Annotated in this window: 41 protein-coding genes (2 of these 41 running past the window's edge); 14 read left to right on the top strand and 27 right to left on the bottom strand. The window is 54.7% G+C overall.

Going from position 1 to position 57,671, the window contains the following annotated elements:
* The 5 genes from dppA to dppF all read left to right on the top strand — a co-directional run.
* Positions 1 to 780: the end of a dipeptide ABC transporter periplasmic-binding protein DppA gene (dppA, locus tag HB631_RS11655; RefSeq protein ID WP_213991461.1), read on the top strand. The gene continues 828 nt to the left of window position 1, outside the view; only the last 780 of its 1,608 coding nucleotides appear in the window; its start codon lies beyond the left edge, outside the window; its stop codon occupies positions 778 to 780.
* A 196-nt stretch (positions 781 to 976) separates the two neighbouring features.
* A complete protein-coding gene (gene dppB, locus HB631_RS11660) occupies positions 977 to 1,996 on the top strand; it encodes a dipeptide ABC transporter permease DppB (protein WP_213991323.1) in 1,020 nt (339 codons plus the stop codon).
* 11 nt (positions 1,997 to 2,007) lie between these two features.
* The gene (gene dppC, locus HB631_RS11665; RefSeq protein ID WP_213991324.1) at positions 2,008 to 2,910 is read left to right on the top strand and encodes a dipeptide ABC transporter permease DppC; all 903 of its coding nucleotides are present in this window, start codon (positions 2,008 to 2,010) and stop codon (positions 2,908 to 2,910) included.
* A 10-nt stretch (positions 2,911 to 2,920) separates the two neighbouring features.
* On the top strand, positions 2,921 to 3,901 hold the full coding sequence (gene dppD / locus HB631_RS11670) for a dipeptide ABC transporter ATP-binding protein (RefSeq protein ID WP_213991325.1): 981 nt from the start codon (positions 2,921 to 2,923) through the stop codon (positions 3,899 to 3,901).
* Positions 3,898 to 4,908 (top strand): dipeptide ABC transporter ATP-binding subunit DppF, encoded by a 1,011-nt coding sequence (dppF, locus tag HB631_RS11675; protein WP_213991326.1) that lies wholly within the window; start codon positions 3,898 to 3,900, stop codon positions 4,906 to 4,908. The genes dppD and dppF overlap by 4 nt, the downstream gene beginning before the upstream one ends.
* Before the next feature lie 185 nt (positions 4,909 to 5,093).
* On the opposite strand, the gene HB631_RS11680 is transcribed toward dppF, so the two are convergent.
* The 7 genes from HB631_RS11680 to HB631_RS11710 are packed head-to-tail and all read right to left on the bottom strand — an operon-like array spanning position 5,094 to position 16,881.
* Positions 5,094 to 6,095: a glycosyl hydrolase family 8 gene (locus HB631_RS11680; RefSeq protein ID WP_213991327.1), complete on the bottom strand. Its 1,002-nt coding sequence runs from the start codon at positions 6,093 to 6,095 to the stop codon at positions 5,094 to 5,096.
* A 14-nt stretch (positions 6,096 to 6,109) separates the two neighbouring features.
* The gene (bcsD, locus tag HB631_RS11685; protein WP_213991328.1) at positions 6,110 to 6,589 is read right to left on the bottom strand and encodes a cellulose biosynthesis protein BcsD; all 480 of its coding nucleotides are present in this window, start codon (positions 6,587 to 6,589) and stop codon (positions 6,110 to 6,112) included.
* A 2-nt stretch (positions 6,590 to 6,591) separates the two neighbouring features.
* Entirely contained in the window at positions 6,592 to 10,536 is a 3,945-nt protein-coding gene (locus HB631_RS11690) for a cellulose biosynthesis protein BcsC (protein WP_213991329.1), read from the bottom strand.
* A gap of 47 nt (positions 10,537 to 10,583) precedes the next feature.
* Positions 10,584 to 13,118 (bottom strand): cellulose biosynthesis cyclic di-GMP-binding regulatory protein BcsB, encoded by a 2,535-nt coding sequence (bcsB, locus tag HB631_RS11695; protein WP_255556942.1) that lies wholly within the window; start codon positions 13,116 to 13,118, stop codon positions 10,584 to 10,586.
* A 17-nt stretch (positions 13,119 to 13,135) separates the two neighbouring features.
* Positions 13,136 to 15,235 carry a UDP-forming cellulose synthase catalytic subunit gene (bcsA, locus tag HB631_RS11700; RefSeq protein ID WP_213991330.1) on the bottom strand — a complete coding sequence of 700 codons (2,100 nt, stop codon included), beginning with the start codon at positions 15,233 to 15,235 and terminating at the stop codon, positions 13,136 to 13,138.
* Between the two features lie 15 nt (positions 15,236 to 15,250).
* Entirely contained in the window at positions 15,251 to 16,054 is an 804-nt protein-coding gene (gene bcsQ / locus HB631_RS11705) for a cellulose biosynthesis protein BcsQ (protein WP_213991331.1), read from the bottom strand.
* Positions 16,045 to 16,881: a cellulose biosynthesis protein BcsO gene (locus tag HB631_RS11710; protein ID WP_213991332.1), complete on the bottom strand. Its 837-nt coding sequence runs from the start codon at positions 16,879 to 16,881 to the stop codon at positions 16,045 to 16,047. Before HB631_RS11710 ends, bcsQ begins: the two co-directional genes overlap by 10 nt.
* A 768-nt stretch (positions 16,882 to 17,649) precedes the next feature.
* Here HB631_RS11710 and hmsP point away from each other — a divergent pair.
* A complete protein-coding gene (hmsP, locus tag HB631_RS11715; protein WP_213991463.1) occupies positions 17,650 to 19,656 on the top strand; it encodes a biofilm formation regulator HmsP in 2,007 nt (668 codons plus the stop codon).
* A gap of 306 nt (positions 19,657 to 19,962) precedes the next feature.
* The gene (locus HB631_RS11720; RefSeq protein ID WP_213991333.1) at positions 19,963 to 21,456 is read left to right on the top strand and encodes a pitrilysin family protein; all 1,494 of its coding nucleotides are present in this window, start codon (positions 19,963 to 19,965) and stop codon (positions 21,454 to 21,456) included.
* Positions 21,457 to 21,545: 89 nt separating this feature from the next.
* Here the strand turns inward: HB631_RS11720 and HB631_RS11725 are convergent, their stop codons facing one another.
* Together HB631_RS11725 and HB631_RS11730 are read right to left on the bottom strand one after the other, a co-directional pair.
* Positions 21,546 to 22,883 (bottom strand): cytosine permease, encoded by a 1,338-nt coding sequence (locus HB631_RS11725; RefSeq protein WP_213991334.1) that lies wholly within the window; start codon positions 22,881 to 22,883, stop codon positions 21,546 to 21,548.
* A gap of 718 nt (positions 22,884 to 23,601) precedes the next feature.
* On the bottom strand, positions 23,602 to 24,534 hold the full coding sequence (locus HB631_RS11730; RefSeq protein WP_213991335.1) for a sugar kinase: 933 nt from the start codon (positions 24,532 to 24,534) through the stop codon (positions 23,602 to 23,604).
* A gap of 329 nt (positions 24,535 to 24,863) precedes the next feature.
* On the opposite strand from HB631_RS11730, the gene HB631_RS11735 reads away from it, so the two are divergent.
* On the top strand, positions 24,864 to 27,140 hold the full coding sequence (locus HB631_RS11735) for an AsmA family protein (protein ID WP_213991336.1): 2,277 nt from the start codon (positions 24,864 to 24,866) through the stop codon (positions 27,138 to 27,140).
* Positions 27,141 to 27,147: 7 nt separating this feature from the next.
* Here the strand turns inward: HB631_RS11735 and HB631_RS11740 are convergent, their stop codons facing one another.
* The 3 genes from HB631_RS11740 to yhjD form a co-directional block, all read right to left on the bottom strand.
* On the bottom strand, positions 27,148 to 27,927 hold the full coding sequence (locus tag HB631_RS11740) for a CDP-diacylglycerol diphosphatase (RefSeq protein WP_255556943.1): 780 nt from the start codon (positions 27,925 to 27,927) through the stop codon (positions 27,148 to 27,150).
* Between the two features lie 126 nt (positions 27,928 to 28,053).
* The gene (locus HB631_RS11745; RefSeq protein WP_213991337.1) at positions 28,054 to 29,370 is read right to left on the bottom strand and encodes an MFS transporter; all 1,317 of its coding nucleotides are present in this window, start codon (positions 29,368 to 29,370) and stop codon (positions 28,054 to 28,056) included.
* A gap of 444 nt (positions 29,371 to 29,814) precedes the next feature.
* On the bottom strand, positions 29,815 to 30,819 hold the full coding sequence (gene yhjD / locus HB631_RS11750) for an inner membrane protein YhjD (RefSeq protein ID WP_213991338.1): 1,005 nt from the start codon (positions 30,817 to 30,819) through the stop codon (positions 29,815 to 29,817).
* A 920-nt stretch (positions 30,820 to 31,739) separates the two neighbouring features.
* On the opposite strand from yhjD, the gene HB631_RS11755 reads away from it, so the two are divergent.
* The 3 genes from HB631_RS11755 to HB631_RS11765 all read left to right on the top strand — a co-directional run bounded on the left by HB631_RS11755 (position 31,740) and on the right by HB631_RS11765 (position 36,731).
* The gene (locus tag HB631_RS11755) at positions 31,740 to 33,248 is read left to right on the top strand and encodes an amino acid permease (RefSeq protein WP_213991339.1); all 1,509 of its coding nucleotides are present in this window, start codon (positions 31,740 to 31,742) and stop codon (positions 33,246 to 33,248) included.
* 15 nt (positions 33,249 to 33,263) lie between these two features.
* A complete protein-coding gene (arcA, locus tag HB631_RS11760; RefSeq protein WP_213991340.1) occupies positions 33,264 to 34,532 on the top strand; it encodes an arginine deiminase in 1,269 nt (422 codons plus the stop codon).
* 366 nt (positions 34,533 to 34,898) lie between these two features.
* Positions 34,899 to 36,731 (top strand): ABC transporter ATP-binding protein, encoded by a 1,833-nt coding sequence (locus HB631_RS11765; protein ID WP_213991341.1) that lies wholly within the window; start codon positions 34,899 to 34,901, stop codon positions 36,729 to 36,731.
* 208 nt (positions 36,732 to 36,939) lie between these two features.
* On the opposite strand, the gene HB631_RS11770 is transcribed toward HB631_RS11765, so the two are convergent.
* Positions 36,940 to 38,061, bottom strand: coding sequence for a GNAT family N-acetyltransferase (locus HB631_RS11770; RefSeq protein ID WP_213991342.1), 1,122 nt, complete (start codon positions 38,059 to 38,061; stop codon positions 36,940 to 36,942).
* Positions 38,062 to 38,401: 340 nt separating this feature from the next.
* Between HB631_RS11770 and HB631_RS11775 the strand changes: the two genes are divergently transcribed.
* Complete coding sequence (locus tag HB631_RS11775) at positions 38,402 to 39,757, top strand: cation:proton antiporter (RefSeq protein WP_213991343.1); 1,356 nt, start codon at positions 38,402 to 38,404, stop codon at positions 39,755 to 39,757.
* Between the two features lie 339 nt (positions 39,758 to 40,096).
* Here the strand turns inward: HB631_RS11775 and HB631_RS11780 are convergent, their stop codons facing one another.
* The 10 genes from HB631_RS11780 to HB631_RS11825 all read right to left on the bottom strand — a co-directional run bounded on the left by HB631_RS11780 (position 40,097) and on the right by HB631_RS11825 (position 49,768).
* Positions 40,097 to 40,270, bottom strand: a complete 174-nt coding sequence (locus HB631_RS11780; protein ID WP_213991344.1) for a hypothetical protein — start codon at positions 40,268 to 40,270, stop codon at positions 40,097 to 40,099.
* Between the two features lie 423 nt (positions 40,271 to 40,693).
* Positions 40,694 to 41,416 (bottom strand): hypothetical protein, encoded by a 723-nt coding sequence (locus tag HB631_RS11785; RefSeq protein WP_213991345.1) that lies wholly within the window; start codon positions 41,414 to 41,416, stop codon positions 40,694 to 40,696.
* A 329-nt stretch (positions 41,417 to 41,745) separates the two neighbouring features.
* Entirely contained in the window at positions 41,746 to 42,771 is a 1,026-nt protein-coding gene (locus HB631_RS11790; protein ID WP_213991346.1) for a hypothetical protein, read from the bottom strand.
* Between the two features lie 139 nt (positions 42,772 to 42,910).
* Positions 42,911 to 43,558 (bottom strand): hypothetical protein, encoded by a 648-nt coding sequence (locus tag HB631_RS11795; protein WP_213991347.1) that lies wholly within the window; start codon positions 43,556 to 43,558, stop codon positions 42,911 to 42,913.
* A 144-nt stretch (positions 43,559 to 43,702) separates the two neighbouring features.
* Entirely contained in the window at positions 43,703 to 44,647 is a 945-nt protein-coding gene (locus tag HB631_RS11800) for an Ig-like domain-containing protein (protein ID WP_213991348.1), read from the bottom strand.
* A 64-nt stretch (positions 44,648 to 44,711) separates the two neighbouring features.
* Complete coding sequence (locus HB631_RS11805; RefSeq protein WP_213991349.1) at positions 44,712 to 45,752, bottom strand: hypothetical protein; 1,041 nt, start codon at positions 45,750 to 45,752, stop codon at positions 44,712 to 44,714.
* A 514-nt stretch (positions 45,753 to 46,266) separates the two neighbouring features.
* The gene (gene gorA, locus HB631_RS11810) at positions 46,267 to 47,619 is read right to left on the bottom strand and encodes a glutathione-disulfide reductase (RefSeq protein ID WP_213991350.1); all 1,353 of its coding nucleotides are present in this window, start codon (positions 47,617 to 47,619) and stop codon (positions 46,267 to 46,269) included.
* A gap of 187 nt (positions 47,620 to 47,806) precedes the next feature.
* The gene (locus HB631_RS11815; protein WP_213991351.1) at positions 47,807 to 48,649 is read right to left on the bottom strand and encodes a 23S rRNA (adenine(2030)-N(6))-methyltransferase RlmJ; all 843 of its coding nucleotides are present in this window, start codon (positions 48,647 to 48,649) and stop codon (positions 47,807 to 47,809) included.
* A gap of 214 nt (positions 48,650 to 48,863) precedes the next feature.
* Positions 48,864 to 49,325 (bottom strand): RES domain-containing protein, encoded by a 462-nt coding sequence (locus tag HB631_RS11820; protein ID WP_213991352.1) that lies wholly within the window; start codon positions 49,323 to 49,325, stop codon positions 48,864 to 48,866.
* Complete coding sequence (locus HB631_RS11825; RefSeq protein WP_213991353.1) at positions 49,322 to 49,768, bottom strand: antitoxin Xre/MbcA/ParS toxin-binding domain-containing protein; 447 nt, start codon at positions 49,766 to 49,768, stop codon at positions 49,322 to 49,324. Before HB631_RS11825 ends, HB631_RS11820 begins: the two co-directional genes overlap by 4 nt.
* Before the next feature lie 282 nt (positions 49,769 to 50,050).
* Between HB631_RS11825 and HB631_RS11830 the strand changes: the two genes are divergently transcribed.
* Positions 50,051 to 50,485 (top strand): universal stress protein, encoded by a 435-nt coding sequence (locus HB631_RS11830; protein WP_213991354.1) that lies wholly within the window; start codon positions 50,051 to 50,053, stop codon positions 50,483 to 50,485.
* A gap of 105 nt (positions 50,486 to 50,590) precedes the next feature.
* Here the strand turns inward: HB631_RS11830 and HB631_RS11835 are convergent, their stop codons facing one another.
* The 4 genes from HB631_RS11835 to HB631_RS11850 form a co-directional block, all read right to left on the bottom strand.
* Positions 50,591 to 52,207: a rhodanese-like domain-containing protein gene (locus HB631_RS11835; RefSeq protein WP_213991355.1), complete on the bottom strand. Its 1,617-nt coding sequence runs from the start codon at positions 52,205 to 52,207 to the stop codon at positions 50,591 to 50,593.
* A gap of 277 nt (positions 52,208 to 52,484) precedes the next feature.
* Positions 52,485 to 53,630, bottom strand: coding sequence for an LLM class flavin-dependent oxidoreductase (locus HB631_RS11840; RefSeq protein ID WP_213991356.1), 1,146 nt, complete (start codon positions 53,628 to 53,630; stop codon positions 52,485 to 52,487).
* 143 nt (positions 53,631 to 53,773) lie between these two features.
* Positions 53,774 to 54,685 carry a class II aldolase/adducin family protein gene (locus HB631_RS11845; protein WP_213991357.1) on the bottom strand — a complete coding sequence of 304 codons (912 nt, stop codon included), beginning with the start codon at positions 54,683 to 54,685 and terminating at the stop codon, positions 53,774 to 53,776.
* A 2-nt stretch (positions 54,686 to 54,687) separates the two neighbouring features.
* Positions 54,688 to 56,289, bottom strand: coding sequence for an ABC transporter substrate-binding protein (locus tag HB631_RS11850; protein WP_213991358.1), 1,602 nt, complete (start codon positions 56,287 to 56,289; stop codon positions 54,688 to 54,690).
* 643 nt (positions 56,290 to 56,932) lie between these two features.
* On the opposite strand from HB631_RS11850, the gene HB631_RS11855 reads away from it, so the two are divergent.
* On the top strand, positions 56,933 to 57,671 hold the 5' end (the start) of the coding sequence (locus tag HB631_RS11855; protein WP_213991359.1) for an ABC transporter substrate-binding protein. Its footprint extends 863 nt past the window's final position; 739 of the gene's 1,602 nt are visible here — the first part of the coding sequence; it begins with the start codon at positions 56,933 to 56,935; its stop codon lies off the right edge, out of view.

A 57,671-nucleotide genomic window follows, 5' to 3' on the forward strand; every position in this document is an offset into this window, starting at 1 on the left:
AAGCAGGATAAAGATATCACCCTGCTGTCCCAGCCGGGTCTGAACGTCGGTTATTTGTCGTTTAACGTGCAAAAGAAACCGCTGGACAACCTGAAGGTTCGCCAGGCGCTGACCATGGCGGTCAATAAATCCGCCATCATCGACGCGGTATACCAGGGCGCCGGTCAAGCGGCTAAAAACCTGATCCCGCCGACCATGTGGGGTTATAACGACGCGGTGCAGGATTATCCTTACGATCCGGTCAAGGCTAAAGCGCTGTTGAAAGAGGCCGGTTTCCCCGATGGTTTCTCCATCGATTTGTGGGCGATGCCGGTACAACGTCCCTACAACCCGAATGCTCGTCGCATGGCGGAACTGATTCAGGCCGACTGGGCGAAAATCGGCGTGAAAGCCAAGATTGTCAGCTACGAATGGGGCGAGTATCTTAAACGCGCCAAAGCCGGCGAGCATCAGACCGTGATGATGGGCTGGACCGGCGACAATGGGGATCCGGATAACTTCTTCGCCACGCTGTTCAGCTGCGATGCGGCCAAAGACGGCTCCAACTATTCAAGATGGTGCTACAAGCCTTTTGAAGACGTGATCCAGCCGGCGCGCGCCACTTCCGATCAGGCAAAACGTATCGCGCTGTACAAGCAGGCTCAGGTAGTGATGCATGATCAGGTCCCTGCGTTAATCATTGCCCACTCAACGGTGTATGAACCGGTGCGTAAAGAAGTCAAAGGGTACGTGGTTGATCCGTTAGGTAAACATCATTTCGAGAACGTATCTTTAGAGTAAAGGTCAATTAACCCCCCATAACCCTATAGGGAGCCCCCTCCGTTCATGCGAGGGGGCGGGAATGTCCTCTGTGCCACACAGGGGAAGGTATCGCGCCAGCGAGGCCACGGGGGGGAATCCTGAAGATGTGAGCTTTGATAACCCGGTCGCCACAAGCGCCCGGGTAAACTATATACAGAAACAGAGAGTTCGGAATATGTTGCAGTTCATACTCCGACGTTTGGGACTTGTGATCCCGACGTTTATTGGTATTACCTTGCTGACGTTTGCATTTGTCCATCTGATCCCGGGCGATCCGGTCTTGATCATGGCCGGCGAACGGGGCATGTCTCCGGCGCAGCATGCGCAAATGATGGCGCAATTAGGCCTCGACAAACCGCTCTATCAGCAATACGTCCATTATGTCATCGGCATTCTGCACGGTGATTTGGGTATATCCCTTAAAAGCCGCATACCCGTCTGGCAGGAATTCGTGCCGCGCTTCAAGGCAACCTTAGAGCTGGGTGTTTGCGCAATGATTTTCGCCATGGTGCTGGGTATCCCGGCCGGCGTGCTGGCGGCGGTAAAACGCGGCTCGCTGTTTGATCATACCGCGGTCAGCATCTCCCTGGCCGGCTATTCGATGCCGATCTTCTGGTGGGGTATGATGCTTATCATGCTGGTGTCGGTGCACTGGAATCTCACCCCGGTCTCGGGGCGGGTCGGGGATACGGTGTTCCTCGACGATTCGCTGCCGCTCACCGGTTTTATGCTGATTGATACCCTGATCTGGGGACAGCCGGGCGATTTTATCGACGCCCTGAAGCATATGATTTTACCGGCGGTCGTGCTCGGCACCATTCCCCTGGCGGTGATCGTCCGCATGACCCGTTCGGCGATGCTGGAAGTGCTGAGCGAAGATTATATCCGTACCGCCCGCGCCAAAGGATTGAGCCGTATGCGGGTCATTATCGTCCACGCGCTGCGCAACGCCTTGTTGCCGGTGGTCACGGTAATCGGCTTGCAGGTGGGTACCCTGCTGGCGGGCGCTATCCTCACCGAGACCATCTTTTCCTGGCCTGGTTTGGGGCGTTGGCTGATTGAAGCTTTGCAGCGCCGGGATTATCCGGTGGTACAGGGCGGTGTGTTATTGGTAGCGATCCTGATTATTGTGGTGAACCTGCTGGTGGATGTGCTTTACGGCGTGATTAACCCGCGTATTCGCCACAAGAAATAGGGGAATGGAAAATGACTGAAGTTACTGAGCCGGTAATTACCGGCGCACCCAAGCCCATGACCCCGCTACAGGAGTTCTGGCACTATTTCCGCCGCAATAAAGGCGCGGTTATCGGCTTGGCTTACATCGTGCTGATGTTCGTGATTGCCATCGGCGCCGGGGTGATTGCGCCCCACGGCCCGGCGGAGCAGTTCCGGGAAGCACTGCTGCGTCCGCCGGTATGGATGGAGGGCGGCAGCTGGCAATTCATACTGGGTACCGATGACGTCGGCCGCGACATCATGACCCGACTGATGTACGGCGCCCGTCTTTCACTGCTGGTGGGTTGCCTGGTGGTGGCGCTGTCGTTGATCTTCGGCGTGATATTCGGTCTGCTGTCCGGTTATATCGGCGGATTGGTGGACGTTATCATCATGCGGGCGGTGGATATTATGCTGGCGCTGCCCAGCCTGCTGCTGGCCCTGGTGCTGGTGGCGATATTCGGCCCCTCAATCGTCAACGCCTCGCTGGCGCTGACGTTCGTGGCTCTGCCCCATTATATCCGGTTAACCCGTGCGGCGGTGCTGGGGGAAGTTAACCGCGATTACGTGACCGCCTCCGGCGTTGCCGGCGCGAGCCCCATGCGGCAGATGTTCATCAATATTCTTCCCAACTGCCTGGCGCCGTTAATCGTGCAGGCTTCGCTGGGTTTCTCCAATGCCATCCTTGATATGGCGGCGCTGGGCTTTCTGGGCATGGGCGCGCAGCCGCCCACACCGGAGTGGGGCACCATGCTCGCCGACGTGTTGCAGTTTGCGCAAACTGCCTGGTGGGTAGTGACTTTCCCCGGAGTCATTATTCTGCTCACCGTTTTAGCCTTTAATTTGATGGGCGACGGGCTGCGTGATGCGCTCGACCCCAAACTCAAGCAGTAACGAGGAAGCAATGGCGTTATTAACCATAGATAAACTGTCGGTGCATTTCGGTGATGAAGGGACACCGTTTCGCGCCGTCGATCGTATCAGCTACCAGGTGGAACAAGGCCAGGTAGTGGGTATCGTGGGCGAATCCGGCTCCGGTAAGTCGGTGAGTTCGCTGGCCATTATGGGCCTGATAGATTTTCCCGGCCGGGTGATGGCGGAAAACCTGGTCTTCAACGGACGGGATTTGCAAAAGATCTCCAATAGCGAGCGCCGACAGTTGATCGGCGCCGATATTGCGATGATTTTCCAAGACCCGATGACCAGCCTGAATCCCTGTTACACCGTGGGTTTCCAGATTATGGAAGCCATCAAGGTGCATCAGGGCGGCAGCCGCAAGACCCGGCGCCAGCGGGCGATTGATCTGTTGACCCTGGTGGGTATTCCCGCCCCGGCTTCGCGTCTGGATGTCTACCCGCACCAGCTGTCCGGCGGTATGAGCCAGCGGGTGATGATCGCCATGGCTATTGCCTGCCGGCCGAAGTTATTGATCGCCGATGAGCCCACCACCGCGCTGGATGTGACCATCCAGGCGCAGATCATTGAACTGTTGCTGGATTTGCAGCAACGGGAAAATATGGCCCTGGTGTTGATCACCCACGATCTGGCCCTGGTGGCGGAAGCTGCCCATCATATTATCGTGATGTACGCCGGGCAGGTGGTGGAAACCGGCAAGGCCACGGAAATCTTCCGCGCGCCGCGCCATCCCTATACCCAGGCGCTGCTGCGCGCCCTGCCGGAATTCGCCGCCGATAAATCGCGGCTGGCCTCGTTGCCCGGCATGGTGCCGGGTAAATACGATCGCCCCGCCGGATGCCTGCTGAATCCTCGTTGCCCCTATGCCGACGAGAAATGTCGCCAGGTAGAGCCGGAGTTGATGACGCTGCCGGATCGTCAGTCGAAATGCCACTATCCGCTGGATGACGCGGGGAGACCCACCCGATGAGCGAACCTATTTATGATCCCGCATCGACGGCGCTGTTACACGCCGTTGATCTGAAGAAATACTATCCGGTGAAAAAGGGAATGTTCGCCAAGGAGACCTTGGTGAAAGCCCTGGACGGGATCTCTTTTACCCTGGAACGGGGTAAAACCCTGGCGGTGGTGGGAGAGTCCGGCTGCGGCAAATCCACCCTGGGCCGGCTGCTGACCATGATTGAAATGCCCACCGGCGGAGAACTGCACTATCTTGGGCAGGATTTGCTGAAACCGGATCAGACCGCGGAACATTTGCGGCGGCAGAAAATCCAGATCGTGTTCCAAAACCCTTACGGTTCGCTGAATCCACGTAAGAAGGTGGGACAGATTCTGGAAGAGCCTTTGGTGATCAATACCTCCCTGAACCGGGCGGAGCGCCGCGAAAAAGCCTTGGCGATGATGGCGAAGGTGGGGCTGCGCACGGAGTATTACGAGCGTTATCCGCATATGTTTTCCGGCGGCCAGCGTCAGCGTATCGCCATTGCCCGCGGTTTGATGCTGGACCCGGATGTGGTGATTGCCGATGAACCGGTTTCCGCTCTGGACGTGTCGGTTCGCGCCCAGGTGTTGAACCTGATGATGGACCTGCAGCAGGAGATGGGGCTGTCCTATGTGTTTATCTCCCACGACCTGTCGGTGGTGGAGCATATTGCCGATGAAGTGATGGTGATGTACCTGGGACGCTGCGTGGAGAAGGGCAGCAAGGCGGCGATTTTCGACAATCCACGCCATCCCTATACTCAGGCGCTGCTCTCGGCCACCCCGCGACTGAATCCCGATTTGCGCCGTGAGCGCATCAAACTGACCGGCGAGCTGCCCAGCCCGTTAAACCCGCCGCCGGGATGCGCCTTCAGCGCACGCTGCCGCCGCCGCTTCGGTACCTGTACCGAGTTGCAACCGCAATTGAAGAAATACGGCGATCAGCTGGTGGCCTGTTTCGCCGTTGATCAGGATGAGGCGCAGGGTATTCGCTGAGTGAACGGCCATAAATAGATGATAAAGCGGGCAGAGACCGGGTCTCAGCCCGCTTTTTTTTTGGTGCGCATTGCCATACCATGATATCGGGATGTTGGTGATTAATATTTTGTTGTTCTGAACGCCTCAGGCTTGACCTAAGCCGGCCTCATAGGCCGGCAGTGGGACGCTGGCTGCCTCGGTCGTTACCTAAGGGACCAGTAGGTCAGCAGATGCAGACTGGCGGAATAATAATCCTCTTGCGGCAGGATAGTATCGGTGACCTGGGCCTGATTGCCCATAATGGCGTCCCGGATGGCCAGCATGCCCGGCGGCAGCATGTAATTGGCTTTCTGCCCGGTGAGCACATCCACCCAGGCCGGAGTGCTCAGCCGGTCAAATTGGCGCCAGTAGCCCACATAGGGACCCAGGGCCAGGCTCTTGGGCTGCGCCCAATTGATGTAGAGGGGGATGCGAACGGCGTCGAAGCTGAAGCGGGCAGGCTTGTTATCCGCCGGTGAAAGAGTCTTATCCGCCCTTAAGGTGACCCAATCGGTAGGCAACTGCGGATTGCCGAAACGCATCTGTGCCAGCAGCTTCAAGCCGTCGGCGGCTAAATCATTCCAGGTTTCAAGATGGCTCTGTTGATAAAAAGCCTGCCAGGCCGGGAAGATAAAGTAGGACGGATTCAGCGTTATCGCGCTGGTTTGGTTAAAACCCGAGGTTCCCGGCAGCAGGACGGTATAACCGGCGTATTGGATCACGTTGTGTTTGATAAGCGCCCCCTGAAGCTTGACGGAGGCGGCGGTATAGGCCGGTTGCTGCCATTTTTGGCCCGCCAGCAGCAGTGCCCAGGCGATAAGGGTATCGCCGTCGGACGCGGTATTGATATCCGCCACCGGCGGGGTGCCGGCGGGATCATAACGCCAGGAATAGAGGCCGATATCTTTGCGATAAAGATGGGCGTCGCTCCATTTCAGCAACTGATCAAAGGTGGCGCGGTCGTTATTGAACACCGAGAGCAGCATGGCGTACCCCTGCCCTTCGCTGTGGCTGATATTGTGGTTGCCGGTGTCGATAATCCGGCCTTCCGGCAGCAGGAAGCGGCTTTTGTAGTTATGCCAGCCCAGGTTTTCCCCCTGGCTGGAACCGGATATCAACGCCAATACCAAACCCACCAGCAGAGCGAAATGACGAGCGAATTTCATAAACCGACTGTCCCTTATAAGCCGTTACGGTAACTGAACGTCATCACGCCTTCGGTGCCGTCTTGTTGCCAGCGCAGCGCGACATGTGACTGACCCCCTTGCGCCACCAGCCATTCGGCGTAGGCGCCTTCCAATATTGCCGCCAATCCGGCTATCCACTGCGACGCATCCGCGCCGGCGGCGGCCGGAGGGAAGGCATAATGCATCAACGTCAGCGAGGACTCCGTCGGCTGCAGCCGCACATAACCCCAGTGAAAGCCGGCCCACAGGCGGTTAAGCTGGTCCTCAAGGTCGCCGACGGTTTGCGCCTGCGCCATGGGGAAACGCTGGGCAAGTCGACTGCCCATCAGGTTGAGAAATTGGCGCCGGTCTTCATCGCCGGCGTTCTCGGCGATGCCGGAAATCATGATATCCAGCATATCCTGCCAGCCGGACTTATACTGCTGCCGACGATAATAGCCAAGTTCCGGCGAAGCGTTAAGCATTTCCTGCATTCTTAATTACCACCCAATAAATATTTGAAATACAACAAGGCGGTGCTTTCGGAGTAATCGCCGAAGGTATCGTAGCCTACCTGTCCGCCCACCGTCATATTAGGATTGATTTTATAGCTGCCGTTGGCATGAACGTTATAACTCACGCCGTTTTTGCTCTGGGCGTCATAGTAGGCCGTCGTACCGTAACCCGCCGCCACCAGGGCTTCCAGTTCGGATTGCAGGGTAGAATTGCCGGGGAAATAAGCGGTCTTATCCTGGGTATAGGATTGATAGCCCACCGAACCGCCCAGGTTCAAATCCCAGTCGTCATACTTTTGACTGTAATTCACCGGCAGCGAGACGCTGATATAATTTTGCGGACTGAAATACCCCCCCTGGCCGTAACTGTAATAGCTCAGGTTTTTGTCGTAATCCATAAAGGTGATGTTAATGCCGGGCCGCAGCTCGCTGTTATCGTCGCGATAAGGACGCATATAGAAGCCGGCGGAGGAGGTGATGCCGGTATTGCGGGGAACGTTATTTCCCACATAGCTGTAACCGCCCACGCCGGCATAGAGTCCGGCGTCGCCGTCGTCGTAAGAATACTGGATGTAGCCGCCGTTCTTGGTCACCTGCCCCCATTTATCGCCGCTGATTTTATCCCGGGTCCCGACGTAGGCGAGCAGACTGTCGGTGACCGGCCGCCGTTCGGCGGTGATCGTCAACTTGCTGAAATTGGTCAGGTTGGGGGACCATTGGATCCCGCCCACCAGCGTGCTTAAATCTTGTCCCAGCGGGGTGGAGCCGATATCCGCCTGATAGCTGTCTCCGCTTAACGCCAGGTTCACTTCCGCGCCGGTGGCTTTTTGTGAACCGGGAGCGTCGGCGACATAATCGTCCGGATTGACCGTGGTGGTGCTATCGGTGGTGGAGGCGGTGGTGGTGGTGGTGCTGCTCTGGGTTCCGTCGGCATTGGTAGTGGTGGATGTAGTGGTAGTGGACGTGGTGCTGTTCGCCGCGGCGGCGGTAGCGGCAGCGGCGGTGGCGGCCTCAACCATTCTTGCCTGTTGCAGTGCGCCGGTACCGAAACGGTTGCTGGAGGTGCCGGAAGCGGCGCCGGCGTCTAATGAAACCGGCGTCACGGTGAGCTTGAGGCGGGAGCTATCGAACGGCACGCCGGATATCATCAAGGGCGCCTTGATTTCAGTCAGGTTGCTAAGCCCGCTTTCGCCGTCGCGGCTGCGGATACCCACATCTCCTTCCACCCAGGTGGAGGTTGCGTCCTGCTCCTCATCGAGCATTTGATTGATTTGTTTCAGCGAGCGGTCTTGCGGCGTTTCCACTTTGGCCAAGGTCTGCGCCGCGCCGGTCAAAGGCAGCGGCGTCGCGGTGTCGGGGCGCTGCCAGGGCAATATCGTGCCGTAGGCGGAGGCGGAGGCGGTACGCGGCGTCGCGCCGGCGGTGCTCTTATTGATAAAGGGATTGTCGGCGGTTTCCAGCCCGCCTACCACCGGCGCGCCGCCGGCGCCGGAAGCGCTCATGCCGATAACCTGTCCTTTGGCCGAGCGCAGCAGGGCGAGGGCCTGCTGGTGATCCCCGGAGGCTTCGGCGATGCGGGCCTCAAGTATCATGCGATCGACGGTGCGCGGCCCCTGCATGCCGCCCACCAGCCGTTTGGCGCGTCCGATATCGCCCGTCGCCAGCGCGGCATTGGCGGCGCCGTAACGGGCGTCTTGATTATTGGGGTCCCGAACCAGCACGTAGTCATATACCCGGCTCGCCTGTTCATTCATTTTGCCGGATTGATACAGGCGCGCCATGGCCAGCATTAAATCGACATTTTGCGGGTCAGCTTGCATCGCCGCGATGAGCTTGTCATAGGCGGCGGCATATTGGCCGCGTTCGCGCAAATCGTCCGCCTGCTGGATGACCGAGCCCTGACGGATGCGGCTCAGTTCGGCCGGGGTGCTGCCGGCGACAATCTTCGGGTTGTTCAGGAGGGCGTCCGCTTCGTTGTTCAGGCCCGCCTGGGTCAGCACGCTGACCTGCGCGGCATAGTCGCCGAGATTGCCGTTGACCCCGGCCCGCATATTGTTGCGCACCAGGGAAACCGCTGTGGCGCTGTCCCCCAGTTTCATCAAATCCTGCGCCAGGTTGCCCACGTCTGAAGGGGCGGACGGCGGCGTTTGCGCCAGGGCATGCAGCGTGTTCAACGCCGCGGTGGGATTGCCCTGCTGCATATAGGCCTCGGCGCTGCTCATTTGTTCATTGAAGCTGACGCTGGCGGCCAGGTCGCGCATCGCCCGGTTGCGGCGGTTCGCCGGTATGGAAGCCAGCAGTTGCGACGCGACGGACCAACGCTTGGTTTCACTGGCGAACAGGGCGGCGGCATACAGGTTATCCGCCGGAGCGCCCGGCCGGACTGCGGCGGCCATCAGTGACTGTGCCTGGGCGCTGTCCCCCTGCCGTTGCAGAATGCGCGCCATATCCAGCCGGACCCAGATATTGGAGGGCTGTTTTTGCAACGCCTGCTGTAATAAGTTCAGCGCCCGCTGCGGATCCCCTGCCTGCAGCGCCTGAGCGGCCTGCTGCCGCAACGGATCCACGTTGATTCCCGCATAAACTTTCGGACGCTTGTCCGCCGGGATGGTTTGCAATAACTGCTGCGCTTCGGCGCCTTTATGCTCCTGCTGCAACGTGTAATACAGTCCCAGCTTGGCATCGGTATTCTGGTTATCTTTAGCGATGACGCCGCGATAGGTTTGTTCCGCCCCCGGCAGGTCGTTTTTCCGGCGCTGCACGTCGGCGCGAAATAATTCCGCCGAGACGCCTTTGTCGCCTTCCGCCTGTGCCAGCGGTTCACTGAGGGCCAGGGCCGAGTTGAGATCGCCGGAGGTCACCGCACCCTTGGCCTTGCTCAGGGTGCCGTAGAAATGGGCATCTTTGGCCAAGGATGCCCACTGCGCGCTGTTGGGACCGCCCTGTTTTACCGCCTGGTTCAGATAGTTTTCCGCCGCGGCGAAATCGCCGCCGCGCATGGCGATGTAACCCAATCCCGCCAGCGCGTCGCCGTCATTGGGGTTGGTGGTCAGCACCGCTTCAAACCGGCTGCGCGCCGCGGCGAGATCGCCGCTGTTAAGGGCGGTGTATCCCTGTCCCTTTTCCGCCCCGCCGACGCTTTGCTGGAAATGCGTGAGCACGCCGCTGTCATCGGGGTGGCGCTGTATATAACTATCATAGACGGCTTTGTCTTCCGGTTTCGGCGCCAACCAGATCAGCGCCTGGCGCAGCGCGCTGTCCGCTTCTTTGTTGCCGGCCGCCAGGGGCATCAACAGGCCGATCCCCTCCCGGCGGCTGCTTTCGTCGTAGGTCAGGATGCGGCCCAGGGCTACCTTGGCGGCATTGTCGGTGGGTTGCTGGCTCAAACGGTCCCGCAAACCGGCGATGGCTTCCGGCCGTGAAGCCGGTACGCCGGACAGCGTTTCGTAATACTCCACCGCCAGACTGTCCAAGGGTTTGTTTCCTTGAAATAGCGTGCGATAACTCTCTATCGCCCGGGCGGTATTGCCCTGGGCCGCCAATTGACGGGCATTAGCCAGCTGAGTGGGTGAAATGGCCTGCAGGACCTTGGCGTTGTCAAGATTTTGCAAGCGGGGATCGTTGGGGGAAACCGCCGCCAGCCTTTGCCGCCATTGCTGGGCCTGGGCCCGTTGGCCGCCGCTTTGGGCATACAGCGCCAGCAGGTAAAGCGCGTCGGCGTTGTTGCTGTCCACCGCCAGGATTTTTTGCAGTGATTCATCCGCCAGCTCGTTATGGGCTTTATCATGCCAATAGGCCGCCTGTTGCAGCAGGGCATTGATGGCAGGGCTGTTTTGGGCCGCCGTGGCTGTGGCGGAAAAGAACGACAGGCCCGCCAGGCCCGCCAGGCACAGCGTTCTGAATTCTTTTTTTATGTCCTGTTTCATCTTCTCTTACCCATATGGCCCAGTGGTGCGATACGTCTTGAAATAGGTTATTTATTGGCGCTGTTTGCCAGGCGCTTGGCTGAATGCCGTGCCAGCAGCACATACGCGCTGCTGCCGATGACGATGGCAAACAACAGGCCGCATACCGAAAGAAAAATAATATGCTGGTTGGCATACCAGATAATCATCATGTACCAGGGCATCTCGCCGCGTGGGAATTGTGAACCGACAATGAAGCTCTTTACCCCGTTTTCGCTGTTGATGACCGCAATATCCCCGCGGATGCCCGCATTTATCGTTAATGACTGTAAATCGGTATTCAGCGAGGTAAGCTGGTCGCTGTCGGTAGCGGTCGCCATCACCACCAGGCGGTTACCGGGCCAGGGAGAAGGGAAACTTAAAAACCCCCGCCAGGCGTCCGTCGAGGCCAGATAGCGATCCGCTTCCACCCCTTGCCGGAAGAAATTGCCGGAGAAATAGCCCTTGAGCTTGTCCGTCAGGGTCTCTGCTTTGACCGACAGCAGTCCGTTGCGCATTTCAAAGGGCGAGCTCGCCAGCAGATCCCCAATCAAGGCGGTTTGTTTGAGGGAGGAGAAGGCCAGAATATCTTTATTCGCCAATTGGGCGTTGTCCCCCTGCAAACCAAGCCGTACTTCTACATGATTCAGGGGGATGCCGGTGGCGTTGCCGGCGCGGGCGGCCATGGCCAGCAGGGCGGCGATTTCACCCGCCTCCGGCTTGGCGGGCAGCAGCATCACCGTCTCCGAAAAATCCGCCAGGCGGCTGAAGGGAAACGCCGCGCCGACGTAATATGACAGGTTGGGCAATAAGGTAAAATGGTGTGTCTTGCTCAAATCAATATAGGAATCGGGATCGATGCGGCTTTTGATATTGTTGCTGGTGAGCAGGCTGCACGGGGCATCCGGTTTCGGTTGCAGCGAGAAGTAGAACTCCAGCTGGTTGTCGCCATAGATCAGGTAGGGCGACAACTGCAGGCTGTAGGATTCCTGGCGGGTATCGCCCCCCAGCTTATGCCAGGCGGTTTCCACCAGGCCGCGTTTATTGACCGAAAGGCTCCGTAGAAAGGTGCCGTTAAGGGTGATGCTCAGTTGGGAACGATCCTCGTCTATCCAGCTCTCGGTGGGAAAGCGGTAATCGATTTGTAACGGGAAAAAGTCGCCGTCCCACAGGAACAGATCCGGCGCCGCGCGAAAACCGATGCGAATGCCGTCGTGATATAAGCCGTTGACGGTAAGCGAGTCGGTATTTTGCGCCAAATCCTTTAGGTAGACCGGTTTGCTGGTATCAATCCAACGCGGGGCGTCATAGGGTTGCCGCAGCGGGATGCCCTGGGTGGTGACCTGAATAATGTCCTGCCGGGGAGGCAAGGGTGAAGAAATGGCGCGGTAAGCGGCCTGGCGCAATTCCTCGCTGTTACGTCCCACCACCAGCAACAGCTTGTAGACCGGATTCAGCGGGTTATCAATCATCTGCAGGGTCGGACCTGAGGCGGCGGGCAGGGTGATGTCGCCGATTTTCTCACCCGGCGCGCCGAACAGAATGCCGTTTTGCACCGGCAGTTCGTTCAAATGCACCGGAAAATTCACGTTGCGGTAATTCGACAACAGACCGAAATAGGACGCCAGCATGGCGGCGGCGGTTACCGCCTCGGGCTTCACCGTCTGGCCGAAAATAAACGACACCGACGGGGATTGCATGGACAACGGGTCGAAGAAGGGTCGGGGAAAATGGCTCAGATCGCGGCCGATGTCCAGTATCTGGCTGCTCAGCTGAATGCGGCTGGTGGGTAAGATGGTGACCCAATATTTGTCCGACTCGTTGCGATCGCACTGCAAGGTGTTTTCGTCGTTGACGCTGAAACTAAGGTTGTTGTCGCCTACCACCATGGCGGCGGGGATGTCCAATTGAAAGACGTTATCTACCGCATTGGCCTGATTGAGGGACACATTGCCGAGATCCTGTCCGTTAAGCGTCAGGCGCAGGCTGGTATCGCGGGCGGCTAGCTCCGGCGAGACTTTCAGCGCCAGGAATAATCGCGCGGTGGTGGCGACCTGATCCTGCGGCAGAGTGAAGACCACCCCCGACTGAAGCTGGCCGCCGCTTAAGGTCAAGCCATTGGGCTGCCCCATGGTGGCGACGCTGATGATTTCGTCCCTGATGGGGTTTATTTGAGCCGATTGGCTGTCCGCGGCCTGCCCGGCGCTATTGTCCTGGGGCGCGACGCTTATCACCGGCGGTGGAAAATCCATCGGCAATCCGCCCGCCGGGGTGCTGCCGCTATTGCCCGCCGAGGCCGCCCTCTCCGGCTGCAGGGTAGTGCCGGCGGAAGACTGGGCAGGATTGGCCGTTGCGGCGTCCGCCCCACCCTGATCATCAGTGCTGCTTGGCGGCGAAGCCTGCGCCCCGGCCGGCACCGGCAGGGGGGGCAATCGATAAACCGGTTTCCCCGGCGCGGCGTTAGTCTCCGCATACGCCGGATTGATTGAGGCCAAAACGCATAGGCCTTCCATGAATGCGATAACCACCAAAAAATGGGCAATCTTCCCTATACGCTTTGGCATTCGATTTATTTTCCGAGTTATGTCGCTTCGCCAGGCCCGGAGGACTTGGCATTCTTTCTTTTTTGGCCGCGTTCTTTCCAGGTGTTATAAAACAGTTCGAAAACACAACGAACAATGCTGGCAAAAGAGTGCAACGGGCGATCGCGCGGATACGGCGGCACTATCCAGGCATCCGCCCGTGCCAGGACCACCCGCACCAGTTCACGCCTTTTTTCCAGCGGCATCTCTTCAAACATCACGCGAATGGTATTGGCATCAGCGTCGATAAGGCTAACGGGAATACACACGCCGCCGGATTGGAGCAGCAATTCAACTTCCTCTATGCGGTCGCGCTGATAGCGATCGTCCGGGGTGACCAGTTTTACCCCGCCCATGGAGAGATCCAGCGTTTCGGTACGGGCGGAGATGCCGCTGGCGAAGTGAATAATGGCCGGTATTTTTACATCAATGCGGATGGTCTTACGGACCTGGCGCGTTTCCTTGGCAACGGCTATCGCCGCCAGCAAAATGATCACACTAAGGGATGCCCAGACGACGTTGAGCAGGATAACGCGCGGATCGACATTGAAGTAATCGTGCATCACCGCGCGCACAATGCCGGCGGCGATGCCCAGCCCCAGGAGAACCGCCACGATCAGATGAGGTTTGACAATATGGAAGTCGAAAAAGCCGACATCCAGCAGACCGCCTTTATCGGTGACGTTAAACTTGCCGTGCTTGGGGGAAATCAAGGTCAGCACCGTTGGGATGATGAGATGGAACGCCATCACCGTTTCATAAATTTCTCCCCAGAAGGCATAGCGGAAGCGGCCGTTCATGCGGGAGTTGATGTAGATGGCCAAAAACAGATGAGGCAGCACATAGGCAAAGATGGTACTGGCCGACGAGGCAATAATATTTTGGTTAAACAGTAAATAGGCCAGCGGCGCGGTCAGAAATACCACTCGCGGCAAACCATACTGGAAATGCAGCATGGCGTTGAGATAACACAAACGTTGCTGCCATTTCAGCCCCCGGCCGAACAGCGGGTTATCCATACGGAAAATTTGCGTCATGCCTTTGGCCCAACGGGTACGCTGGACAACATGCAGTCCCAGGCGTTCGGTGGCGAGGCCGGCCGCCAACGGCACCGACAAAAACGCGGAGTTCCAGCCCAGGCGTTGCAGTTTAAGCGCCGTATGGGCGTCTTCGGTAACGGTTTCCACCGCAAAGCCGCCGATCTCCTCCAGCGCGCTGCGACGGATGACCGCGCAGGAACCGCAAAAAAACGTCGCGTTCCAGTTGTCGTTGCCCTGCTGCACCGGTCCGTAGAACAGCGCCCCTTCATTGGGGATGTCACGGGCCGCAGACAGGTTGCGCTCAAAGGGATCAGGGGAGTAGAAGTAGTGAGGGGTCTGGATCAGCGCCAGGCGATCATCGATGAGAAAACTGCCCATGGTGGACTGGAGAAAACCTCGGGTGGCGACATGGTCGCAGTCGAACACGCAGATGAATTCGCCCTTGGTAATGGTCATGGCGTGATTAAGGTTTCCCGCCTTGGCATGCTTATTGTCGCTGCGGGTGATGTATCCCACCCCGGCATCGGCGGCGAACACCGCGAATTCACTGCGTTTACCGTCGTCGAGAATATAGATTTTCATTTTATCGCGCGGATAATCGATGCACTGCGCCGCCAGCACCGTGTCCCGTACCACGTCAAGACTTTCGTTGTAGGACGGCACGTAGACATCCACGCTAGGCCATGACGCCGTATCGTCCGGCATCGGTTCGATTTTCCGTTTCAATGGCCAGGTGGTCTGCAAATAGCCCAGCACCAAAATAAGCCAGGCGTATAACTCCGCAATAAATAAGCCGATCCCCAGCCCCGCCTCAATCACCGAATTGAAATGCAGTGTTTCAGTGGCGCGCCAATAGATGTAGCGGGTGGACATCAAAAATGACATCACCACCATAATGACGCTCACCAGATGGCTTTTACTGACGCCCAGCAGCAGCAGCAGCCCGATGCTCAGCAGGCCGAAAACGTACTGCTTGTCACTGTCCATGGGGGTGATGATGATCACCACCGCGAGAGGGAGCAACAATAACAGTAGAAAGGTGAATATCAGCTTATTCATTCCTGGGCCCGTCTATCAATTGATGCCTTGATTGGGCGCGGCGTAAAACTCCCCGTCACCAATTTTCACCCCGACAATAGCGGCGACCTTTTTACTAATCAGTTCAATATCGAAGGCAGCAGCGGAAACCGGGCTGAATTCGATGATGGAGCGCTGGGACGCATTGGCTTCCGGCACACACTCATCCCGATGAATAATGCCTAATAATCTGTCCCCCAGCCGTTGCTCAAAAAATTGGGAGACGTCGCGGCTCAGATTCCGCCGCATATCGCTTTGGTTGACGACATAATATTCGCCGAGCCGGTTATTCATCGCCGAGCCGAGGAATTTATGGTTTTCCATTTGCGGCAACAGCGATAACGAGGCGGTATCCGCCAGCATCACCACGATATGCAGATCCGCCAGGTTTTTTGCCGCTTTCAGCGCCGGAACCGGGCCGGGGGGAAAGTCGGCGATAATCACCAGACCGGGGTAATTTAAAACCGTATTCAACCCGCGCTGTAGGAAATGGGGGTCATGCGTTATCGCATTTTCAAACGCCAGCCGCTCTTCCTCCTCCACCTCGCCATAGGGTAAAACAAACAAATTGGCATCCGCTTTAAGGATAAATTGGCTCCAATCTACCGCCGTGGTTGCCTGGGCCACGTAACCGCGGGTATCGGAGATAGGGACGCCAAAATGTAAACGCAACGCGTTCTGCACATCAAAATCGATGACCAGCACCTTGCTGCCGCTGCGGGCAAGCGCATACGCAAGGTTGGCGCTGACGGTCGTTTTTCCTACCCCACCCTTAGGCGAACAGACACACACTAACGGCATAAAGCGATATTCTCTAAAAGGAGTGAAAGAGGCATATCCCGGCCAGGTACAACCCCGGTGGTGAGTTGGGACTTGCGGTTGAATAAATTATTGAAGCGCTTCTCTTGGGCCGGGGCGGCGGCGGGCCCGCGGCGACCCATGCTGTCGAAAATCGATGCGCCGGCTGCGGGCTGCGGGCGCCCGTTATTCTCATACATGGGTGAGGCCGGGGCGGGGGCGGGCTCGTGGCGGCCAATGCTGTCGAAAATCGATGCGCCGGCGGCGACTGGCGTATGCCCGTTATCACTGCGCAAGGGTGATGCCGGGGCGGCGGCGGGCTCGCGGCGCGCGGTGGCGTTTACATCCGTTGGCCCGGCGATGGGGAGCCCGCGACCGACGCCGTCCAGGATTGACGGCCTGGAAACAGGCTGTCCCTGACCAGGGCCGTTTAAAGGCGAAGACACTGCCGCCAGCATTTCATTGGCCGCATAACCGGCACCCTGCTCGGAGGAAAGGACTTTGCTGACAGCGGCCATCAGCGGCGAGGCGTAGGCGGCGGCCGGCGTAACCGGCGCCTCATTTTTTCCGGCGTTCTGCGAAGGTTGCACGGCCGCCGGTTTATCAAAGGCCGAGGCAATGAATTCTTTATTGGAAACCTGAACCGGTACGGGCTGGGTGGTTAGTCCCTGCTCCAAAGGATGAAACGGCTCGTCGGCCGCGGCTATTTGTTTTAGGATGGCCCAATTATGTGGCGTGTTATGAGGATTATTTTCGGTGATTTCTTTGTAATCAATGCCTTCCAAATTTAATTTTTCTTTAAACCGCTTAATGTCATCATAATTATTCATTTTCAACCTCGTAGGTTAAATTTGCACGGCATCCTGCCGAGGCGTCTTTGCAGTTAAGAAAGATGACACCGGTCGGCTAAGCGAGTCTTTTTGTTGGTCTAGATAATGGATATAACAGATCTAAAGATAAACTAATACATGTCTCATTTTTTTACAAAATTAAATCCGCTGAAACACACCATGTCGCGTTATCCTCAAATCTGTCTTTTCTTTGATTGGCGAGTAAAAAGCATTATTTATCATGATGAAATTAGGCCATCGCAAATATAACCGATATTGTGAGCAAAATGTCATTGTCTGCGCGCTTTTTATCACCACCCTGAAAGACGTCGCGCAATGTTAAGGAAAAAGAGCCGATTTGGACCCGATTGCAAGGCATCTTTTCCCGTGTTCCCGTTTTGCATCGGCGCGTTCATCCCTGGAAAAGCGGTTGGTTGTTCCGGCTCCGGCGCAAGTTGGGTTATCCGGGCCAACGACGACATCAAAGTTTACGCTAACGCAGCATAATCGCATGCGTAATGTCAACTTTGGCGGTGTCTATGGCTAATACGCATGATTGGAACGAAATGCTTGTTTTAAAGAACAAATTACGGCAAGAGTTAGTATATATTAATATACATATCTTTACCTATAGACTCGAGCGGCAATCTACGTTGTCAAACATGTTGAATCATCTGGCGATGCCCCCGGTACGTCGTGCTGAAATCCCCCGGTGGGTGAATGTCATGGTGTGTGCGGCGAAGCTGAAGGATTTCTTTGGAGAACAGTTTGCGGATCAGACGCTCATTAACGATTAAACAAATGGCTACGGTGTCAGGAGTGGCGCTGGTGGTTATTTGTATCTTTATCGTGATCCAACTGTTCCATTTTGTTCAGCTACGCCGTGAAGACTATGCCCAGCAGTTGCAAAATATCGCCATGTCAGTGCGGCAACCGCTGGCCAACGCGGTGCTTAAAGCGGACGTTCGGCAAGCCGATCAGATACTCGATACCCTGAAACCGGTGGGTATATTAAGCAAGGCAGATGTGGTTCTGCCGAATAATTTCCAGGTACTGCACGCGGATTTCCCCCCCGAGCGGCGGGTGCCGAATTTAATCGAATATCTTTTCAGGCTGCCGGTGGAGATAACGGTGCCGCTTTATGCGTTACCCCGCACTTCGCATCCGCGCGCGCTGGCGTCTCTTGTGCTTCAGGCCGACTCTTACCGGTTATATCAGTTTATTGCCAGTACGTTTTCCACGCTGGTGTCCACCTTTCTTTTGCTGGCGTTAATCATGACCGTGGCGATTACCTGGTGCATGAATCGTTTGATGGTTCATCCTTTAAGGGAAATTGCCCGGGAATTGGAAAAACTCGCGCCGGAGGAGACCCCTCGGCATCAATTATCGCTGCCGAGTATGCATCGCGACGATGAGCTGGGGGTGCTGGTGCGCAGCTATAATCGTAATCAGCAGGTGTTGTCGGACATGTTCGAGGAATTAAGCCGTCTCTCTACCCGCCATGCCGAGACCGCTTTGCCCAACAAGAATCTGTTCACCGCCATGCTGGATTCCCAAATGGCCCTGCCGATAAAATCGAAACACTTCTGTTTACTGGCCATCAGTATCGGTACCTTACAAGAAGCAACCGGGGTATTGACGGAAGCGCAGCGGGGAGTGCTGCTGATGACCCTTATCCGGCACCTTAAGCAGCATATCAATGAAAACCGGTTTCTCGGCCAGCTCAACCACAATGAATTCGCCATATTTGATAACGGCATCCAAAATCCGTTCGAAGGGATGCTGTTAGCGCAAAAAATCATGAAAAGCATTAACGAGCCGCTGAATATCGGCAGCCTGTCGTTACGGCCGATGGCCAGTATCGGCATCGCCCTGGGGCAGCCCCTTGATGAATCCGCCCATCAGTTATTGCGGCGCGCCACTTCCGCCATGATGTCGGCTCATGATAAAGGCAAAAATCAGATTTTATTCTTTGAGCCCAAGCTCATGGAGATGGTCCATCGGCGTTTGACCCTTGAGAGCACCATTCTCGAAGGCATAGAGCAAGGCCGCTGCAAGCTGTTTTTCCAGCCTCAGGTGGATATCCGCAGTCAACAGCTGATTGGCGCGGAAGTGTTATTACGCTGGCGACGGGAAGACGGCGTCTATTCCCTGCCGCCGGATTTTATCAGCGAGGCGGAGGAGATCGGCGCGATGGTGCCCCTGGGCAATTGGGTGCTGGAAGCATCCTGCCGGGTATTGGCCGACTGGCGCAAGCGGGGTATACATATTCCGCTTGCGGTGAATATTTCCGCCAAGCAGCTGCAGGAAGCCAATCTGGTACCCTACCTGAAATTGTTGCTGTCACGTTATGAAATCGGCTCTTCCCAGTTGGTTCTGGAGATAACCGAGACCGCGGAGATAGATGAATTCGAACAATCCCTGTTGCTACTGCGCCAGGTGCGCGAATTGGGGATATTAATCGCATTGGATGATTTCGGCATGGGTTACGCCAGTTTGTATTATTTGGATCGGTTGCGTAACCTGCCTATCGATTTGCTGAAAATAGATCGCAGTTTCATCGAGGGGCTGCCGGAAGACCCGGTCATGCTGCGTATTGTCAGTGCCATTGCGCAAGTGCTGGCGTTGCCGGTTATCGCCGAAGGCGTGGAAACCGAGGCGCAACGCGATTTCCTGCTGGAACAGAAAATCGCCTGGGGACAAGGTTATTTGTTCGCCGAGCCGCTGCCGCAAAACGTTTTTGAACAGCGGTTCCTGCATTTCGCCGCGGTGTAAGCCGGCGGAGCGATGCGACCGCTCGTCCGTTGCTCAGACTAAAAGCCTGTTTCGGGCCCCTTCCGGACCTATGACCTGTCGTTATGGCCACAAAGTTTCCCAATCTCCCATTTTTCTGCTGTTGCGGCATTCAAGAGTAATATTTTCTGCGGTACGGTGACATCCTTAAAGGTCCGCGGTCTAACAACATGGTACACTTTGCGCCACACTTTTTTTCCGACGGAAAAGTACTAAACGATGGAACGCAAGTAGCCGTCTGACTGAGATGCACATAATTTAATAGGTAGTTTTTGAGTAGGGGTTCACATGCAGGGCACCGGAATTCGTCTTTTCATGAGTGGAATGTTACTGGCGACGGTGGGTGGCAATGTGCAGGCAGAAGCATTACAACCCGATCCCGCCTGGCAACAGGGTAAACTCATCAATGGCTTCTCCTGGCAAGTATTGACGACACCGCAGCGGCCTAACGATCGTATTGAATTACGCCTTATGGTCAATACCGGTTCGCTGGCGGAAAATGCGCAGCAGACCGGCTACGCGCGGCTCTTGCCCCGGTTGGCGCTGGCCCACAGCGAAAGTTTTTCCGCCACTCAGCTTAAATCTTTGTGGCAGCAGGGCGCGGATGCCGGACGGCCGCAGGCGCCTGCGGAAATTTCATACGATTACACCCTATATAGCCTCAGCCTGCCCACCGGTCGGCCCGATTTACTGCGGGATGCCCTCAAATGGATGGCGAACACCGGCGGCCGACTCATCATTAATCCGTCTACGATACATACAGCCACCCAGGTTGCCGATCCGGTGGCTACCGAACCCGCCAATCCTGGCGGCACCTGGTGGCATTATCGATTGAAAGGGTCGGTATTGCTGGCCCATGATCCCGGCCAATCGGCCCGGTTACCCGTAAGCGGCCAGCAATTGCAGCAGTTTTACCAGCATTGGTATACCCCTGACGCCATGACGCTGTATGTGGTGGGCAACGTGGACAGCCGCGGTTTGAACGAGCAGATCGTGAAAACGTTTTCTTCATTAAAGGGCCGGCGGGATATGCCCGCCACCATGCCGACCCTGTCGCCGCTGCCGTCCCAGCCGGTCAGCCTGATGAGCGACAACGGCAAGGAAGACAGCCTGAAACTGATTTGGGACGCTCCGTGGCAGCCTATCAGGGACTCCCGCTCCCTGAACCTTTATTGGCGCAGCGATCTGGCGCGGGAAGCGCTCTATATGCATGTTCAGCAAGCGCTGCAGGCATCCAGAGACAATAATCTCAAGCAGGCCAATTTGCGCTTCGATTGCAATGTGCATTATCAGCGTGCTCAATGCGCCATTCATATCGATACTCCGGCCGAAGGGTTGATGCCGGCCATGACGTTTGTGGCCCATGAACTGGCGAGCTTGCGTAATGCCGGCCTGGACAAAGCGGAATTCGACGCACTGATGGCGCGCAAAACCGGGGAACTCAGCACGCTTTTCGCCACGTATGCCCGTACCGATACCGGCATATTGATGAGCCAGCGTCTGCGCTCGCAGCAAAATGACGTGGTGGATATCGCTCCCGAGCAATACCAGAAGTTGCGTAATGAATTTTTGACCCAATTATCGCTGCCGATGCTGAACCAGGAGCTGCGTAATCAATTATCGCAGAACGCGATTCTTATCCTGATGCAGCCCAAAGGCGAACCGGAAGTCAATATGAAGGCGCTGCAGGAAACCTACGATCATATTATGGCGCCGGGGCCGCAACCCGCATCCGTTGACGAGAGCAAACCGGAAGTGACGGATATCCCGCCGCAGTCCTGACGCATGTGATACTGGCTATTATCAGGCCGCTGACAAATGCACGCGGTGTGTGCATTTTGTCAGCAAGCTCAGCTCCTCCCCCCTGAAAATCAATCTCTGATTTCACACGCCGAACTGACGGCGGAAAAACCGTTTTTACCTTTGATAATGTGGATGAGCCAGTAGAGGGAACTCGACACCAGCAATGAGTTAAGCGAGGGAATGCCCCATTGAACGAGCAGGCCGAAAAGGCTGCCGATTATCCATGCGAACATGGCAGGCCAGCCGATTAGCGGCGTCGCGGCGGCGTCCGGCAATTGCCCGTTGATCCGGGTAGCGTCCAATAGGGTTCGGTGGGAGCGCAAAATATAATAATCGATCAGCATCACGCCGGCGATAGGGGGAAACAACACGCCGAAAAGCGTCAGGATGCCGGTAAATTGGTCGAGGATGCCCATGACTGATAGTGACGTGCCCGCCACACCCAGGAGAAGGGTTAAACACCGGTAGGACCATTTTTTGCCGGTAATGGCTTCCAACATATTGGCGAAGCCCAAGGTGGAGGAATAAAGATTGATATCGTTTATCTTCACCGCCGACAGCAGCGCCGCGGCCAGGCCCAGCCATCCCGCGCTTTGGGTCATGATGGCCACCACGTCGGATGTATGCATGGCTTTGGCCACCAGGATGGCGATCCCGTTAACGACAAATTCCCCAATGACGATGGAGAGCGTCATCATCCAGAATACATGGCGGCCGCTCCGGCAATAGCGACTCATATCAGGGGAGACAATGGCGAACACCATATGGCCGCCGGCGATAATGGTGGCGGCCGCGCCGAGGCTCAACGGCGGTCCGACGGGCGCGGCGTCAATAAGTTCCCGCAGGTCTTGTCCCTGTATCAGACCGATGCAAATCCAGGCGATCGCCAGGAAAAACAGCGGTACCGCCACTTTTGCCGTCCAGTTCAGCCCGCGAAAACCAAAGACCACCAGAATGGTAAGCAACAGCCCTGATATCGCCGCCCCCCAGCGGAAAATCCCCTGATTCTCTTTATCCAGATCCAGCGCGGATATAGCCCCTTTGGCCAGAATGGCATTTTGTACGCCAAACCATCCCAGCAGGCTAATGGCAATAGCTAAACCAATCATGGCCGAACCATAACGGCCAAAACCGCACCAACGGGCCAGCAAGCTGGTGGATAGTCCCTCGCGCGCAGCGGCGATGCCTAAACCCAAACTGATAAATTCGAGGATGAGACTCCCCAACAGAGTAGCCCACATGGCTTGGGAGAGCGTCATGGAGTGTCCGAGGGTGGCGCCTAGCATAAATTGCACCAGCGACGTGGTGGCGCCGATGCGAATGATGGCGACGGTGAACAGACTGGCACGGGCGGATGCCGGTACGCGTCCCGAGGTGTAATCATTGGTGGAGGTGCGTTCTTTCATGGCTTTTCCTTGCAAAATGTTGCTGTCCTTGAATAGTGCCATGCACACCCTGTTTGAATGCTCAATCAGTGAATATTGTTAATTCGATAAAGAGTGAAAGATCAGATTTTGCCGTTGTAATTCAGTATCAAAAAAAAAGCGCCGGATAGCGCTTTTGTGAAAATATTCAAATAGGATTGTCGTCATAAGTGCCTGATTGCTTGAATAATCCCTTCTTGATGGGACAATATTATATTGCAAGCATATGAATATAATATAATTTTATCTTAAATATCAATATCATTAATTGATTCAAGAATGGTAACCGCCCATGCCCTATGTGATTTTTAAGCGTGGTAAATAATATAATTTATCTCTGATAAACAAAAATTGGCAGGGGTTGTACTGTGCTTGGCTTAAGGCATGTTAGCTATTCCCAACCTGACCTTTGAAGGGAAATATTCTACTTAAATACAACAAATGCAGTGGATTAAACAATAATCTTTATTGAAAAGTGAGTTACCAGTTCTATGCAATTAGGGCACGAAAAAAACACGGCTCAATCATTAGGACGATTTAAAGAATTTTGCTGGTTAGCGCCAATGATCGCCGGACAATATCGAATATTCCGGCATCAGTGCTCCACCCGCATCGACTCACACATTATGGGTATCTTCCGCCGCGCCGCCTGATACGAAACGCGGCGCAATAGTCGGCAGGGCTGCCGGCACGCCGGCACTTAGCGTGGCATCGCTTCTCGTGGAATGATGGCGCCGCGGTATTGAATCACCGTGCCGGCGGTGAGATGGCCGCATTTGGCCGCCGCCGCGGCATCACCGCCGGTCAGCCGCACCGCCAGGTAACCGGCGCTGAAGGAATCTCCCGCCGCCGTGGTATCAACCACTTTTTCCTTCGGTAATTTCACCGCCGGCACGTCCAGTAGCTCGCCGGCTCCGGTGGACACCAGGCAGGACTCGGCGCCGCGTTTAATAACGATTTCCCCCACGCCCCAGGCGCGGGTGCGTTTGAGAACCTCGTCGACGCTGTGTTTTCCCCATAACATGTCCTCATCGTCCAGGGTAAGGAAGGCGATATCGGTACAGGACAATATATCGCGGTAAGCCGCCTGGGTCTCTTCCTTGCTCTGCCACAGACGCGGGCGATAATTGTTGTCAAAGATCACTTTGCCGCCGTTGGCCCGGCAGGCTTTTAATAATGCCAGCAGCCGTTCCCGGCTTTTCGCGTTCAAAATGGCGATGCTGATACCGCTGAGATAGAGGTAGTCAAATTCGGCCAGCTGTCGGCAAATACGCTCGGAATCGTCACTCTCAAGCCAATAACGGGCGGCGGCTTCATTACGCCAGTAATAGAAAGTGCGCTCCCCGGTTTCATCTGTCTCGATATAATATAAACCGGGCAGACGGTTATCCATCCGCTGTATGAGATCGGTTTGCACACCTTCCCGCCGCCAGGCGCTAAGCATTTCTTCACTGAAGTTATCGGTACCGAGGGCGGTGACATAATGCACGCCGAGGTTTTCCGGGTTCACCAGCCGGGATAAATAGACCGAGGTATTCAGCGTATCGCCGCCAAAGCCGCGCTTCACATCGGTCCCTTTTTGGGACAGTTCAATCATGCATTCGCCGATGACGGCAATGTTTTGGGTTGTCATTAACTGCGACCTGTATGAGTAAAAAAAGAAAAAGGATAACAATACACCTAGTCTCAACAGATTGTTCATGCCAGTCAATAGCCGCTGAAACGTTGTTTTAATTTTTCATGACCTGGATCGTCTCCCCTCCGATTGCTTATGGACAGCAAACGCCATGCCAAAGCGGCGGGTTGAGCCGAGGCGCTATCGCGATTTCTGTTGTGCCGAGGGGCTAACGTTATAGGAATATAGATAATTTTATCCACTGCAATGTTATCCCCTTGCAGCGGACCGAGAATCCTCGACTATCATTAATGTTACAAAGACGCTTGTGGAGGGATGAAACAATCATGACACTGACCAAAAAAGCGATCGGTGGGACAGTATTGTTTCTGCTATTGGTAATCATTGCTGTAGTGATATTCATCGCGACATTTGATCTCAATCGCCTGAAGCCAACCATCAATGAAAAAGTAACCGCCGAGCTGCACCGCCCCTTTGCCATTAACGGCGATCTGGGCGTGCAATGGATGCGTCAACCGGATCAAACAGGCTGGCGCGCATGGGTCCCTTGGCCGCATCTTCATGCCGAAGACGTGGTATTGGGCAACCCACCCGATGTTCCCGGCGATTATACCGCCCGGCTTAAAAGGGTGGAGGCCAGCATTTCACCTCTCGCATTACTGCATAAAGAAGTTTATCTGCCCCGGATCACGCTGGTGGAGCCCGATGCCGCGTTAAAGCGCCTGCAAAACGGTAAAAATAACTGGACCTTCAATCTGGCCAACAGCGATCAGCCGCAGCAGGGCACCCCGCAGTCATCCTGGTCGTTCAAGGTGGACGATATCGCTTTCGATCAGGGTAAAATCGGTTTTCAGGATCCCATCACCAAAGCAGATGTGCAGGTGCTGGTGAATCCGTTGGGCAAGCCGGTGCCGTTTGCCGAACTGGCCGGCGGCGATGATAAGGCCGCCGATACCACGTCGAAGGAAACCGTCGGTACCACGTCGAAGAAAACCGCCGATACCGCTTCGAAGGAAACCGCCGATACCACGTCGAAGAAAACCGCCGATACTGCTTCGAAGGAAACCGCCGGTACCACGTCGAAGGAAACCGCCGATACCACGTCGAAGGGAACCGCCGATACCACGTCGAAGGAAGCCGCCGGCAGCACATCGACGAAAGCCGCCGGAACTACTGCGCAGAAAACCGACGATTATGTGTTCGGCTGGAAGGTCAGCGGTAAATACAACAATGAACCGTTGAAGGGCGACGGGAAAATCGGCGGCATGCTGGCCCTGCGCAGCGATAATCGACCGTTTCCGCTACAGGCGGATGTCAGCTCCGGATCCACCCGTGTGGCGCTGGTGGGAACCCTGCAAGATCCTATGAACCTCGGCGGCCTGGATTTGCGGTTGAAGTTATCCGGCGACAGCCTAGCGGATCTCCATGGCCTCACCGGCGTAGTGTTGCCGGAAACGCCGCCTTATTCCACCGACGGCCATCTGATCGCCCGTTTTCAGGAAAAAAAGGGCAACCGTTTCCGCTATGAAAATTTCAACGGCAAAATCGGCCAGAGCGATATCCACGGCACGCTGGAATTTGTGCAAGGCAAACCACGGCCATCACTGAGCGGCAAAGTGGAATCCAATCAACTGCGGTTCGCCGATTTGGGTCCGTTGATTGGCGCGGATTCCGGCACCGCCGGCAAGAAACAGCAGGCCAAGACTCAATCGATACAGCCGCCTGATAAAGTCCTGCCCTATGATAAGTTTGATACCGATAAATGGAGCACCATGGATGCGGACGTGACCTTTAGCGGTAAACGCATTGAGCATGGTAAATCCCTTCCGATCAGCGATCTGTTTACCCATGTCAAACTGGACGACGGCGTGTTGCTGCTGGACCCGCTGCGTTTCGGCCTGGCTCGGGGCAACCTCAATTCCACGATCCGGCTGGAAGGTAATCAGAAGCCCATGCGTGGCCGGGCCGATCTGCATGCGCGCAGACTGCAGCTCAAGGCGCTGTTCCCGGATGTGGCGGCGATGCGCAGCAGCATGGGGCAATTAAACGGCGATGCGCAATTCACCGGTACCGGCAATTCGGTGGCGGCCCTGCTGGGCAGCAGCAACGGCGAGGTGCGTATCTTGATGAATGACGGCGTCATCAGCCGGAACCTGATGGAAATCGCCGGGCTGAATGTCGGCAACTATGTGGTGGGCAAGCTGTTCGGCGACGATCAGGTGAGAATCAATTGCGCGGCGGCGGATCTCGGCGTACGTAACGGATTGGCTACGCCGAAAATATTCGTTTTCGATACCGAAAACGCGGTGATCAAAATCGACGGCACCACCAACTTCGCCTCGGAGCAACTGGATCTTTCCATTAATCCGGACAGTAAAGGGGCACGCATCGTCACCTTGCGTTCGCCGTTATATGTACGCGGAACCTTTAAGCATCCGGACGCGGGCGTGAAACCCGGTCCGCTGATTGCCCGCGGCGCGGCGGCGGTGGCCCTGGGTGCGGTGCTGACCCCGGCGGCGGCGCTGCTGGCGCTGATTTCCCCCAGCGGCGGCGAGGAGAATCAGTGCGGACCGATATTGCAGGAGATGAAAAACAGTAAGTAAGGACCCGCTAATGATGCAAAATAGCGCAGCTGTGGTCCTCGATTTCCTCGGTGGAGGCGGTATCGAAATGCAGCAGGCTGCGCTGGTTGGCTAACAGCACAAAGGATCCGTCGGGCAATTGCGCCAGCGCCAAACCAAAGTGACCCATGTTGCCGGCGGCGCCGGGCACTTCACGCGCCAGGGCGATAAACGGACTTTGCTCCGCCAGACCGGCGGCGGTGATGCGTTTAGCCAGGTAGGAATGACCCATCACCGCGGCGGGCAGCGGCTGCCAGGCTGAACCTATGCTGCCGGCTTCATCATCCAGCTGCTGCCGTATATCCGGGCGCAGACAGGAGATATGGATGTGCAGCTGGTTTTGCGTCCGTGCCATCGGTGCGTTGATGGCCAGCGCCAAGGCTCTGTCGGGAACCGGCGCGCCCGCTTTTTCCGTCAGGTATTGCCGGGCCTGCCAGGCATGATAAAAGAAATTGGGGGTTTTTTCGTTCAATAACGACGGACTCTCAATGCCGGTTATTTTTTCGACGGGGATTAGCAAATATTGCAGCGGGCCTTCGAGGTCTTTTAATACCGTATACCCCGCCTCCAGATTCACTTCGCGACAGGGATCCGGCCGGCCGAGCTGTTGCTGATGGGGTACGCACTTCTGGCTGACTATCTGCCACAGGGCATCGGGATTGACATCCGCCGCCGCGTGGCGATAGTAATAGATACCACTGGACGCTGCGATGACCACCGCGGCCAAAAACAGGATAAAGGGGTTGCGGCCCCATCGCCATTTCATCATGAGTTCTTCTCTGAGCGGGCATCAAACGAATCGGATGACATGTCTTCCAGGCCGTCCTTATTCTAACGGACCGGCGAAATAGATTCACCGGCCCGCTTATCCTACACCGTTTTAAATGAGAAATTATTACAACGCGATATGGCGGGTTTCATGGCTGGCCAGTAAAGCCAGCAGCGTCAGAACCGCCATCGAAGCCAGATAAACCCCCACATAGAATAAGCCGTAGTGGACCGTCAGCCAGGCGGCGATATAAGGGGCGACCGACGCGCCGATAATGGACGCGACGTTATAGGAAAACGATGCGCCGGTGTAGCGTACCTCCGTCGGGAACAGCTCCGGCAACAATGCGCCCATGGGGCCGAAGGTCAATCCCATCACGATAAAACCGCACAGCAGGAACGCCATAACCAGCCAGGTTTCGCCGGAACCGAGCATAAAGGGAAATACCAGGGCGAAAGCGATAATGGCCAGGGTGATGACTATCATGGTTTTGCGACGGCCGAAACTGTCGGCCAACTGTCCGGAAACCGGCACCAGCAGGCCGAAACCTATCACTCCCACCATCAGCATCAGCAGAAAATCATTACGGGATATGCCCAGACCCAGCGGCTTGGGCGCGGTGCCGTAAGTTAATGAATAAACGGTCATAATGTAAAACAGCGTGTAGGTGGCGACCATAATAAAGGTGCCCAGGACCGTCGCTTTCAAATGCTTGCCGAGCAGGGTGCCGATGGGCATGCGCACCTGGGCTTTCGCCAAGGCTATTTTCGCGAATACCGGGGTTTCGTGCAGGGATATGCGTACATACAGGCCGATAATCACCAAAACAGCCGACAGAATAAACGGCACGCGCCAGCCCCAGTTCAGGAATTGTTCGTCCGTTAGCCACCAGGAGAGCAATAAAAAGATGCCGTTGGCAAAAAAGAAGCCGATGGGCGCCCCCAACTGTGGGAAAGATCCATACAGCGCCCGCCGGTGCGCCGGCGCGTTTTCGGTGGCCAGCAGCGCCGCCCCGCCCCATTCGCCCCCCAGGCCCAGCCCCTGTCCGAATCGCGCCAGCGCCAGCAGTATCGGCGCCAAGATGCCAAGGGTCTGATAACCCGGCAACAGCCCGATGACCACGGTGGATATGCCCATGGTCAGCAGCGAAGCCACCAAGGTAACCTTGCGTCCGAGACGATCGCCGAAATGGCCGAACAGCGCCGAGCCGATGGGCCGGGCGACAAACGCCAGGGCGAAGGTGGCCAGGGACTGAAGCGTGGCGGCGGCGGCATCCCCCGGCGGAAAGAAGATATGCGGAAAGACGATTACCGCGGCGGTGGCGTAGATATAAAAATCGAAAAATTCGATGGCGGTGCCGATTAACGACGCCACCAGCACCTTACCCCGGGAATTAACCGGGACGGTGTCGGAATCAAGAACGGGTGCGATGGTGGACTGCATTATTGTTTCTTAATAATTAAATTTGTAAAAGAAAGGCATCTTAGCCAGAGAAAAATACCATTTCAATGGCGTTTTATTGACCATTAGCCGGCCTGTGGCGCCGAAAAGCAGATAATGTGTGCGGCGGCTATTCCCACAGTCAATCACGCTCGTCAAAACGGGCATCGCAGCGTTAAACCCTGGTTAGCTGCCAACAGGAGACCCCGGCGGCACGTTATATGCCGGGTTATGGTTTAATGCTAAACAAAAGAGGTGATAATGACTGCTATACCCCGAAAAAAGCAGATTTATACGCTGCTATTTTTCCCCCGGGGTGATGAGATATGGCGCGGCGTGCCTCCTGCATTCGGCTATGATGCCCTGGATACCAGGTTCCAGAAAGGAGAGCGTAAGCCGAGACTTGACCGGTTTCGCCAGAGGGGCGCCGATTCGTGCCGCCAGTGTCTATTGCCGGCCTTGCTCATCGGGTTCCTCCCGGTAGTCGGCGGTGGCAATCCAGGCGGCGCAAAAAAGAGTCAGCCGGGCAAAGAAATAGAAAAAGGCCATCAACCCCAGCACCGAACCGAAAGCGGCGCCGGAAGGGGAGGTGGCCAGTTTCGGCAGGGTCAGGGTCATAATGATTTTGATGATCTCAAACCCCACCGCCGCCAGCAGCGTCCCGCGAAAGATAGCCTTGCTATGGGGCCGGTGGCGGGGGATTATCCAAAATATCCACAAAAACAGCAGGTAATTGGCCGTTATGGAGACGACGAATCCGGTGGCGGTCATGGCCGGGCGCAGCCATTCGATGCCGCCCAAGCCCAGGGCGGTGACGATGCTCTGCTGGGCGGCACCGGCAATGGAGGTTAATGACAGCGTGACGATAAGCGCAACGATAAGGCCGATAAGGGAGAGCAGGTCCCGCAGGTACTTCAGATAAAATTTCTCTTCATCCTGGGGGTTGCGCTCCCATTCATCCCTCAGTTGGGCGCGGATCGCTTCGCGTAAATTGCCCATCCAGTTCAGACCTGAATACAGGGCGATCAACAGACCGGTGATGCCCACGGTCGTCCGCTGCGCCACCGCGGTTTTCACCGTGGTTTTCAACGTATCGGCCAGAGTCCGGTCGCTGATACTGTCGACAATTTTATTAATCAGGTCGCTAAGAATATCCGGATTGGAGGCCAGGAAAAAACCGACTCCGGCAAAAGACACCATCAGGATGGGAATCAGCGACAGGAAGGAGAAATAGGTAATCGCCGCGCCAAACTGGCTGCCCATGCGATCGTTGAATCTCTCCGCCGCCCGCAGCAGATGGGCTATCACCGGGTAATCACTTATTCTTTGGATTACGTGACCCGATTTCACCGCGAGTTTATCCACCCGTTCATTACCGGTATGGATATCGGCGAACATCTGAGGGGATTTTGATTGCCGGGCGGTGGCGGTCGTTGGGTTTTTGTCGGCCATATATTCTCTTATCCGCTGCGGAAATTTAACCAGATAGAGTCATTATAGGAAAAAATAGCGACTACGGGGCGCGCATGGGACTACCGGCGTAACTGACCGTAATTTCCCGCGCCCCCGTGCCGGGGTGATGGCCCGGGGGCGCGGTAGGCCGGGCCGGCGTATTCCTTACGGGAATGAATACATCGCTCCCGGCAGCCTCCCTTTGCGCTGTCGGCAGCCGACCGGAATCTATTCTTAATATTAATTTATCAATATGGGGTTAACTCATGAAAGTGGGCATTATAAAAATCCATATCAATCTCAAATAAATGATATGCGCAAAGCCAAAAAAGTATGACCGCGCTAAAGAATACACTGTTATATCGATAATAAGTATCACTGGCGCTGATGTGCACTCGCTACTGATACGTAAAGCAGCGGTTTCTTCTATGCACTGCGTTTAGTCATCATATTGTGATATTCGGCGCATTTGTGGCGTAACGTAGTGGTAATTTTGTCGGCCCGGCACAGATTATCCCTATGCTTATTAATGCTATTCAGGCTATTCAGGCTATCAGCGCTGCCGGGAACGTCCCGTTTTTTAATTTAATGATAATGATTTTTGATGAGATTGAATGCTAAGTATCAAATAATTCTTCTTGGATTAATAATATAGAAATAAAATATATGTTAACTTTGCCGCTATAAAGCGTTTTTTTTATTATATTAAACTAACTGGGGGAATTATTACCGTACTTATGAATTAGCTATTTTAATGCTATTAGAAGATTTGGCCTAATCGATAAAAATTAATTTGCGAGACAGCTTGCCAATATGCTATCTACTATTAATGGGGTAAATCAAAAATTGGGTTAAGATCACAATTTTTATTTTGAATATTGGGTCAGTTTTTTATCCATCGCGAGTTAATGGGATTAACTATGGCAAACACCACGGACAATAAATTATCTATTTGGTCACTCTCCGCATTAGTTGTGGGATCGATGGTGGGAGCCGGTATTTTTTCTTTGCCGGCAACCTTCGGCCGCGCAACCGGTGGGTTCGGCGCCCTTATTGCCTGGGGTATCGCCGGGAGCGGTATGCTAATGCTGGCATTTGTTTTCCAGACGCTGGCGCAACGTAAACCCAATCTCGATTCCGGCGTCTTCATATATGCAAAAGAAGGTTTCGGTGACTATTTAGGCTTCGCGTCAGCGTTGGGTTTTTGGGCCGGGACCTGTATCGGCAATGTTTCCTATTTTGTATTAATCAAGTCGACGCTGGGCGCTTTTTTCCCGGTATTCGGCAACGGTAATACCGTGCCGGCGGTGCTGGTGGCGTCGGTTATTCTGTGGGGATTTCATATATTGCTTTTAAGAGGGGTAAAAAGCGCGGCGTCAATAAATACCATTGCCACCTTCGCCAAGATTATTCCCATATTTTGCTTTATTATCATATTGATTATAGCTTTTGATAACCCTCTTTTCGTCCTTAATTTTCATGGGGGAACCGAAACGGCTAATGCCGGTGTCTTGGCGCATCTGGACGACTACGGTTATGCCGGCCACGCGGCGCGGGCCATTACGTCGGCGACGGGAACCGAATCCCTGCTTTCGCAGGTTCGCAGCACCATGCTGGTGACGGTGTTTGTGTTTCTGGGTATTGAAGGGGCCAGCGTATACTCCCGTTACGCAAAAAAACGCAGCCATATCGGCCTGGCGACGGTAATGGGCTTTATCGGCGTGCTGTGCCTGCTGATATTGGTGACCATGCTGTCCTACGGCGTGATGCCGCGGTCCGATTTGGCGGCGCTGCGGCAGCCCTCCATGGCCGGCGTGCTTGAAGCAGTGGTGGGCCGCTGGGGAGCGATATTTATCAGTATCGGCCTGCTTATTTCAGTACTGGGCGCTTACCTTTCCTGGTCGCTGCTGGCCGCCGAAGTGTTGTTTTCCGCCGCCAGGCATCAAAGCATGCCGAGGGTCTTTACCACGGAGAATCGCCGGGGTGTGCCGTCCGCTGCGGTATGGCTCACTAATATCACCATACAGATTTTTTTGATTCTGACCTTATTCAGTGATTACGCCTTCCAGCTGGCGCTTGAATTAACCAGCTCGTTAACGCTCATCCCTTATTTGCTGGTGGCGGCCTATGGTTTAAAACTGGCCTGGACCGGCGAAACCTATGAAACCAATAAACGCGGGCATAAAAAAGATCTGGTTTTTGCCATTATCGCCACTTTTTATTCCTTCTTGATGCTCTACGCCGGCGGCCTGAAATATTTATTGCTATCGGCCATTATTTACGGCCCCGGCTCTGTTTTATATCTCATCGCCAAACGGGAACAACATGCCGAGTTTTTTAACCCGGCTGAAAAAATTCTATTTATCACCGTCATGCTTGCCGCCATTGTGGCGTTATGGAGTATCTCTACGGGCGTCATCACTATCTAAGCGGATGGAGTTAATATGACCAGAAAAAAAGAGGCTGTAAAATATGGCGTATATTCCGAAGTAGGTAAATTACGCAAGGTTTTGGTGTGCGCGCCGGGCCGGGCACATAATAGGCTAACCCCCAGTAACTGCGATGAATTGCTGTTCGACGATGTATTGTGGGTTGAACGGGCGAAACGGGATCATTTTGATTTTATCGCCAAAATGCGCGAGCGCGGCGTGGATGTCCTGGAAATGCATAATTTGCTGGCGACCACTTTGGAGAATCCGGCGGCCAAAGCGTGGATTCTGGACCAGCAGATAGTGCCGAACGAGGTTTCACTGGGCATCCTCAATGAAACCCGCGGCTTTCTCGACGGCCTGCCGCCCCGCCTATTGGCTGAAATCCTCATTGGCGGTCTTTCAACCACCGAACTGGCGGACGCCGGCCATTGCGATAACGAAGAACTGAAATTGATTCGCGAAGCGGTGGGTATTACCGAATATATGCTGCCGCCGCTACCCAATACCTTATATACCCGGGATACCACCTGCTGGATTTACGGCGGCGTGACGCTTAATCCCCTGTACTGGCCGGCCCGGCATGAGGAAACGCTGCTGACCACCGCCATCTATAAATTCCATCCGGATTTTGTCCACGGGGATTTCGACATTTGGTATGGCGATCCCACACAACACCATGGCACCGCCACCCTCGAAGGGGGCGATGTGATGCCTATCGGCAACAAGACCGTGCTTATCGGGATGAGCGAGCGCACCTCTCATCAGGCCATTACCCAACTGGCGGCCTCGCTGTTTGCCAGTCCGCGTTCCGGCGTGGAGCGGGTGATGATTGCCGCCATGCCGAAACTGCGCGCGGCCATGCACCTGGATACGGTGTTCACATTCTGCGATCGCGACGTGGTAACGCTCTATCCGGCCATTGTCAATCAGATCAAAACCTTTTCCCTGCGGCCTGACGGCGGCCCCGCCGGAATGAAGCTCAGCCGCGACGGCGGCAGCTTTGTGGAAGCGGTGGCGGCGGCGTTAAACCTGGACAAGCTGCGGGTCGTTGAAACCGAGGGCAACGATTACGACACCGAACGCCAGCAGTGGGACAGCGGCAATAACATGGTGGCCCTCTCGCCGGGGGTGGTGATGGCCTACGATCGCAACACCAAGACCAATACGCAATTGCGTAAAGAGGGCGTGGAGGTGGTTGAAATCGTCGGCAGCGAGTTAGGCCGCGGGCGCGGCGGCGGACATTGCATGACCTGCCCGCTCTGTCGTGACGCGGTGGAATGAAAGTAAAATGGAGCTAAACACCAGGGAACTATAAAAAGTCCGGCACATAAGGGGAGCCGGTCAGCCGCATCGTCGGCTCCCCTTGGCCCGTCAGTAATCGGGTTGTGCGAAAACGGACAAGTTACACCACGGCGTCCCCGTGGCTTTGGATCTGTGTCAGGTGGATGGCATGGGTTTGAAGTCACGGCGGTACGCCGTTTTTAATTCCCTTCCCGCAGACGGGCAGGTTTTCCATGAGGAGGCGGGACTAAGGTAATTTGCATAATGATTCGCGAACCAGGTTCAAAATACACTAAGCTACCTTTTTTGAGGAGCGTTTTATCTGGGCCGGGATAGCCCTTTTCTCGCAGTTAATAAGGGGCTTTTATGCTGTTCCGTCGTTTTGAAAGCATGATCGATATTTTCCAGGAATCCCCCGCGTCCGCGCCGCCGGATCGGGTTTTACCCTTCTATCTCTACTATTTGCGCCAGGTGTGGCCGAGCTTCGCCGCGCTGCTGGTGGTGGGGCTCATCGGGGCATTGATTGAGGTGGCGCTATTCCCTTATCTCAGCCGCATTATCGACCTGGCGCAAGGCAGCTCCGGCAGCCGTTTTTTCAGCGACCACGGGCGTGAACTGCTGTGGATGGCGGCGGTAATACTTGTCCTACGGCCGATTTTTCTGGCTCTGCACGATCTGCTTGTGCACCAGACCATCAACCCGGGCATGACCAGCATGATCCGCTGGCAGAATCATAATTATGTCCTCAGGCAAAGCCTGGGATTTTTCCAAAACGATTTCGCGGGGCGTATCGCACAGCGCATTATGCAAACCGGGAACTCCCTGCGTGACTCGGCGGTGCAGGCGGTGGACGCCTTGTGGCATGTGCTGATTTACGCCGTCAGTTCGCTGGTGCTGTTCGCCGAAGCCGATTGGCACCTGATGATTCCGCTGATAGCCTGGATAGTCGGCTATATGTTTTGCCTGTATTATTTTGTGCCGCGGGTGAAATCCCGCTCGGCGGTCTCTTCCGCCGCCCGCTCCCGGCTGATGGGGTGTATCGTCGACGGTTACACCAATATCGCCACCTTGAAACTGTTCGCCCATACCGATCTGGAACGGCAGTACGCCCGGGAAGCCATTACCGAACAGACTGAAAAGACCCAGTTGGCCAGCCGTCTGGTGACCGGCATGGATGTCACCATTACCATCATGAACGGTCTATTGATTGTCAGCACCACCGGTCTGGCGCTGTGGCTGTGGTCCCAGTCGCTGATAAGCGTCGGCGCCATCGCCTTGGCCACCGGTCTGGTGATTCGCCTGGTGAATATGTCCGGCTGGATCATGTGGGTGGTGAACGGCATTTTTGAAAATATCGGCATGGTGCAGGACGGTCTGAATACCATCGCTCAGCCGATGAGCGTCACCGATCGCCCGCAGGCGCCCGATCTGCAGGTGCGCAAGGGCGCGGTGAGCTTTGAGAACCTGCATTTCAACTATGGCAAAGGGCGGACGGTGATTGACGGCCTGAACCTGGATATTCGTCCCGGTGAAAAAATCGGCCTGATTGGTCCCTCCGGCGCGGGCAAATCGACGCTGGTGAACCTGCTGCTGCGCCTGTATGACCTCAACGGCGGGCGCATTTTCATCGACGGACAGAATATCGCCGAGGTGAGCCAGGAGAGCCTGCGGGCCAGTATCGGCATGATTACCCAGGACACATCGCTTCTGCATCGCTCCATCCGCGAAAATCTGCTGTACGGCAGGCCTGGCGCCAGCGACGCCGAGCTATGGCAAGCCATACACCGCGCCCGGGCCGATGAGTTTATTCCCATGTTGTCCGATGCCGAGGGGCGCACCGGTCTCGATGCCCACGTGGGGGAACGGGGCGTGAAACTTTCCGGCGGCCAGCGCCAGCGTATCGCCATCGCCCGGGTGCTGCTCAAGGATGCGCCGATCCTGATTATGGACGAGGCCACCTCGGCGCTGGATTCGGAAGTGGAGGCGGCCATTCAGGAAAGCCTGGAAGTGCTGATGCGGGGCAAAACGGTTATCGCCATTGCGCACCGCCTGTCCACCATTGCCAAAATGGACAGGTTGGTGGTGATGAGCGACGGACGCATCGCCGAAATCGGCAGCCATAACGAACTGCTGAGCCAGCAGGGACTTTATGCGCGGCTGTGGTTATACCAGACCGGCGGATTTGTCGGGGTGGACTGAACTGAGCCTAGGCGCCGCTCCGTCGTTGATTTCAGACGATGTGAATGACGCCTTGGCGCTGCCTGGTCGCTCATTCACGTCGATGTATACTAAGCCTTGGCGCTGCCTCGTCGCCCATTCACGTCGATGTATACTAAGCCTTAACGTTGCCCTGCCGCTGCCTTGTCGTTTATTATCGGCGTGCGTTTCCATCGCTTATTCCTGGCGCTTACATTTGACGATAGGGCAGCGCTTTGCGCGCCTCTTCCGCCCAGGCGCGCACCGCGTCCCGTTCTTCGTTAAGAAATTCCGCCACCGCGGCACGCAGTCCAGGATGCCGCAGGTAATGCCATGAATCCGTCAGCACCGGCTCAAAGCCGCGAATCAGCTTGTGTTCCCCCTGCGCGCCGGCGTCAAAACGTGAGAGACCCTGAGCGATGGCATACTCAATTCCCTGGTAAAAGCAGGTCTCGAAATGCAACCGATCGAACTCCGCCAGGCAGCCCCAGTAGCGGCCAAAGAAGGTGTCGTCACTCACCAGACTGAACGCCATGGCGACAGGGTGGCCCTGCCGGTTTGCCAGCACCACCCGGATGGCGCCGGGCATCCGCTGCGCCAGCAGGCTGAAAAAATCTCGCGTCAGGTAAGGCGACTGGCCCCGGACTTCATAGGTATTGGCATAGCAGGTATAAATAAAATCCCACTGCGCCTCGCTGACCTGCCCCCCTTCCAGCCAATCGAAATCAATGCCTTGCGCCGCCACCGCCTCGCGCTCCTTGCGCATTTGTTTGCGCTTGCGCGAACTCAGGGCATCCATGAAATCCTGGAAATCCCTATAGCCGCGGTTATGCCAGTGATATTGGCAACCCAATCGGTGCAGCCAGTCCGGCCGGGCCTCCAGCAGAGCGTTGCCCCGCGCGTCGGTGAAATTCACATGGGCGCCGGACCAGCCCTGTTCGGCCAGATAATCCGGCAGCGCTTCCAGCAGTTTCGCCGCCGCCGTCTCCTCCCCCAGCACCCGGGCGCCGGTTACCGGGCTGAACGGCACCGCCCCCAGCCATTTGGGGTAATACGCTATTCCGGCGCGATGGCAGGCCTCGGCCCAGCCGTGATCAAACACATACTCGCCGCTGGAGTTCTTTTTACGGTAGCCGGGCATGGCGGCCAGGCAGCGGCCGTTTACCCGCCACAGCATATGATGGGGACGCCAGCCGGAAAGCGGTCCCAGGCTGCCGCTGTCTTCCAGGGCACTGAGAAAAGCATGCTGTAAAAATGGCTGTCCCGCCGGGACCAGGGCATCCCACTCGCCGGCGGGTACATCGTTCAGGTGCGCCAGGGACGTCAAAGACATAACGTTGTGCTCCGGTTAAATGCCGTCAACCAAAGACAGTAGCCAGTTGCCGAGGGATACGCAAGGCGGGGGGCACGGAGTGGCAAAAGACGGGCTGTTTTATGGAAAACGAGGAAAAATAACCTGAACGCTATAATCGCTTGATAGACGTTAGGGCATTACCGTTATCTGAATTCCGGCCGACCGGTTTTATCTCTGTTCTATGATAGTTACTTAACTCCAGTCATTTAACACCCGTCACGCATAACGCCATTCACTTAACGCCGGTCATATATATTCAGAGATAATAAAAAAAACCGATCATACTTAAAGGGGAATAACGACACCGGCAGGAGAACGCATGGGTTTTACGGGATGGATAGCTGCCGTGGGCGGTCTGTTATTGTTGATGTCGCTGGCGTCCGGCTGGATCCATCGCGGGCCTGTCACCTCATTCGGTTTGTATCTGGCCGCGGGGATTGTTTGCGGTCCCTGGGTCTTGAACCTGCTGCGGGTGGACGTCGCCGCCCATGCCGTTCTGATAGAACGGGTGACCGAGATTGCCATGGCCGCTTCCCTGTTTATCACCGGCCTCAAGCTGCGACTGCCGTTCCGGGATCCGGGCTGGCTGATGGGCGTGCGTCTGGCTTTTCCGGCGATGATTTTTACCGTGGCGGGCGTTACCGTGGCCGCCCACTTTCTGGTCGGCTTTTCCTGGCCGCTCTCGTTAGCCTTTGGGGCGATAGTGGCGCCCACCGACCCGGTGCTGGCAAGTCTTATCTCGGTCAACGACGCCCGGGACGACGATAGCCTGCGGGTCTCGCTGTCCAGCGAAGCGGGCATGAACGATGGCACGGCGCTGCCGATATTGATGCTAGGGATGCTGCTGCTTAACGCCCATCATCCGCTGCCGTTTGCCGCCCTGGGCCATTGGGCGCTGGTGGATGTTCTCTGGTCGCTATTGGGGGGGCTGGGCATCGGTTATACCTTGGGCAGGCTGATAGGGCATCTGGCAACCCACTCCAAAATTACTCAAAACGACACCGCCCCCAATGATTTCCTGGCCCTGGCCCTGGTGGCGTTAAGTTATGCCGCGGCGCAAAGCCTGGACGCCTCGGGATTTTTGGCCGCCTTCGCCGCCGGGGTAGGATTGCGCCGCACCGAGCTGCGCATCTTTAACCGCCATCCGCCGGATGATTTGCCGGAGAACGAGCACGGCGGCACGGCGGAATCCTTGATCAACCCCAACCAGCGCCATGCGTCGGGAGCGGTGGGGCCGCTCAGGTCCGTGGGACTGGTGGTCAGCGACTCACTGTCCTTTGGCGATACCATGGAGCGATTATTTGCCGCCGGTATCGTTATCGTGCTGGGCATTACCCTGGCCATGCATTGGGATCCCCTGGGGCTACTGATGGCCGCTATCCTGTTTTTTCTGATAAGGCCGGCTTCGGTTTACCTGGCGACTATCGGCAGCGGTGAACCGCCCCTGCACCGGGTCTTGATCGGCTGGCTGGGCATACGCGGCATCGGCAGCATCAATTACATTACCTGGGCCTATAACCACGGCCTGGCCGGCCCCGAGGCCGAACTCATGGCCAATATGGCCTTTACCCTGGTGGTGGCCAGCGTCGTTGTGCACGGCATCTCGGTATCGCCGCTATTGAACTGGCGGCAGGGCAAGATTACGGCGGAAGCGGAGCGGGAGGATAAGCGGTAATTTATACTCATTTGCGCCTCGTTAAACGGCTAGGTTATCAAGCCGGGCCGTCATCGTATACCTGCACGGTAAAGGTCTGTGCGGCATGAGTGATAATGTATCTGCCTGAACGGAGATTCTGGCCTAAGCCGGAACTTAGAGCAAGAACAGGGGTCATTCCGTTTTCTGTTAAATGCGTATAGCCAATGGGAAGGTTCCGGAAGCACATAAAAGTAGAACGATCAAATGCGTAATCCACAATACAATTACCGGTAGATGAGATGCTGGAGGGAATACCCTCAATCCTGTAAATATGTCCAGCAATAATTTCAAAGGATTCACCGACGTATCGGCGGCCAACTACGCGAGGAGCTGAACCGTTTCCGGCACAGTATTGGTGAGACCCGCATCAAGTACGCCGCTGTTATTGGTATAATAGGTCGGAATAATCAAATCGGGGCTGCCGTTGACGGAAAAATCCAGCCGCTGATTGGCCACCGGCAGGTTTACCGGGCTAGAAAGGGTATAATGCACGCCATTAAGACTTGCGCCGTCTGCCGGCGCATCATTGGCAACGATCCGTGCGTCGAGCGCAAAGTTGGCTAATGGTGTAATAGAACAATCCGGCGGATTTCCGGGAAACAGCTATTTTTATTTTCCACCATAGGCCTCTTTTTATTGATAATAAAATTTATCGCCTCTTTCGGACGAAAGAGGATTTTATTTTCTCCATAAATAACTAATCTGCTGTTGATAAAGTAACGCGAATCTTTAACAGCTCTTTTATTCGCTTTCGACCCTCTTTATTTAAGAAATATTTTCGTATTAATTTCAGCACCCTCAGGCGAATATGCAGCGGTAATGATTATTTCTTGATATGAAGCTAAAGGGATTAGCCCAGACGCAGGGTAATCCCCTCGGCTTCAATTTCCCTGGCTTGGGGCGGCATCTGAGTTATCAGTCTGGGCCATCATCATATACCTGTACGGTAAAGATCTGTGCGTATGGGGTTGTAAGATTATAATAGTATCCTCTTGAATGAAGGTCCCCGCCCAAGCCAGAACGTAGGGCGCGAACGGGTGTTATGCTGGTTGTGGAAAGATGGTCATAGTCATTAGGGAAGGCGGAGTTACAAGTTTGACTCGTCTGATCATGCACAAAATTTTCCGGGCAAAAGCCAAAACCAAAGTTGGCCGAGGGGATGTCCTCTATCCTATACCTATGTCCCGCTATAATATTAAAGGGCCGAAGCATCTCCTGCAGCCCGAAAGAATAAGCACCCGCAGGCACTGTTACTTGGACCGAACCTAAAAATACGGGATAGACCGGGGTAAAGGACAGATCACTGATGGCATTGATAGTGGGGTCCGCGGCCAGGCTCGCGCTAAGCTGGACCGATTCCGGCGTCTCATTGGTGAGTCCCACATCAAGAACGCCGCTGTTATTGGTATAATAGGTCGGAATAATCAGATCGGGGCTGCCGTTGACGGAAAAATCCAGCCGCTGATTGGCTACCGGCAGGTTTACCGGGCTGGACAGGGTATAGTGCACGCCGTTTAAACTCGCGCCGTCGGCCGGCGCATAATTGGCAACGACCCGTGCGTCGAGCGTATAGTTGGCTAACGGTGTAATAGGACAATTCGGCGGATTTTCCGGGAAACAGCTATTTTTGTTTTCCATGACGGGCCTCTGGGTCGATAATTAATGTTAATTTATGATAATGCTATGCATTGATAAATTTTTTGCTGAGCTAAAAATATCTACTTTTAGAATAATGCCTCATGTGGAAACAACAATATCGAAAATTGTAAATATACTGCTAATAAATGCCAGAAGTTGGAAATTCAGTTTTCAATAATATGTTGCATATGACCTGTGTAAACAAATATGCCAATACGGGATGTTAATAATTTCATAGAAACCTAAAAATTTATTACTCAACGCAAAGAAAAAGGATTATTCCTTGATACGGACAATCCTTTTTTTCAAGCAGTGGGCCATTATTTTTATCAGCCTGGGCCATTATCATAAACAGTGATGTTAAACGTGAGATATTGTGCTAAAGCAGGCCAAAAGGCGTAGCGGGAACGGAGATTACTGCCCTGGCCCGATCTTAGCGCACGAAAAGGGGACGCAAAAACAGAGTCAGAAAATAGATAATCACTGCTAGTATTAAGGAGGCAACTTTGGCTATCATTGTCAAAAACACTTCCTTCTGGACAATCAGTATAGTTTACTACGTTAGCTGGAAATCCTTCAAAATAATAAACATGGCCTTCAATGATATTGAATCCTGACATGAGTCTTTCCATTCCGGCTCGCATCCCTGAACCCGCCTGGGGAAACGTGATCACATTTGTGCCTAGACGTATGGGATAGATTATCCCTGGGATGAAAGTGACTGTCTGGGCGGAAAATACTGCCCTATCGTTTTCCACTTCCGCCCTTACAGTAAAGGAACCGGGAGTGGAACTGCTAAAAGAGGCGGTATAAAAGCCGTCGGGTCCGGTTGTTACCAGACTAGTGGGTTGACCGGTAATAAACAATCGTAGCTGACCGGAGACGCCGGCCCCGCCATAGGTTAAATAAAATCGCACTTCATTGTTGCTGCTGCTATTCGCTTCGGCATTATCAGTCAAGATTTCGGATGTTAATTCGTACGTCGGAAGCGGGCCGATTGGGATAAAGGTTAATATGCTATTTGCACTCACCGAGGGATCGGCGGCCAGGCTCGCGAAGAGCTGGACCGTTTCCGGCTCAATATTGCTCGCTGCCGCGGTAAGGACGCCGCTGTTGTTGGTATAAGGTGTCGGAATAAGTAGAGTGGCGCTGCCGGTAACGTAGAATTCCAGCTCTTGATTGGCCACTGGCAAATTTACCGGGCTGTAAAGGGTAAAGATCACGCCATTGAGATCACTACCGTTCGCCGGCGAATTGTCTGCCACGATCCGCGCGCTCAGTTCATAGTTGGAGGAAAGCGGGGGAGCCGGATTATCTGGTGCATTTCCCGGGAAACAGCTATTTTCATTTACCATAGTAGACCTCTTATATAATATAAATATTTCTATTCTTAAAACAAAAGAGATTTAAATCTCCATTAATATATAATCTCTAATTACCAGGTAATGCGGATATACCGCATTACCTTAACCGATTTTTTGTCTTTCTCATTTTTCAGAAGAATGTTATTGCTGTATTATTTTCAGCATTTCCTGCCGCATAAGCGGCACTGATAATTGTCGTCAAGGCTACCGGGCTTGTTATCGAAACGATAATTTGGCCTAGGGTATTGGTGAAACCCAAACCCGGCGAGACAGTGGCGGTGGGCGAGGAAGATGTAAAGGACATCAACGCGTTGTCGACCACAGGGCCTGCTGTATCTCTCAGGGTATAACGAATGCGATAGGTGCCACCGGCAGGGACGTAGCTATCAAGAGGCTCGGCGCTTATGGTATGTGTGACGGGCGAAGTAAAACTCACAACGGTGTAATTACTGACCGAGTCCTGAGAGTCAAGAATGGCTCTTACCTCCACCGAGTCCGGTGTTCCACTGCGCAAAGAGACTCTTGTTTGCCCAGCATGGTCGGTGGTATCAAAAGTATTATATAATTCCGCCAAACCTCGTACCACGGAAAAGTTCAGCACTCTGCCGGTCACGGGTTGATTAATTGTAGTATCCCACAGGGTATAGAGGATGACATTGCTGGCATAGTCATTTGCCGGAGCGTAATTGGTTTCGACAGCGGCGATGATAATTAATCCCGTTATTTCTACCAGATTGCCATATTGAGGGATGTGGGGAGGACAATATTGATTTTGCATAAAATACCTCCGGTTGATAAACCGTTTGTTGTCACAGCTATAAAGATAATAATCACGTCATGGGTTGCTGAGTTATTATCTGGCGTTCTTAAGCAGATATTCAGAGATAATTATTTTGTGCCGTCCCTGGCATGATTCTCTACGCTATAAAAACGTAACGCTGGTATAATTTGTCATGCCGAGTCCCGACGCCAAGGCAGCCGATACCCGTACAGCCCCGCTCATACTATTGGTCAATGTCAGAGTAATATAACCGTTACCATCGGTATTCCCGGTCGGGACCGAGAGTTCCGCGCCGCCGGTTACGCTGAAATTGATCGGCACATTAGCCACCGGCAGATTTCCGGCCAGGGTTAAGACCTGATAGCGTATTCTATTGACGCTGAATCCGTTTCCCTGCGCCATATCGCTTTGCACCTCGGCCGAAATGCGCTGCGTCAGCACGCTATTGATAAAGGTCAGTATGATGCGGATGTAAACGGTATCCGGCGCGGATGCGAGAACGGCCACCACCGTGACGCTCCCCGGCGTGTCGCTGAAGATGCGTAATTGGGTACGCCCGCTACCGTCGGTGATATCCGAAGTGGGTACAAGCGTGGCGCTGCCGATGACGCTGTAATTCAACTGGCGATTGGGAACACCTAGCCCCGCCGGGGTAATCAAACGATAATCAATGATATGCGGGATTCCGCTGCCGGCCCCGATGTTCGAGGTCGTCACCTCGGCCTCCAACAGCAGGTCGTTATCGCTGGCCGGAGCGCCAAAGGTGGAGTATGCATCCGCGAAGTCGCTGCCAAAAGTGGCCCTGACCTGTATCGTCTCCGAGGACGTATTGGTGAAAAAGACCGTCGCCTCCCCCTGGTTATTGGTGTAAACCGTGGTAAAATTTTGCCGGCTGGGAGTAAACAAAGCGTTGCCGGAAACGGTAAACTCTATAGGTGCGTTATCAATTAACTCATCCCCGGCGGATAACCTTACCGTGAAGAGATTAAATTCAATGCCGTCTGCCGCCGCCCCTGATGTGACGGTGATTATCGTTAAGGTATAATCCACTGCCGGCAATATAGGTTGGTCCAGCCACGAATGCATAATATTCCCCGTAAATAATAATATACCTTCATGAATAAAATATTTAGTTAATGGTCCGCGCTGATCATAAATTTTTGCCCGGATGATATTGATAATCTATAAACTGCTCCCGGTTGAAAACAGAGAAAGTACTGGCAGAAGGTGGCACAAAAACGGTCTCTACGGTTTTAACAGAACCGCTTTCTTCCGGCAGCGACAACTCAACCACAACACGTTCACTTACCGTATTGGCTAAATTAATGGTGGCGGATTTATCGCCATTCAATATAATATCCGCGTAGTAGCCCGGATAACCTGCAATACGGGCGCTGCCCTCCACTATTATCGCTCGCACAAAGGTTATGGGCTCGCCGGGCCGGCTGGTTTCCGCCTCGGTCTTGAGATAGATAGAGTTATAGGTTCTATTATTAGCCGGCGCGCCGGTGGAGTAATTTACCGATTTAATCCTGCCGTTGCCCAGGCGAAAGGGACCGATGGTGGTGGGTAACGTTACTGAATTCAGTGGATTAGCCACCGCATAGGCAAAGATTACCAGCAGGCCCTGCTCTTCGGAGTAAAGGCTGAAATCCGCCTGGCCATTGCCGCCAAGGGTCAGCAGCACATCCCCGCGGTCTACTCCATCCCCGATTAATCCGGGGTCGCTCACGGTGACCCTGACCTGGGTCCCCGGGTTTCCGGTAATGACTCCCCGGTTCACAGGAAATACATTGATGGCGGGCCAGTCATAATTGGAGGCGTTGGTAGTCAAGATCATTTGCAGCTGTCCGGCGGGCGGCGGGGGCAGAAATGCGGTTATCTGAACAGTAATACTATAGGATGTCGATGTATTGCCATGGGAATCGCTAATAATATAGAAAACATTATAGCTACCCACGCTGGGTACATATATTTCCGGCACACGAAGTGGAATAGGGAATAAAGGAAAATCAGTCGTTAGCATCATTGATGCTACGGCTGAAAAATTCCAAATAATCGTTATTTGATCTCCCGCCCTTGGATTGCTGTAGAAAGGAATGTTAACAATGACGGCTCCAGCAATATTAATTTCCTGGAGTGTAATAACGCCATTTTCCATCTGTGGAAAACTAGGAGCCGCGAGTGCCATGGTTTTTCCTTACAATGAATAAGCTTGCATAAGAAAATTGGTTTTGATAAAAAGAGGCAATCGCCACTCTTTAAATAATTAAATGCTTTACATATACTAAATCGCCAAGAGGAAGAAGCAAGGTTAATGTTTGGCATCGCCCTGCTAAAAAAAGCTAAAAGGCGGTTGGAAGGGTATTTCCTTTATATGATTAAAGTGAGTTTTGATAAAATTTTGCGAAATTCAACATGGGACAATTTTGATAAACAATGGCGTGTTAGTACTCTATTGAGACGTGCCTTTAACAGCCTTGAGCGAGGTAAGGTCTTAAGGGATCTCTGCGGGGAATAAAAATTGGCGAATCGCTATGCTATAGCATTTTTGTCAGGTATGAATGCCATATCAGGCATTGCCCAGTCCGGTTGGCGATGTGTGGTTTTCGGCAATGGATCATATTTCTTAAACCGGACTGTGCCTGCTTAACGCGTGTTGCAATGTTACCAATATATTGAGCGGCGATGGCTTTCCTACTGAGTCATCTCATGGTAACCAGTTCTTCCGCCGCCGTGGGATGGATGGCCACGGTATTGTCGAAATCGCGCTTGGTGGCGCCCATTTTGATCGCCACGGCAAAGCCTTGCAATATTTCGTCCATGCCCAACCCGATGCCGTGCAGTCCGACGATTTTTTCTTCCGGTCCGACGCACACCAGCTTCATGCGGCAAGGCTGGCGGTGGGCGGTGACGGCGGTATACATGGAGGTAAAACCGGTTTTATAGATCTTGACTTCTTTTTCGCCGTATTTCGCTATCGCTTCCGGTTCGGTCAAACCGATGGTGCCGATGGGGGGATGGCTGAACACCACGGTGGGAATCAGGTTGTAATCCAGGTGCTCTTCCGGCTTGCCATTAAACAGGCGTTCGGACAAGCGACGACCCGCCGCCACCGCCACCGGCGTCAGTTCCACCGCGCCGGTATTATCCCCTACGGCATAAATCCCCGGGATGTTGGTATTCTGGTATTTATCCACCCGGATATAACCGTTGCTGTCAGTTTCAACGCCGGCGGCGGCCAGATTCAGATTGTCGGTGGAAGGCTCACGGCCAATGGCCCAAATCAGCGCATCAACAATAAACTCGTTACCGTTTTCCAAGGTCAGCGTCAGGCTGCCGTCGCTGTTTTTTACGATGGATTCCGGGATGGAGCCGGTATGCAGGGCCGGTCCTTCCTCGTTCATGATCTCCACCAGGGTATCGATAATCAACGGGTCAAAGGTACGCAGCGGCGCGTGTTTACGCACGAACAGATGGGTCTCCGCTCCCAGGGCGTTCAGCACCCCGGCGAGTTCCACCGCGATATAACCCGCGCCCACCACCGCGACCCGCCGGGGCATGGCATCCAGGGCAAAAAAGCCGTCTGAATCGATACCGTATTCCTCACCGACGATATCGATGTGGCTGGGACGGCCCCCGGTGGCAATCAGGATATGATCGGCGGTAATGCGTTCGCCGTTGACTTCAACGGTGTGAGCATCCACAAAGCGGGCAAAACCTTCAATAACGTCCACTTTGTTATTGCCCAGCACCCGCTCATAGGATTGATGGATGCGGTCGATATAGGCGCTGCGGCTTTTGATCAGAGTGGCCCAATCGAGACGGTTGATGGTGGTGTCAAAACCATAATCGGGACCGTACAGTTTTATCGCTTCGGCAATCTGCGCCGCATGCCACATGATTTTTTTGGGGACGCAGCCGACATTGACACAGGTACCACCGAGATATTTGGCTTCAATCAGGGCGCATTTTTGTCCATACATCGCCGCACGGTTAATCGAAGCGATGCCACCGCTGCCGCCGCCAATAGCAAGATAATCGTAATGTCTGGTCATCGGGTATTCCCTATAGGTCATATCAATGGGCACAAGTTTAACGCGCAACGACCAATTGTCGCAAAGATTGCATCAATCCCTCCAATAGGCGAAACGGTTAACCCGGCATTACGTTGGCAATCCCGGATGACACGCGCTATTACGGGATGACTCCGGCTATACAGGGATTAATCAGGCTCTGTAGAGATTACTCCGGGGTTATCCAACGCACCAGGGTATGGCCGATGCCGCCGGGCACCAGCGCCTGATGGAGCCAGGGCAATAATTCGTTCATTTGCTGCTCCAGCGTCCAAGGGGGGTTAATCACGATCATGCCTGATGCTGTCATACCCCGCTGGTCGCTATCCGGGCGTATCGCCAGTTCAATTTGCAAAATCCTGCGGATGCCGGTCTTTTCCAGACCCGCCAGGATGCGCTTCACATGCTGGCGCAATACCACCGGATACCACAAGGCGTAGACGCCGGTGGCGAAGCGTTTATAGCCTTCCTGAATGCCGGCCACCACATCCTGATAATCGGTTTTCATTTCATAAGGCGGGTCGATCAGTATCACGCCGCGGCGCGACAGCGGCGGCAATTGGGATTTCAACTGCTGGTAGCCGTCGGCGCGCAGCACCTCCGCCCTGGGATCTTTTTGAAATTCGTTTCGCAGCAGCGGGTAATCGCTGGAATGCAGTTCCGTCAGGTGCAGACGATCGTGTTCCCGCAGTAATTGGCGGGCAATCAGCGGCGAACCGGGATAATAACGCAGGCTGCCGCTGCGATTGTAATGGCGGATAACCGTCAGATAGGGCTCCAGCAGCGCCGGGCAATCTTCCCGCTGCCAGATTCGGGCGATGCCGTCATGGTACTCGCCGGTACGTTCGGCACGATCGCTGTTAAGCAAATAACGGCCGGCGCCGGCATGGGTATCCAGATAGAGAAAAGGCTTGTCCTTCTCTTTCATGGCGGCCAGGATCAGGCTCAGCACCGTGTGCTTGAGCACATCGGCGTGATTGCCTGCGTGAAAACTGTGGCGATAACTTAACATATAATTATATCCAATTGAGAAAGAACAACTTTTTTATTGTTGGCATTTTCTTTTTTGCGACTCCCACGGCAGTCCATTCAGGTGAGAAAACATGAGAACGATCTCAGGCGTTAGTATGAAACAGTTTTGGGTCGAATTGACATAACATTGGCTATGGGGGTAGCGAGTACGAGGGAATATTGCACATTTAGCGTTAGATACAAATTTAAGCCTCTTATTTTGTTAAATGACCATCAAATGTAAAATCAACTTCCTTGACTGATTGCAACGCCTGCTTAAAATCAGTATGTAGAGGATTTAAAATAGCATTATTTTCCTGTGGAATAATGCAAGATGGAATTATTAAAGCAACCCCGTCAATTGCGTCAAGCCAGCCTGTACCCAAGTCCATGGTGGAAAACGGGGCTGGATCTTCTCTCCAGTCATCAGGCAAATAGGCATTTTCTAGGTATTCAACCTTATCATCGGGTAATTCGATACTGAAAAGGGAGTATTGATTCAGCAGTGTATCATGAATGGAATGCACAAGAATTTCCAATGACGCCAGAGCGATGGTGGTAGATACATAAACGGCCGCACTACCTTTGTGATTCCATCGCCCGCCATAAAGTCTCGCGCCATAACCCGTCCATGCTTCAGCTGCATGGATTTTTTGTGTAAGCCTGTAAAAGATCATGAATAGACGCCGTGCTCAAGCTTGCCAATCAAATCAAGTACCTCAAGCGCACCACTCTCCGTGGAAAGAAGTGAGAACGGCGTTACATTTCCCAAGCCTTTTACCGGACTTTTCAGCCAGGTATAGGCATCAGTTTTATTACCACCGAAAAGATGCACACTTGCGTCCATCACCCGCACTAGCCGAGCAATACGCTCACTTTCATCAGGAGAGAAAGTTGTTCCTGTACTTTTACGCCTGGCCACGTTTCTTTCATTAATGCCGGCAATCCGCAAAATTTCGGCCTTCGACATGTCTGACCATTTATGAATGCTTTCAAGCACGTTCACCGGAAGCCCAATTTTCAGCACATTGGTCAGCTCACGGCCTCTGCTAACGGGCAGACCGGCAAATTTCCACAAAGCATTATGTTGTGGCTCATGGGATGGGATATAAGCTCTCATGGCAATCTCTCCAACAGACATTTGTCATGAAGTAGTATAGACAATTGTCAGATGGGTATAAAGCATTATTTATGCGTATTTAGCCTACGCGAAACACAGTGAATGGCATCGTTTCGGTCAGTAACCTCATCCCGGCACTGTTACAAAACCCCGGCAGGACGAGATGCGTATCCGCCCCCCAACTGGTATGCTGGGCAGGTATGCCGGTTTGCCTGCCGACGGATGCCGGCAGGCGGGATTGAAACCGCCCTTATTACCTCGATGAAGTCACGGGAGACAGCCATGGCTGTGATTAAACAGGTTTTGATAGCCTATGATGATTCCGACTGTGCCAAACAGGCGCTGGAATTTGCCTGCGAATTTGTAAAGCGATTCGACGCCAGGTTACATATTGTTTCCGTTTGTCAATTGCCGCAGTTCGGCAGCGGCACCGCGACGGAAATGATTATCGAAAATGCGAGAGCGATTTATGGGAAATTTTTCGACAGCCTGAAAAATAATCCCGCTTACCAGGATATCGATCTGGTCAAACAAATGGAAATCGGTAATCCCGCGGAAATGATTATGCTTTATGCGGAAAGCCACAAAATAGACCATATAATTGTCGGTCATCGCGGTTTTTCCCATATTGAGCGTTTGTTAATGGGGTCGGTGGCACGACAGATTATCGATAACGCAGGCTGCCCGGTCACCGTGATCCGGGAATCCTCTTATTAGCAAAAGCCCCGAAAATCCCCGCCTAAAGTGAACCGGCCTCATTGCGAACACAGGATGTGTCGAGGGTTTTGGGGCAGTCCGATTGATAAACCACTACTGCTTTCTTCAATGGATGTTGGCCGGGCCGCCTGCATCCCCATCGGCGGGCCCCAGTTTGAAATGGGCTTTGGCGGGATCCCCAACCTGGTGCGGAAGGTCCGCTTCCCAGGCCAGATAGGCGGCGCTGGCGGCGGCATTGCCTTCATGGCGATCGTGCAGCCAGAATAAGAAATCGATTTGCAGATTATCCCCGGGGGTTTGCGAGCTGCTGTGCAGTTCCAATCCGGCGGCCAGCCAATCCTGTCGTTTACCCTCCACCGCCGTGGCGTTGAATCCCGCGTCGATCAAATCCATGACCACCCCGTGCGCCAGCGCCGGCTGTTCGGCGAAGACCAGGATTTCCCGGGCATTGCCGATGAGGTCGGGCACATTATCCAGCCGCGAGCGGTTTACCCAGTGCGTGCCGGCGGGATGATAACGGCGATAGTCCCAACTGCGATCGGCGGAGAGTCCGATGGTGCCGTTCTCCAGTCGATGCCGCGCGGCGGCGGCGTCGATCCGCGGGACGAGCGGCGGTGGAAGGATATGGGATGGCGGACGACTGCCCTCGTCAATGCCCGCCAGCACATAACATTGCCAGCCCAACTGTAAAAGCCAATGGGCGGTGGTGGTGGCCCGAACGCCGTCATTGTCGTTGAGCACAATACGGCCACCGCGCGTGCCCACCCATTTATCCAGCGCCTGAACCAGCTGTCCCCCCGGCACCCAGCGGGCATCGGCCCGATGGCCGCGCCGGTACTCGTCACTGTTGCGGACATCAAACACGTACGTGGTGCGGTTTCCATCCTGCTGCCACTGTCGGAGGATTGCCCCGTCGATATATTGCACCTCGTACCGCTGCGCCAGCCCGGACGCTCTTTGCCGGGCCGATTGGACGGCAACCTCGCTCTGGGGCTGAAAGTAGCGGGCGCCGTCTTGGACAGTGGCCAAATCCGCCAGCCGCCAGCCCTGAGTGCCGCCGGACAACGCCAGGACCTGATTGGGAACCCCGGCATTGATCAGGGTCTGCGCGCCGATAATGCCGCGGGTGCGGCCGGCGCAGGAGACCACCACCAGGGTGTCAGGCGAAGGCACCAGATCGTCGAAGCGGTAGAGCAATTCGGCGCTGGGTACGGAAATGGCGCTCGGTACATGGAAGCGGTCGTACTCCTCCACCGTCCGGCTGTCTAAAAGAACATAATCTCCCTGCTGTTCAATCAGGCGCGCCAGTTCGCCGGGCTCGATGGCCGGTGTATGATGAAAATGCTCGATGAGTTCGGCAAAGGCCTTGTACGGCACATTCACGCCTTTAAACAGCGGCAGCCCCGCTTGCTCCCAAGCGCCGATCCCCCCGTCGAGGACATGGATGTCCGAATAACCCAGGACTGACAGGCGTCCCGCGGCCCGTTCACCCCGGGCGGTATTTTCCGCCAGCAGTACCGTGCGGGTATTGGCGCGGGGCACCAGGGCGGGGAACTGGTTTTCCATTAAACTGTAAGGCGCATTGACCGCCAGCAGCGGATGGTCATCGCCATACAGCCCTTCTTCCCGGATGTCGATAAAGGCCAGCTCTTCGCCGTCTTCAAGCCAGTTCAGCAGGTCGGACAAAGGGATGGCCGATCCATATTCACTATGTCTAGTCATAAATAACCCCTTTTCAACCCGTTATCTTTCACGCGGCAGTGATGTTGGCCGCTATACCCTAAATACTTCAAGTTGCAGGTGCGTTGGCAATACTCGGCCCCTCCCTGGGCCTCGCCCCTGACGGGGCCGCGAAAAGTCGCGTTCAAATCTGCTCCAGGCAGATTTGTCCTCGCTCACCCCAGTCACTTACTAGGGTAAGTTCCTGGGGGGCGCTGCGTCGCCGTCTTTCTGCAACTCGAATTATTTAGGGTGTAATGAAGTCAAATAATTAAAAAACTTACAGACGCAGGCCCGCTTGTTTCAGCAGCGGCAGGATGCGTTCGCCGAAGTAAGCCAGTTCCGGTTCATAATCCACAAAGCAGAGTTGCAGCCCGTCGCAGCCGATGGCCTTGAGGCGCAGGATTTGCCCGGCTACCTGTTCCGGCGTGCCCACCAACTGAATGTTGCCCCCCACGATACGTTCATCGCGCTGATGGCCGCGCCAGGAACGGCTGTCGCCGGTGGCATGGGTATGGAAGAATCCGTCCACCGCGCCATGGTCGGCCTGCCGGATGATCTCCTGATAAACCCCTTGCGCTTCGGCCTCGGTATCCCGGGCGATAATCATCGGATTTACCAGGATGCGGACGTCGCGGCCAATGGCCGCCGCCGCTTCCCGCACCTGGCGGGTGATGCCCGGCAGCGCCTCGATGGCCGCGTCGAAGGAGGCGCCGGCGGGGCTGGTGACGAAAATCAAATCCGCCTGGCGCACCGCCTGTGCGATGCCTGCGGGGGAGCTGGTGGCGCTGACGATAATCGGCCGGCCATAGCGGGGTTTAGGGGTCACAAAGGCCTTGCTCAGCGTCCATTGTTCACTGTGATAATCAAGATCCTCTTCGCCGGCCCAGAGCCGTTGCAGCAGGGATACATACTCATCCGCCAGCTCGTAGCGGCGGTCATGATCGGGCTGCACCTGACCGAACATGGCCCATTCGTCTTTGCGAAAACCGGTAACGACGTTGAGTCCCCAACGGCCGCCGGACATATGGTCAAGGGTGGCGCCGAACTTGGCCAAATGCAGCGGATGCCAGGGGCCGTAAAAAATATGCACGGTGGAAATCAGCAAAATGCGTTCGGTCACCGCCGCCAGCCCCGCCGCCGCCATTAATGTGTCGAGGGCGGTTTCGCGGTAGCGAATATCACCGCCGAAACCCCCTTTGGACAGCCAGTGGGCCGGGCCGAACACCAGGTCGAACCCCAGGGCTTCAGCCTGGCGGGTCAGCGCCGCGTTGTAATCGAAGGTCCAGTCGGTGGCCCGCGGGTAGGCGGACATGGTCCAGCCGCCGTTATGTATGGGTAAAAACAGTCCGAGTATCAGCGGTTGATCCATGACTTTCCCCAGCGGGCTGTCATGAGGAAGCGGCGGTAAAACGGGGTAAGGCATAATCCACCTCAAAATGTGCTGGTATTCAGGGAGAAACGCTCCGAAAAAATCGTTGCGCCAATCGCGCCAAATACGTCAATTGCCGGCCACCATGAACGGAGTGATAGTGTTAATCACGTTAATGGGGGTCATTGAATCCATCGCTAATCGCGATAATCCGGTTCGCGCCGGTCCAGCAGACGCCTTAACGCTTCAAAATGCAGCTGATAGCCGGGTTTGTATTGTTCACCCGGCGAATTGTGCAGCGGCGTGTTGTGAATTTGATCCTGCACCTTGTCCACCTGCGCCGGGCTTAACCCCCGCAGACGCTGACCGGTCCACAGGGCGAACAGTTGAACCCGGGCGGCCCGTTCCAGGGTATAGAGGCGATCGTAGGCCTCGGCGGCGGAACGGCCGGTGACCAATACGCCGTGGTTTCCCATAAAAAGAATGGTTTTTTCTCCCAGTATCTCCGCCAGGCGTTCGCCTTCCGCCGGATCGCGGGCCAAGCCGTCGTAGGCGTCATCGTAGGCAATTTGATCGAGCAATAATGCCTCCGTCTGGCCGAGGGCCAGCAGATGCTGGCTTTCCAGCCGGGTCAGCGCGCCGGCGTAAGGCATATGGGTATGGAACACCGCCTGGTGCTTGGCATGGGCGGCATGTATCGGCGCGTGGATGCAATACGCCGAGCGCTGAATAATGCCTTCTCCCGCCAGCAGCTTGCCGTCGAAGCCGATGGTCATCAGCTGGCTGGCCTGGATTTCCGACCAGTGCAGGCCGAAGGGCGGCAACAGGAACCGGTCGTCGGTCCCCGGAACCGCCAGGGTGAAATGATTGTAAATGCCTTCGCTGAAATCGTGCCACACCGCGAGCCGGTGCGCGGCGGCCAGATCCCGTCTGGCCTCCAACCGCGCCGGCTCGGTGGCGTCATCGGCGAAATATTCTCCGGCCCCTTGGCGTGGCCGCCCGTTGAGATTCTCATCGGCACCATTCCGTGGCGACGTGCCGGCAACGCTGTTTGCGGCGTTGGAAGGTTCGGTTGTTTCACGCCGATCGTGCTGGTAGAAAGCGGTCATGTTTATTTTCCTCCGGGTTCCAAAGACACGTCTTTAAGGGACGATAAAGCCCCGTCGGGGGCGGTGCTGACGCCTTTAAGCCGTGCGCTGTAAACGGTAAAATTCTGTTGTTCCACCAGGGGTATCACCGGCAGATCGGTTTGCGCCAGACGCTGGAACTGGTGGAAATCCTCAGCGCGTTTGGCCGGGTCGCTTTCCACCTGCAGCGACGCGATCAGCGCGTCCATCTTGGGATTGGTATAATTCGAGGCATTGGACCAGGGCGTCCCTTTGGCGATGTTTTTGCTCCAGTAGTGGCGCAGCCCGCCAATCTGGGGATCCATCATCGGGACCCAGCGGCCGGTCTCGATATCGAAATCATAATCGCTGTAGATACGCTTGATAAACGTGGCGAGGTCCTGATTGCGCACCGTCAGCTCGATACCTATCTTGCTCAGGCTCTGGCGGATAAATTCGGCCTGGTTTTTGAAGCCGTCGTTGACCGGGAAATAATCAATGGCCAGCTTAAAACGAATGCCGCCCGCCTTGCGCGGGTAGCCGGCCTCATCCAGCAGCTTTTCCGCGGCGGCGGGATCGTACGGATACTGCGGTACGCCGTCGGCGGTATAAAACTGTTTAAGGGAGGAGGGGATCGGGCCGGTGGCCGGTTTCCCCAGCCCGTACCAGACCACATCCACCAGCGCCTGTTTATTGATGGCCCGGGCGATGGCCTGGCGGACCTTCAGATTCGCCAGGATGGGATTTCGCAGGTTGAATTCCAGGAAGGTATAGGCCGCCGATGAATCGTAGCCCTGCTTGGTGACCACCAACTGCGGATTCTGGCGCAAACGCTGTACGTCGGAGAGCGGCACCGAGTCATAGGGGGCGTACAGCGCTTCCCCCGTTTCCAACGCCGCCGCCCTGGAACCCGCGTCGGGAATGATACTGAAAATGACTTTGTCCACTTTGGGTTTGCCGCTGTCCCAATAATCGGGGTTGCGTTCCAGTTCGATATATTGCCCCCGCACCCACTTCACAAACTTGAACGGTCCGGTACCTACCGGCTTGGCGTTGTAAGGGCTGGTGCGAATATCCGATCCGGCGAATAGATGCTCGGGCAGTATCTCCGCCTCATTGGCGTTAATGGAACTCATGATAACCAGCGACGGGTGCTCAAGGCGGAATATCGCGGTGTATTGATCAGGGGTTTCCACGTCTTTCAGGGCGGCAAACGTGGTGCGTCCCCGCGGATGGACTTTCTTCCAGACCTCCAGGGCGGAGTATTTCACGTCCGCCGAAGTGAAGGGCTGGCCGTCATGCCATTTCACGCCGTGGCGCAAATGAAAGGTTATGCTCAGGCCGTCCGGCGCCACCTCCCAGGAGGTGGCCAGGCTGGGTTCCGGCTGCATATCCTGATTGTAAGTGACCAGGCCTTCATAAATATTATTGGATACCACCCCGTTGGGGAAATTGGTATTGAAGGCCGTATTTAACGCCACCGGTTCGGGTTGGACGATAGCCACCAGATTGCCCCCGGCGGCCAGGGAGGAAAACGCGGGAAAAAGGCTGAAAAGACCCATGGCGGCGAATAGCGCTTGTCGCAGGGTAAGGCTGAATTTACGCATAACAAATAATCTTACATCCTCGAAAAAGAACCAAAATAATCCCATATAGAAAACAAGGTAATATCTGATTTGTGGTAAATCCGCTGATAACCTAGCGAATATTCATTTTTTAGTAACATATTCGAAACACTTTAAAATAGAAATGTCTGGTCTTTTTAGCCAATGCTTTTTTTAGCTTAGTTAATAACAATCCTGCTATTAAGCTGAATGTGGTAACGGAGATTTGGATTTCACGCGGAAGAGGCAGTCCGTTTGTTCGGCAGATATCTTCGATGCAATTGGTGATTTAAAGCTTATTAATTATTGAGTTATAGTTTGGTGTGTTTTATGTGAAAATGATAAATGCAATAACGCGAATAATGTCTATCGTTATGAACAATATTGATATGGCCGGCAGGGCAGCCGTAAGGTCGCGGCCTCAGACAAGAAGGGATTGATGAATGATGTCGTTTTATAGTATTGCATTTCAATACATTACTTTATTGGTATTTGTTTTTTAACATTCTTATAGCATTGTGATGTCTATAAACATCATTTATTGATATTTAGTGAAATGGCAATCGTCGGGATAAACTTTTACGGATTTACATTTCACCTGCGCCACATCGACAAAATAATATTAATTAGAGAAAAGGTTTAGTTCATGTCACGGAAATTCATATCCGCTTTATCCCTGGGGATAATACTGCTGGCGCTGAATGCCATGGGCCGGGTACTGGCGGATGAGCAGACGCCGGTACGAGGCGGAACGCTAATCGCCGCCATATATCCGGAGCCGGTTACCTTGACGGCCACCTATAATAATCAATACGCCAATCGGGTTATCTCCGCCAATATCTTTGACGGATTAGTGTATTACGACGATAACTATCGGCCCCAGCCCCGACTGGCCACCTCTTGGGAAGTGGCGCCGGACGGCCTGAGCATTACCTTTCATTTACGTCACGGCGTGAAATGGCATGACGGCCAGCCCTTCACTTCGGCGGACGTGAAATACTCCGCCCTGGAGGTCTGGAAGAAAGTCCATTCTCGCGGACGCTCCACGTTTGCAGCCCTGAAAGACGTGGAAACACCGGATGATTATACCGCCATTTTCCGCTTAAGTTCGCCTTCCCAGGTCATTCTCAGCGCGCTGGACGGCGCGGAATCCCAGGTGGTGCCCAAGCATATATTTGACGGCAGCGATATCCGCAAGAGCCCGGAAAACGCCAGGCCCATCGGCACCGGTCCCTTTCGTTTCAAGGAGTGGAAGCGCGGGCAGTACGTTATCCTGGAAAGAAATCCGGACTATTGGGATAAGGGGAAACCCTATCTGGACCGGGTGATTTACCGCTTTATTCCCGACGCGGCGGCGCGCAGCGCGGCGTTGGAATCCGGCGAAG

The organism is Sodalis sp. dw_96 (assembly GCF_018449575.1).
Lineage (GTDB): Bacteria > Pseudomonadota > Gammaproteobacteria > Enterobacterales > Enterobacteriaceae > Acerihabitans.

Coding starts and splice junctions, on each gene's coding strand:
- HB631_RS11720 (WP_213991333.1), top strand. CDS start 19,963: ATGCAGGGCACCGGAATTCGTCTTTTCATGAGTGGAATGTTACTGGCG.
- HB631_RS11770 (WP_213991342.1), bottom strand. CDS start 38,061: ATGTCTTTGACGTCCCTGGCGCACCTGAACGATGTACCCGCCGGCGAG.
- HB631_RS11730 (WP_213991335.1), bottom strand. CDS start 24,534: ATGACAACCCAAAACATTGCCGTCATCGGCGAATGCATGATTGAACTG.
- HB631_RS11795 (WP_213991347.1), bottom strand. CDS start 43,558: ATGCAAAATCAATATTGTCCTCCCCACATCCCTCAATATGGCAATCTG.
- HB631_RS11805 (WP_213991349.1), bottom strand. CDS start 45,752: ATGGCACTCGCGGCTCCTAGTTTTCCACAGATGGAAAATGGCGTTATT.
- dppC (WP_213991324.1), top strand. CDS start 2,008: ATGACTGAAGTTACTGAGCCGGTAATTACCGGCGCACCCAAGCCCATG.
- HB631_RS11725 (WP_213991334.1), bottom strand. CDS start 22,883: ATGAAAGAACGCACCTCCACCAATGATTACACCTCGGGACGCGTACCG.
- HB631_RS11825 (WP_213991353.1), bottom strand. CDS start 49,768: ATGAGAGCTTATATCCCATCCCATGAGCCACAACATAATGCTTTGTGG.
- bcsA (WP_213991330.1), bottom strand. CDS start 15,235: ATGAATAAGCTGATATTCACCTTTCTACTGTTATTGTTGCTCCCTCTC.
- HB631_RS11755 (WP_213991339.1), top strand. CDS start 31,740: ATGGCAAACACCACGGACAATAAATTATCTATTTGGTCACTCTCCGCA.
- HB631_RS11835 (WP_213991355.1), bottom strand. CDS start 52,207: ATGACTAGACATAGTGAATATGGATCGGCCATCCCTTTGTCCGACCTG.
- dppF (WP_213991326.1), top strand. CDS start 3,898: ATGAGCGAACCTATTTATGATCCCGCATCGACGGCGCTGTTACACGCC.
- arcA (WP_213991340.1), top strand. CDS start 33,264: ATGACCAGAAAAAAAGAGGCTGTAAAATATGGCGTATATTCCGAAGTA.
- HB631_RS11710 (WP_213991332.1), bottom strand. CDS start 16,881: ATGAATAATTATGATGACATTAAGCGGTTTAAAGAAAAATTAAATTTG.
- HB631_RS11775 (WP_213991343.1), top strand. CDS start 38,402: ATGGGTTTTACGGGATGGATAGCTGCCGTGGGCGGTCTGTTATTGTTG.
- HB631_RS11830 (WP_213991354.1), top strand. CDS start 50,051: ATGGCTGTGATTAAACAGGTTTTGATAGCCTATGATGATTCCGACTGT.
- HB631_RS11820 (WP_213991352.1), bottom strand. CDS start 49,325: ATGATCTTTTACAGGCTTACACAAAAAATCCATGCAGCTGAAGCATGG.
- bcsB (WP_255556942.1), bottom strand. CDS start 13,118: ATGCCAAAGCGTATAGGGAAGATTGCCCATTTTTTGGTGGTTATCGCA.
- HB631_RS11740 (WP_255556943.1), bottom strand. CDS start 27,927: ATGATGAAATGGCGATGGGGCCGCAACCCCTTTATCCTGTTTTTGGCC.
- bcsQ (WP_213991331.1), bottom strand. CDS start 16,054: ATGCCGTTAGTGTGTGTCTGTTCGCCTAAGGGTGGGGTAGGAAAAACG.
- bcsD (WP_213991328.1), bottom strand. CDS start 6,589: ATGCAGGAAATGCTTAACGCTTCGCCGGAACTTGGCTATTATCGTCGG.
- HB631_RS11815 (WP_213991351.1), bottom strand. CDS start 48,649: ATGTTAAGTTATCGCCACAGTTTTCACGCAGGCAATCACGCCGATGTG.
- HB631_RS11680 (WP_213991327.1), bottom strand. CDS start 6,095: ATGAAATTCGCTCGTCATTTCGCTCTGCTGGTGGGTTTGGTATTGGCG.
- HB631_RS11765 (WP_213991341.1), top strand. CDS start 34,899: ATGCTGTTCCGTCGTTTTGAAAGCATGATCGATATTTTCCAGGAATCC.
- HB631_RS11845 (WP_213991357.1), bottom strand. CDS start 54,685: ATGACCGCTTTCTACCAGCACGATCGGCGTGAAACAACCGAACCTTCC.
- HB631_RS11690 (WP_213991329.1), bottom strand. CDS start 10,536: ATGAAACAGGACATAAAAAAAGAATTCAGAACGCTGTGCCTGGCGGGC.
- HB631_RS11735 (WP_213991336.1), top strand. CDS start 24,864: ATGACACTGACCAAAAAAGCGATCGGTGGGACAGTATTGTTTCTGCTA.
- HB631_RS11785 (WP_213991345.1), bottom strand. CDS start 41,416: ATGGAAAACAAAAATAGCTGTTTCCCGGAAAATCCGCCGAATTGTCCT.
- HB631_RS11800 (WP_213991348.1), bottom strand. CDS start 44,647: ATGCATTCGTGGCTGGACCAACCTATATTGCCGGCAGTGGATTATACC.
- gorA (WP_213991350.1), bottom strand. CDS start 47,619: ATGACCAGACATTACGATTATCTTGCTATTGGCGGCGGCAGCGGTGGC.
- HB631_RS11840 (WP_213991356.1), bottom strand. CDS start 53,630: ATGCCTTACCCCGTTTTACCGCCGCTTCCTCATGACAGCCCGCTGGGG.
- dppB (WP_213991323.1), top strand. CDS start 977: ATGTTGCAGTTCATACTCCGACGTTTGGGACTTGTGATCCCGACGTTT.
- HB631_RS11790 (WP_213991346.1), bottom strand. CDS start 42,771: ATGGTAAATGAAAATAGCTGTTTCCCGGGAAATGCACCAGATAATCCG.
- HB631_RS11850 (WP_213991358.1), bottom strand. CDS start 56,289: ATGCGTAAATTCAGCCTTACCCTGCGACAAGCGCTATTCGCCGCCATG.
- yhjD (WP_213991338.1), bottom strand. CDS start 30,819: ATGGCCGACAAAAACCCAACGACCGCCACCGCCCGGCAATCAAAATCC.
- dppD (WP_213991325.1), top strand. CDS start 2,921: ATGGCGTTATTAACCATAGATAAACTGTCGGTGCATTTCGGTGATGAA.
- HB631_RS11745 (WP_213991337.1), bottom strand. CDS start 29,370: ATGCAGTCCACCATCGCACCCGTTCTTGATTCCGACACCGTCCCGGTT.